Source organism: Candidatus Eisenbacteria bacterium, from assembly GCA_016867715.1.
In the GTDB taxonomy this organism is placed as follows: Bacteria; Orphanbacterota; Orphanbacteria; order Orphanbacterales; family Orphanbacteraceae; genus VGIW01.
This window is the reverse complement of record VGIW01000011.1, coordinates 1-56,032: the sequence shown is the minus strand read 5'-3', so window position 1 is coordinate 56,032 and position 56,032 is coordinate 1. Positions and strand designations below refer to the sequence as shown.

Genomic DNA, 56,032 nt, shown 5'->3' with positions numbered 1-56,032 from the left:
GGATCGGGAAGCACGCCTCTCTCCCCGAGCGGTCGACGAGAGCCCCGACCGCCGAGACCTCCGCCCCCGCCTCCTCCGCGAGGCGAACCATCCGAAGGGCGGCGCCCCCCGTCGTGACGACGTCCTCGACCACGACCACCCGCTCCCCCCTCTCGACTCGAAAGCCGCGCCGGAGCCGGAAGTCGCTCCCCTCCCGCTCGGCGAAGAGGAAGCGGATCCCCAGAGCGCGGGCGGTCTCGTGCCCGATGATGATCCCCCCGAGCGCCGGCGAGAGGATCGTGCATGCCCTATGCGGCCGGAGGAGATCCGCAAGGGCGCTGCCGGCCCTCGCGGCGAGCTCGGGCCGTGCAAGAAGAAGTGCGGATTGAAGATACCGGCCACTGTGCATCCCCGACCGTAGAACGAAGTGCCCCTCGAGAAGAGCCCCCTCCCGCGCGTAGAGGGCGATCAGCTCATCGCTTCGCATCCCGGATCTCCCTCTCGATCGCCCGGAGAGCCTCCAGAGGATCCTCGGCCCGCGTGATCGGGCGCCCGATCACCAGAAGGTCCGCCCCCGCTCGGATCGCCTCGGCAGGGGTCGCGGTGCGCGCCTGGTCGTCCCGCGAGTGCCCGGCCGGCCGGATCCCCGGCACGACGACCAGAAACTCCTTTCCGAACAACGACTTAATTCCATCGACCTCGCGCGCGGAGGCGACCACGCCGTCAAGCCCCGCCTCCCGAGCGAGCCCCGCCCGCTTGAGGACGCGCGAGGCAACGCCCCTCCCCCCCTCGCTCGTGAGGACCGTGACGGCGAGAAGGCGCGTCCTCGATTCTCCGCGCGCTTCCACCGCCGCGCGGAGCACCTCCCCGCCGCCGGAGGCGTGCACGGTGAGAAACGAGGGGCCGAGCGCGCACGCCGCCCCGACCGCGCGCGAGACGGTCGCAGGGATATCGTGGTACTTGAGGTCCAGGAAGACGCCCACCCCCCGCTCCCTCAGTCGGCGCACGAAAGCGGGTCCGAAGCGGGTGAAAAGCTCAAGACCCACCTTGTACGTCCCGACCCGCTTCCCCAAGCGTTCCGCCAGGGCGAGCGCCTGCCGGTCCGACAGACCGTCGAGAGCCACGACGACGCGTTGTTCCCCCACGGCCCTGAGTTCTTACCACATCGGTCCGGAATTCTCCACCCGATTCCGCGCCCCGCTGGAAAGAGCGAGAACATACTTGACTAGTGGAAAGACCGATGTTAGAGTGATCCGGGTTCGGTTCGACTCGCCGTGAAAAAGTCTTGACTTTTGGCGTGTGAAACCTTAAATCCAAAGGTGCACGCCTCAACCGGTTCCCGCTTCGGTGCCTCGAGAGGAGGCAAAGAGGGCGGGGAACCCAACAAGGAGGAAAGAAAGAGAATGACCACGAGAAAGGTGACGACGGAAACCTGGGAGAGGCTCTCGCAGTGCTACCAGCTGACGCAGAAGCGCGCGCGGGAAGCTCTGAAGGGGACCGGGCTGACGCAGCCCCAGTTCCTGGTTCTCACGCAGATCTCCGAAGAGGAGGGGATTCCCCTCACCAAGATCGGCGAGAACATGCTCGTGACGGGCGGGAACATCACGGGGATCATCGACCGCCTCGAGCGGGAAGGGCTCGTGAAGCGGAAACGCGACGGCGAGGATCGCCGCATCATCCGCGCGTTCTTCACGCCGAAGGGGAAGAAGACGTACCAGCAGGCGGTTCCCACGTACGATCGCTTCATGCGTCAGGTGTTCGGGGAGCTTGGTGCCGGCGAGGTCGGCCGTCTCCACAAGACGCTCGAGACGCTTCACATGGGGCTGGGGAAGGCCAAGTAGTCTAAGAAGAAGTCGGAGCGCTTACCGGGGACTCGGACGGAACTGGAACCGAAGGTTCGTCGTCCGGGTCCCCTCGATCGTTTCGGGGATGAAGCGGCACTGGTAGGCGGCCGCGAGCGCGGGCCCCTCGAAGAGCGGGTTGCTGCTCCGAAGGACGCGGGCGTTCTCCACCTTCCCGTCCCCCCTCACCTCCACCTCGATCTCCGCGCTCCCCTCGATCCCCTCTCGCTCCGGCGGGACGAGAGGATACGCCGGCTCGACCCGTCGATCGATCCGAAGAGGCGCCGGCGGACCTTCCAGCGGGCCGATCGGGTCCGAGGCGAAGGCGACCTCCCCCTCGAAGCCGGTCGCCTGCTCCTCGCCCGATCCGGTCTCCGGATGCGCCTCTTCGTAACGGGCGATCCAGATCGCGAGCGAATCGGGCTCGACGCCGATCGTCCCCCGGTCCAAAACCTCGACCGCCGCCGGGCTCTTCGGATACAACCGCACGAGAGAGAGGAGAAGAGAATCCCTTTCGGGACCTGTGCTGCCGTCCCGCTCGAGAAGATAGACCTCCGCCGCGAGAGCGCGAGGCGCGAACGTGGAGGCCGGGAAGCGCTCCGCCACCGACCGGTACCGCGCGCGGGCCAAGTCGGGCTCCCCAAACGTGAAGAGCTCGTGCTCGGCGAGCAGGAAGAACGCGCGCGCAGTGTCCGCCTCTCCCCCGTGAATCTCCCCCCGAAGACCGAGGTACTCGTCCAAGTCCTTCGCGCGCGCGGTCGCGGCCGCCCGCCGCTCCTCCGGACCGGGAAACGCGGCCGCCTTTCGGTAGGCCGCCGCCGCGGAATCCTTGTTGTCGTAGACCTCGAGGTAGGTGGCCCCGAGCAGCCAAGCGATGGCGCCCGCGCTCTCCGTGGAGGGCGCCTCCTCGAGCGCGGACCGGAGGAACTCGATCGCTTCGTCCGTCTTCTCTTCCTCCAGTAGGGCCTTTCCGCGCCCGAAGGCGATCCGGAGCGAATCGTCCGGCCTCTCCGCCTCTTCGGCGAGATCGCCGAGAAGTCGGTACGCCTCTTCGAACCGCTCTCCCTCCACGAGGAGATCGACGATCGTGAGCTCGGTCGCGAGGCGGATGTCGTGCTCGAGAAGCGGATCCTTGAGGTATTCGCCATACGCGCGAAGGGCCCGGTCGCGCTCTCCCGTTCGGCGGTACGAATCGCCGAGACGCCTGAGGACTTCCCCGCGCTCCGGCCCCTTCTTCGACTCGGCGAGGTAGAGCTCGAGCCCCTCCGCCGCTCCGCCGTGGTTTCCCCTCTGGTGCTCGACGAGCGCGAGGAGGTAGATCGCCTGGCGGCGGAGGTCGTCCTTCTTCCCCTCGCGGAACTTCTGGAGGGTGGGGACCGCCTCGTCGTAGCGCTCGAGCGCGACGAGGGCCTTCGCCTTCCAGAACTGGGCCTCGCGAGAGAGATCGGACGACTCGTAGTAGAGCAGGAGCTCGTCGAACTTCCTGAGCGCGCCGAGATAGTCCTCCCGCGCGTAGAAGCACTTCCCCATCAGGAGGATCGCGTCGTCCACCCAGCGGGAGTCGGGGTACTCGAGGATGACCTTCGCGCACCGCTTCATCGCCTGCTCGTAGAGGTCGAGCCCGACCGTGTGCCTCTGCTCCGCGGGGGCGGCCTCACGCGCTCTTTCCGCCTGCACGTACGACTGGCGCGCATGAAAGAAGGTGTTGTAGTAGGCGCAGCCCGCGGCGAGGAGAGAGAGAAGGAGAGCGGGCCCGAGCGAACGGCGGATCATCTCGCTTCTTCGTCGGGGAAGAGGAACCCGCCTCCGCTCTTGGGGCGAGGCACTATCCTTTTCGGACCAAGGAAAAGCGCCTTGATCTCGCCGAAGAGCCTCTCGCCGGCGAAGGGGGTGTTCCGCGAGAGAGACTCGAAGCGGCTCGGATCGACGACCCACGATCCCTCCGGATCGAAGAGGACGAGGGACGCGTCCGCCCCCTCGGCGAGGCCGGGAAGATCGAGCCCGAGAATCTTCGCCGGGGCGGAGGTCAGACACTCGACGAGGCGGGGGAGCGGGAGATGCCCGGCCCGAACGAGGTAGGTGAGGAGGACCGCGAGAGCGGTCTCGAGGCCGACGACCCCGAACGGAGCCGCGTCGAACTCCACTTCCTTCTCGTGTAAAGGATGCGGCGCATGGTCGGTCGCGATCGCATCGATCACGCCGTCCGCCACCGCCCCGCGGAGCGCGTCCCGGTCAGCGGCGGTCCGAAGCGGGGGGTTCACCTTGCGGTTCGTGTCGTAGCCGGCGAGGCAGCGGTCGGTCAGCGCGAGATAGTGGGGCGCGGTCTCCGCCGTCACCGCGAGGCCCCGCTCCTTCGCGCGCCGAACGACCGCGACCCCTTCGGCGGTGGACACGTGAGCGACGTGAAGCCGCCCCTCGGCCAGCTCCGCGAGACGCACGTCCCTCTCGATCGCGACGACCTCGCTCTCCGCCGGGATCCCGCGAAGACCGAGGTGAAGGCTCATCTCCCCCTCGTGCATCACGCCGCCGGCCGAGAGACGCTTGTCCTCCGCGTGAGTGACGACGGGGATGTCGAACATGCGCGCGTACTCGAGCGCGCGCCGCATGAGAAGCGGGCTCTCCACCCAGCTCCCGTCGTCCGAGATCGCGGCGGCCCCCGCGCGCACGAGGTCCCCGATCTCCGCGAGCCTCTCCCCCCTTCTCCCCGCCGTGATGCACCCGATCGGAAGGACTTGTACCGGTCCCGCCTCTTCCGCCCTCTCCAAGACGAAGCGGATCGCCCCCTGGGAGTCGAGCGGCGGGTCGGTGTTCGGCATGCATGCGATCGCGCCGAAGCCTCCCGCGGCCGCCGCGCGCGTCCCCGACTCGATCGTCTCCGCGTCCTCGCGCCCCGGCTCGCGGAGGTGGACATGCATGTCGACGAAGGCGGGCGCGAGCACGCACCCCTTCGCTTCGATCGTCGCCGGCTCTCCGTCCGCTCGAATCTCGCCGCCGACTCGGACGATCTTCCCCCCGTCGACGAGAAGATCCCCGGTCCGGTCGATCCCGCGCGCCGGGTCGAGAAGCCGCGCCCCCTTAACCAACCACGCCATGCTCCACCTCGCCGCCTGAGAGAAGGTAGATCACCGCCATGCGGACGGCCACGCCGTTCGTGACCTGATCGAGAATCACCGAACGCGGCCCGTCCGCCACCTCCGGCTCGATCTCGACCCCCCGATTGATCGGACCCGGATGCATGATGAGGCACCCCGGCTTCAAGCGGTCCGCCCGTTTCCGGTTGATGCCGAAGAGAGCCGCGTACTCGCGGAGCGTCGGGAGGAAGCAGCCGTCCTGCCTCTCCTTCTGGATGCGGAGAACCATCACGACATCCGCCCCCTCGATCGCGCGATCGACATCGGTCTCGACCTCCACGCCGAGCGCCTCGATCCCCTTCGGCAGGAACGTGCGCGGAGCGCAGAGGGTGACCCGCGCCCCGACCGTGCGGAGCCCGAAGACGTTCGAGCGGGCGACCCGGCTGTGCAGCACGTCCCCGACGATCACGACGCGGAGCCCCTCGAAGGAACCGAAGCGCTCCCTCACCGTGAAGAGATCGAGAAGCCCCTGCGTCGGGTGCTCGTGCGCGCCGTCCCCCGCGTTGATCACCGCCGCCTCGAGCCGCGACGCGAGGAAGTGGGGCGCCCCGGCGGCGGAGTGACGAACGATCAAGAAGTCGATCTTCATCGCTTGAAGGTTGCGAACGGTATCGAGGAGGGTCTCCCCCTTCTCGGCGCTCGACATCGCCTTCGCGATGGAGACCGAGTCGGCCGAGAGCCGCTTCTCGGCGAGCTCGAAGGATACGCGCGTCCGCGTGCTCGCCTCGAAGAACAGGTTGACCGCCGTTTTTCCGCGCAGCGTGGGGACCTTCGGGATCTTCCGCTGCAAGACCTCCTTGAACGCCCCCGCCGTGTTCAAGATGAGCTCGATCTCCTCGCGCGCCGCCCCTTCCAGCCCGAGCAGGTCTTTTCGAGCGAGCTTCACTTCGCGATCTCCCGCATGAAGACGCCGTCCTCTCCGTCTTCCTCCGTCACCATCACCTCCACCACTTCGTTCTCCGCCGTCTGCAGCCGCTCTCCGACGAAGTCGGCCGCGATCGGAAGCTCGCGATGGCCGCGGTCGATGAGCACCGCGAGCCAGATCCGCTTCGGCCGGCCGAAGTCGATGATCTCGTCGAGCGCGGCCCGCACGGTGCGGCCCGTATAGAGAACGTCGTCGACGAGCACCACGACTTTTTCCTCGATGTCGAAAGGAATGTCCGTCCCGCGGATCACCGGCTGCGGCCCGACGTCCTGCAGGTCGTCCCGGTACAGGGTGATGTCGAGGATGCCGAGCGGGACGCGGTGCCCCTCGATCGCCTCGATCTCGCGGACGACTCGCGCCGCGAGGTGAGCCCCCCGGGTGCGGATCCCGACGACGACGAGATCGCGAATGCCCCGGTTCCTCTCCAGAATCTCGTGGGAGAGGCGGGTCACGACCCAATGCATCTCCCGCTGCTCGAGCACGGTGCGGCGTGCGGTCACTCGTTCTCCTCCCCGTCCCGGCGGACGGCCTCCCACACTTCGAGGAAGGGCAGGTTGCGCGCCCGCGCGACGGCGGCGCAGTCCTCGTACTCCGGCGAAAGGCGAACTCTTCCTCCCGGAAGCTCGGAGCGTTTGTAGCGGATCGCGCCGAAGCGCGTCGTCCGGCGCACGACCTCCCGGGGAAGCGCCGCGCGCGGGACCTCGAGGATCCTGACGCCGAGCGTTCCCGTCTCCTCCATGAGAAGACGCGCCATCTTCTCCCGGTCGGACGGAGAGGCGAGAAGCGAGATTCGGTGGCCCGGCCGGTTCTTCTTCATGAGCGCGGGGAGCACCACGAGATCGAGCGCTCCCTCGGCGAGCGCCCGTTCGTAGAGGTGGCCGATGAGCTCCGCGGGGACGTCGTCTACATCGCTTTCGATCTGAAGGACCGTTTCGCCCGCGAGCCTCTCGCTCTCCTCGCCGATGAAGAGGCGGAGGAGGTTCGGCATCTCGGGGCGGTCGGCGGTCCCCGCGCCGTATCCGATCCGCTCGATGCGAAGAAGAGGCGGAGGCCCGAACGATTCGGTGAGCCCCGCGAGGAGCGCCGCGCCGGTCGGCGTGAGGAGCTCCCCTTCCACGTCCGTGAAGCGGAGCGGACGTCCTTTCAGGATCTCGGCGACGGCGGGGGCCGGGAGAGGGAGAAGCCCGTGCGCCGCGCGGACGAAGCCGGTCCCGGTCGCCGGAACCGACGCGCGCACTTCCTCGATCCCGAGAAGATGGAGACCGAGAAGGGCGCCCGCCACGTCGACGATCGCATCGACCGCCCCGACCTCGTGGAAGTGAACCCTCTCGAGCGGGATCCGATGGACCGCCGCCTCCGCCTCGCCGAGGAGCCGGAAGACCTCGATCGCCCGGTCCTTGACGCTCGAAGGAAGTTCGGACGCGCCGATCGCCTCGGCGATCTCCGGAAACCCCCGGCGGCGGGCTTTCTCCTCGACGATCACGCGCACGCCGGTCGCGCCGATCCCGCCCCGCGTCCGCTTCTCCGTCTCGATCCGAAAGCGCTCGATCGCGAGCGAGGCGAGACCCCGCTCGAGCTCCGCCGGGTCCACCCCCGCATCGAAAAGCGCGCCGAGGATCATGTCGCCGCTCGCGCCGGAGGGACAGTCGAAGTAGGCGACCTTCATACGCGCCTCGGGATCCATTGGAGGATGCGGTGCGCCGCGCACGCGGCTCCGAAACCGTTGTCGATGTTTACTACAGTGGTGCCCGAAGCGCAACTGTTCAGCATCCCGAAGAGGGGGGTGAGCCCGCCGAGGGCGGTCCCGTACCCGATGCTCGTCGGAACGCCGATCACCGGGACGCGCGCGATCCCGGCGACGACCGAGAGGAGCGCCCCCTCCATGCCGGCCACCACGATGAGGACCGGCGCCACCTCGATTCGCTTCTCCTCCGACCAGAGGCGGTGGATCCCGGCGACGCCGACGTCGTAGACGCGGACCGGAGCGTGCCCGAGGACCGCGAGGGTCTCGGCCGCCTCCTCGGCGACCGGGATGTCGGAAGTGCCCGCCGTGAGGAGAAGGACCGAATGCCCCTCGGGCGGAGGCTTCACGATCTTGACGGCCGTTCTCCCTCTCGGATTGTAGCGAACGCCTTCGACCGCGCGGGCGAGGACCTCGAAGCTCTCGGCGGAGAGGCGCGTCGCGAGAAGATTGCTTCCTGCATCAAGAATCGAACGGGCGATCGAGGCGACCTCGTCCGCGCTTTTCCCCTCGCAGAAGATCGCCTCCGGCCATCCCTGGCGGAGACCGCGGTGGTGGTCGACGCGCGCGAAGCCGAGATCCTCGAAAGGAAGAAGACGGAGTTTCTCGAGGCCTGAGTCGATGGAGAGGCGCCCGCCGCGGATCTCCTCGAGGATCTCCCGAATGCGGTCACGATCCATGCGCGGCTCCCTGCGAGAGGCGGCCGAAGAACGTCTCCAGGCCCTCCTCCAGCTCCTCGCGCGATTCGACGGCGTTCGCCCACGCGCGGAAGGCCGCGCTCCCCGGCAGAGCGCGGACGTACGACGAGAGGTGCCGCCGAAACTCGCGGATCCCCGTGAAGAGACCGCGGTCCTCGATGTGAAGGGCGAGGTGCTCGCGGATCATGCGGAGCCTCTCCTCGGGGTTCGGCGCAGGGGGTTCGACGCCGTGAAGCAAACGATGCCCGACTTCTCGGAAGATCCACGGGTTGCCGATCGCGGCGCGGCCGATCATCACCGCGGCGCAGCCGGTTTCCGCCATCCGCCGCTCGGCCGTCCTTGCGTCCGCGATGTCGCCGTTTCCGACGACCGGGATCGAGACGGCGCGCACCGCGTCGGCGACCCAGTTCCAGTTCGCCTCGCCGCCGTACGCTTGCGCCCTCGTTCTCGCGTGAACCGTGAGAAGAGCTCCTCCCTCCGCTTCCACCACGCGGGCGATCTCCGCCGCCCGAACCGTCCGTTCGTCCCAGCCCGCGCGGATCTTCGCGGTGACGGGGACGGAGACCGCGCGGACGACCGCGCGGACGATCCGTCCGATCCGAGGCGGATCCTTGAGGAGCGCCGCCCCCTTGTCGTTCTTCACGAACTTCGGAACCGGGCACCCGAAGTTGAGATCGATGAGATCCGGCTGAACGAGGTCCTCGACGATGCGCGCCGCCACCGCGATCCGCTCCGGATCGCATCCGAACACTTGAACCCCGATCGGCCTTTCTTCCGGATCGAAGCGCGCGAGCGCGATCGTCCGCCGGTTCATCTGGTAGAGACCGTCCGCGGAGATCGTCTCGGAGAAAACGAGCGAGGCGCCGAGCCTTCGGCAGATCCGCCGAAACGGCCCGGTCGTGATCCCGCAAAGGGGGGCGAGCAGCGCCCCCCGTTCGATCGTCAGCCGGCCGATCCGCATGCCGAGGATTCCGTGCTCCGCCGCTCTCTACTCCCCGTCCAGCTCTCCGTGCACCGTCATCCCGAGAGTGTCCCGCGCCGCCGGCTCGCCCGCGAGCGCCGACTCGCGCTCCCTCTCCAGCCTCCACTCGTTCGACAGGGCGAAAAGCGCCTCGAGCGTTCCCGCCTTTCGGAAGAGATCGAACGTCGCCTGGAGCTGGGTGTCGGTCGTGTTCAGGACCTCGTACGCCGCCTCGTCCCCGAACGCCTTCCGGAAAAGCTCTCGCTTGATTCCGTTCCGCACGTAGAGATCCGAAGCTTCCCACTCCTCCGGCGTGTACTCGATCTCCCTCTCCGTGAGGAAGTTGCGGAATTGATCGAGGACCTCTTCGTCCGGGTTCCACTCCGCATCGATCGCATGATACGGGAAATATTCGACCGAGAAGGTAAAGAAGAGGCCCCGGCGCTCGATGCGGGCCTCGAGAGCCTCCATCTTCCTCTGCTCGATCTCGATGTCGGGCGTGATGCCGCCGCCGCCGTAGACCGGACGCCCGGCGTTTGTGTGGAAGATCTCGCGCTCGCCGGCCGCGACCGAGTCGGCTTCCCCGGCGCGGCCGCTCCCGCGGTTGAACTCGTCGCGCTGGATACACCGCCCGCTCGGCGTGTAGTACTTCGCGGTGGTCAGCTTGAGACCGGTCTCCTCGTCGAGCGGGATGACCGACTGGACCGATCCCTTCCCGAATGTGGTCTTCCCGACCACGAGACCCCGATCCCAATCCTGAATCGCGCCGGAAACGATCTCGGAGGCGCTCGCCGAGTGCTCGTCGACGAGAACGACGAGCGGCATGCGGCCGTGCTCCGCCTCCCGCCCGTCCACGAAGCGGTTCTCCGAGCTCTTCCGCCGCCCCTGCGTGTAGGTGATCATCTGTCCGCGATCGAGGAAGAGATCGGTCACCTCGACCGCCTGCTCGAGCAAGCCCCCCGGGTTCGCGCGAAGATCGACGATCACCCCGTGAATCCCGACCTTCTCGAGGCTGTCGAGCGCCGCGTCGAGCTCCGCGCTCGTCGTCTTCGAAAACTGCGAGACGCGCACGTACCCGATCCCGTCCTCGCTCACGTACTTATACGGGACCGATCTCAGCTTGATGATCTCGCGCGTGATCGTGTACTCGAGAAGCTCCGGTTCCCCCTCGCGGCGGATCTTGATCGTGACCTCGGTCCCCTCGGGGCCCCGCAGGCGGTTCACCGCGTCGTCCGCCGTGAAGCCCTCGGTCGACTCGCCGTCGATGAAGAGAATCTGATCTCCCCCCTGAATCCCCATACGCGAGGCGGGCGTCCCCTCGATCGGCGCGATCACCGTGAGGATCTGGTCCCGAATCGAGATCACGATGCCGAGCCCGCCGAAGCTCCCCTGCGTCCCCACCATCAGGTCGCGGTACTGCTTCCGGTCGAGGTACTGGGAGTGCGAATCGAGGCTCTTCACCATCCCCTGGATCGCCGCGTCCATGAGATCCTCGATCTCGGTCTCCTCGACGTACTCGGAATGAATGCGGTTGAGGACCTCGCTGAACCGCCGGAGCTGGCGGTACGCGTTGTCGTCTTTCGTTTCGGAGCGGCCGGCGACCGCGGCGAAACCGATGAGAAGAGCGACGGCGCCGACGAGAAGCAAACGGCGGCGGATGTTCGACATGATCCTATCCTTCCCTTGGATGCGACCCGACGGCGATCGCGCCCGGTTCCTCGGGTCGCCGGGGCGCTCCGCGTCTTCCGCCGGCCCGACCGAATCGGCCGCCATGGGGGCCCTCGACCTCCGTCTCTACAACAACACATACCACAAACGGTTCCTCAAGGCAAAGGGCGGGGACACGCACTGATTCCAAGCAACTCGGTACATGGTCCCTACAGGACCCGCCGGGCGTGGCGCATCCGCTGAAACGCGGTGAAATGCGAGCCGGCCGCGAGGAGGACGAGCGCGACCGTGAGCGCGCGGCCGCCGAGGAGAAGGCCGAGGAAAAGAAGCACGATCCGCTCCGGCCTCTCGAGGAGCCCGACCTCGCACGTCCCGCCGAGACCCTCGATGCGCGCGCGCGTGTAGCTCACCATGAGCGAACCGGTGATGACGAGAAACGGGAGAAAGAAGAGGGAGTCGGCGCGCATCCAAAAGGAGAGCCCGAGATACGGAACGATCTCCGCGTAACGGTCGACCGTCGAGTCGAAGAACGCCCCGAAGCGCGACCCCTTTCCGGAGGCGCGCGCCACCGCTCCGTCGAGCATGTCGAAGAGGCCGCCCGCGAGGAAGACGATCGCTCCCGAGCGAAGATGACCGAGTCCTAGAAGATACCCCGCGGCGACCGCGAGGAGAAACCCGGCGACCGTGAGCACGTTCGGGTGCACGCGCGCGCGAACGAAAAGACCCGCCAACGGATCCGCGAAGGACCGCAGGCGCTGCTTTCCTTCCTTGCTGACGAGCGCGCACATGAGCTCTTCTCCGGCGCCGAATCCACAGCCGCGCGCCACGCTATCAGCTTCGGGAAGGCTCCGTCAAGGCGAGGGTGATCTCGGTCCGGCGAAAGCACGCGAGATACTGTCTCAGCGGGGGCCGGGGCAAGAGGATGCCGGCTCTGACACGCCTTACAGGGAGAACGTACTAGGTACCGGAACAAGCCGCCGCGTCACCGAAAGAGACTCTTGATCGCCCCCCACGACGATTCCTCGACTGAGGTGGCCCCGATCCGCACCGCTGCGTCGACCCAACTGTTGAAGTAGACGGTCTCGCCACCGACGATCCCCACCCCGGAACCAGCACCAATCGTGAGATCCGCGATGCACTGGTCCACCGCGGCGAGATAACGGACCCTGCAGACCATCCAAGGAAGGGAGATCGGCTGCGGCGGTATCGTGAGATCCACTCCTTGGACCAGTTCGCATTCGCCCCATGGGGGCGGGGGAACGATGGTCCAGCTTGGCGGGAGATTGCAATACCATCCGCGGAACTGAAGACATCTGTCCAGGTTGCACAGCCATACGCCAAAGTGCCACAGAGCCTCGGGCCCGTGAATCCAAACGTCCGCCCAGACATCCTCGCCGACCTCGACGCACACGGTGTCCGGGCCGTTGCCGAGGTGGTCGTCCAAGTCCAGTTCCACGGTGTACTGTGCGCGAGCGCTCACGGCGGAAAGCAGGACGAGCCCGATGACAACTACGCACATCTTCCTCGACGACATCGCGCTTCCTCCTCCCTCTCGACCGCCCGACCGATACCCTCCTCTATCGAAGGAGCACAAGCCGGCGAGCATCGGCCTAAACCGATTTCGTCCGGCCCGCGATCGGGGCAAGCCGCGAATCATCCCGACATCAGCATGCTGTCCCCAGAAGACCGGCAACTTGTTGATTTCAATAGTAAGATAGCACGAGCCGAGGAGCAGCGTCCACCTCGGTCCGTCGGAAGGCTGCTCCCCGCCGGACCGCCGGGCAGTTCTTTCCGTATGTGTTTCGAAGAGGTCTCCGCGAGAGAGAAACCCTATCCCATCCCCATGTGGTCGTTGTCGCGGGAGGAGAGATCGAGCCGTCGGAGCTCGTAGCGATCGGCTCCGGAAGAGACGAAGGGATCCGCTTCGGCGAGAGTGCGCGCATCCTCCTCGGTCACGCCGCGGAGGATCACGATCCCCCCTCTCTTGTCCGCGAACGGCCCGCACAGCTCGAGATGACCACGTTCCTCGATCCGCTTCAGGTGAGCCACGTGCGCGCGAACGAGGTCCTCGCAGAGAAGCTCGGGACGGACGATCGTGAGAAGGATCACGTAGCGGACGAAACGATCCGCTTCGGACACCGGTGATTTTTTCGGCCCCGATCCGCTCTCCTGTTCCGCTTCATGAGAGGGAGCATCGAACGGGCTCCCCTCGCTCGCGAGCCGATACACCTCTTGCTCCTTCCAACGAGCGATGCGGGCGGCGGCGCGGACCGCGTCGCGGAGCGTGCGGCCGGCGGCGATTTCCTCGCGCACGATGCCGAGAACTCTTGACGCTTCGAGCGGCTCGCCGGGCGGCGCCCCCTCGACGACGACGACGAACTCCCCCTTCGGCGCTCGCTCGCGAAGACGCGCGAGAAGCTCCCCCGCGGTCCCGCGCGCGAACTCCTCGAACTTCTTCGTGATCTCGCGCGCGAGAACGACGCGGCGGTCGCCGAGCACGTCCCGAACATCATCGAGAAGCGCCGCCACGCGCTTCGGCGATTCGTGAAGGAGGATCGTCCTTCGTTCGCTTCGGAGCGCGCGAAGCGCTTCGCGCCGGGCGCTCGCGCGGCTCGGAAGATATCCTTCGAACACGAAGGAACCGGAGGGGAGGCCGGAGGCGACGAGCGCCGCGACGAACGCGCTCGGACCCGGAATCGGAACAATCGCGAAGCCGCTCTCCACGGCCGCGCGCACGAGCCGCTCCGCCGGATCGGAGATCCCCGGGTTCCCGGCGTCCGAGACCACCGCGACGCTCTCCCCGCGCGCGAGACGCGCGAGGATCTCCGGAATCCGCTTCGCTTCGTTGTGGGCGTGAAACGAGGCCATCGGCGTCCGGACGCCGATTCTCGAGAGAAGAAGACCGGTCCTCCTCGTGTCCTCCGCCGCGATCCGCGAAACGCTCTCCAGCGTCTCCCGCGCGCGCGGCGAGAGATCGCCCATGTTCCCGATCGGCGTTCCGACGAGGAAAAGCGTCCCCGGCGCCTTTCGATCCTCCCTCAAGCGAGCCTCCCTGTTACGAAAGCGCCTTCGACAGGAGAGCGCAGGCCTCTTCCACCTGAGATCTTGAGACATCAAGATGCGTGACGAGACGGAGGCGTCCCGGTCCGATCGCGAGGAAGAGGACGCCTTTCTCCTTCATCTTCTCGACGATCCCCGTCTCGCCGAGCGGATGATCCCGCACGTCCGCGATGACGATGTTCGTATGCACGGTCGCGAGGTCGACGCGAACCCCGCGAATCCCGTCGAGGGTCCGGGCGAGGAGCCGCGCGTTCTCGTGATCTTCGGCGAGCCGATCGACGTGGTGCTCGATCGCGTAGAGCCCCGCCGCCGCGAGGACGCCTGCCTGCCGCATGCCGCCGCCGAGCATCTTCCGAGTCTTCCGCGCGCGCGCGACGAACTCCCTCGTCCCCGAGACGAGCGACCCGACCGGCGCGCCGAGCCCCTTCGAGAGGCACACGGAGACCGAGTCGGCGGAGGCGGCGTACTCCGCCATCGGGATTCTCGATGCCACCGACGCGTTCCAGAGGCGCGCGCCGTCGAGATGCACGCGGATCCCTCTCTCCCGGCAAGCGGCGCCGATCCGACGCATCTCCTCGATCGGATAGATCGTTCCCCCCGCCCGGTTGTGAGTGTTCTCCATGCAGACGAGCCGCGTTCGCGGATGGTGGAGGTTCGACAAGCGGATCTTCTCGATCATCTGTTCGCGGGTGAAGGACCCCGCCGCCGTCGGGATCGTCCGGAACTGAAGACCGCCGAACGCGGCCGAGGAGGCGCTCTCGTAGTTGAAGACGTGCGCTCCCTCTTCCGCGATCACCTCGTCTCCCCTCTCCGTGTGGGTGAGGACCGCCGTCGTGTTCGCCATCGTTCCGCTCGGCACGAGGAGCGCGTCCTCTTTCCCAAGAAGGGAAGCGACGCGCTCCTGCAGGCGATGGATCGTCGGGTCCTCGTCGAAAACATCGTCCCCCACTTCCGCGCGAGCGATCGCCTCGCGCATGCCGGCGGTCGGCTTCGTGACCGTGTCGCTTCGAAGATCGATCATCCGCTCACTCCTTGTCGAACGCCGGGCCGGGGACCCGGAGATCCCCCTCCCGGCGCGTCCATCGCTCACGGTCGAAGTACTCGAGAAGGGGGACCGCGTACTTGCGGCTCACCCCGGTCTTCTCCTTGAAGTCGCTCACCGAAAGAGCGCCCTTCTCGCGGAGAACTCCTCGGAGGAGCGACCGAATCTCGTCGATCTCCGCACGTCGGTAGACGAGCCCCGGCGTTACCTTGACGATCCGGCCGAGCCGCGCGAGAAGATCGAGAACCGCCTGGAGCTCTCTTCCGTCGACGCCCGCCTCCTCGGCGATCTGCGCCGGAAGCGGCGGGGCCAATCGGTGTCTCTCTAGAATCCCCTCCACCTTCTCCGCCAGAACCCGCACCTTCTCGGGGAGCGCTCCGCCCCCCGCGAGGACCATCTCCCCGCGGACCGTGACGCGCCCCGCCTCCGCCATCTCGCCGAGAAGAACCTGAAAGAGCGAAAGATCGACCTCTCGAGAAAGTCCCCTCCGGATCTCCTCGCGGGGAACGCCCGCCCGGAGCGGATCCCGCGCGGAGACCCGTTCCACCCGCTCCTCGATCTCCCGCTTGAGCGAGGAGGCGGTCTCTTCGAGAAGAACGCCCGCGCCGAGAAAGCGAACCTCGCTCTCCTTCTCGAGCGCGCGAAGCGCCTCCTGCGCTTCCCCCTCGAGGACCTGAAGACGCCTCGCGATCTCCGCGACCGCGACCGTCCCCTTCCCGGACGAGCGGAGGATCGAGCGGATCATCTCCCCGCGGTCCCCGGCCTCGGACACGGCGAGGAAATCGAGGTCGCTACGCCCCGCCCCCTTTCGCTTCGAGGGGTTGGCGTCGAGCACCGTCCCGCCGCCGATCGTCCGCGCAGGGGAGTAGGTGCGAACGATGAACCGATCGCCGCGCGCCACGACGATCGGCCCTTCCAAGCGGACTTGGACGAACGCCTCCGAGCCGGGCGCCATCGTCTCCGATTCAAGAAGAACGACTCGCCCGAGCACCTCGGCGGCACCGTGATGGAAGCGGATCCGCTGGCGATTCCGGATCGCCTTCGCCGAGCGCGCGAGCGAGAAGCGCGCGTCGATCATGTGCGTCGGGAGAAGAATCTTCGGCGTGACGAGGACGTCCCCCCGCGCGACCTCCTCGCGCGAGACGCCGTGCAGGGCGAGCGCGGTTCGCTGCCCGGGCCGCGCCTCCTCGACTTCTTCGCTAAAGACCTCGATCTTTCGAATGCGAACTTCCGCGCCGCGCGGGAGGACCAGGAGCCGGTCGCCGACCCGGGCGCTCCCCGACCAGACCGTTCCGGTCACGACGGTCCCGAAGCCGCGCGAGGAGAAGACCCGATCGACCGGCTGGCGAAAGAACCCCGGATCGGGGCGGGCGGGGGCTTCTTCGAGAACGCGCACCAGCGTGCGCGCGACCTCCTCGAGCCCCATCCCTGTGAGGGCCGACGCGGCGATGATCGGCGCTCCCTCAAGCGTCGTCCCGCGAAGCGTCTCCTCTACTTCCTCGCGGACCAGCTCGATCATCTCCTCGTCCACGAGGTCCGACTTGGTGAGGACGACGACCCCCGCGCGCACCCCCAGATAGTGCAGGATCTCGAGATGCTCGGAGGTCTGCGGCATCACCCCCTCGTCGGCGGCGATCGTGAAGAGGACCGCGTCGATCCCGCCGACGCCGGCGAGCATGTTCTTCACGAAGCGCTCGTGCCCGGGGACATCGACGACCGCCGCGCGCACGCCGCCGGGGAGATCGATCGGAGCGAAGCCGAGGTCGATCGAGATCTCCCGCTCCTTCTCCTCCGGGAGACGGTCCGTGTCGACGCCGGTGAGCGCCTTGACGAGCGCGGTCTTGCCGTGGTCGATGTGGCCGGCCGTCCCGACGACGCGGCTGATCCTCACCGGCGCACCCTCCAGATCCGCGCGCCGGCGCCGGAGAGCTTCTCCTCGATCCGCTCGTAGCCGCGGTCGATGTGGTAGATGCGCGAGACCTCGGTCGTCCCTTCGGCGACGAGCCCCGCGAGGATGAGCGCGGCGCTCGCGCGAAGGTCGCTCGCCATCACGTTCGCGCCGGTGAGCGCCCCGACCCCGCGCACGAGCGCCCGGTTCCCCTCGACGCGGATCGATCCGCCGAGGCGGCAGAGTTCGGGCACGTGCTTGAAGCGGTCGGGGAAGATCGTCTCGACGATTTCGCTCGTCCCTTCCGCGAGCATGAGAAGCGCCATGAGCTGCGCCTGCATGTCGGTGGGGAAGCCCGGATACGGAGCGGTTTCCACTTCAAGCGAGCGGAGCTGGCCTCCGGAGCGGACGCGGATGTCGGTTCCGTCGACGTCGATTGTGACCCCCGCCTCGCGGAGCGCCGCGAGCACCGCCTCGTTGTGCGCCGGCTCGGTGTCGCGAAGAAGGAGATCGCCTCCGGTGAGCGCGCCCGCGACGAGATACGTCCCGGTCTCGATCCGATCGGGGATGACGCGCGCGTCGGCCGGATGCAGCTCCCGCGCCCCTTCGATCACGAGCTTCTCCGTTCCGATCCCCTCGATCGCCGCCCCCATCGCGCGGAGGAACAGAGAGAGCGAGGTGATCTCCGGCTCGCGGGCGACGTTGAAGATCGTCGTCGTCCCCTCGGCGAGGACGGCGGCCATCACGGCGTTCCCGGTCGCGCCGACCGACGAGAATGGGAAACGGATCTCCGCCCCTCGGAGCGGCGCGCCGATCGCGTCGATGACGCCGTGGTCGAGGCGGATCACGGCTCCGAGCGCCTCCATCGCCTTCAGGTGGAAATCGATCGGGCGCGGGCCCCACGCGCACCCGCCGGGGAGGGAGACGCGCGCGTGCCCGAAGCGCGCGAGAATCGGGCCGAGCACGTAGACCGAGGCGCGCATCGTGCGAACGAGCTCGTAGGGCGCTTCGTTCGGAACCGCTCCGCGCGAGTCGACGAGGAGCGCGTTCCCCTCGCGAACGACGCGGATCCCGAGCGTGCGAAGAAGCGTGGTCAGCGTCGCGACGTCGCGGAGGACCGGCACGTTCTCCAGGCGGTAGGTTCCGGGCGCGAGGATCGTCGCGCAAAGAATCGGCAGCACCGCGTTCTTCGACCCCGAGATCCGCACCTCGCCGGTGAGCTTCGCTCCCCCCTCGATCCGAAACGCGTCCACTTACCCGTCCTCCTTCTCAATCGAACCCGCGATCGCGGAGAGGACGCGCTTCCTTCCCGCGTAATCCTTCTCGATCGCCGCCTCGGCGAATCGCCCGTCCGCCTCGACGAGCCTCCGGGCTCCCTCCGCGATCGCGTCGCTCACCTCGAGGAGGAGCATCCCGCCGGGCGCGAGCGCGATCGACGCGGCGGGAACGAGCGCGCGGTACGCGTCAAGTCCGTCCGTCCCCCCTCGGAGCGCCGTTCCGGGATCGTGCTCCCGCACCTCGACGGGGAGCGTCTCCATCTCCGCCGCCGTCACGTAGGGCGGGTTCGAGACGACGAGCGCGATCCTCCCGGGGCGCTCCCGAAGCGCCTCGGCGAAGTCCCCCTCGATCACCTCGACCCGATCCGCGACCCCCGCGCGCGCGGCGTTCTCGCGCGCGCACGCGGCCGCCTCCGGCGACCGGTCGACCGCGAGGACGCGGAGGCCGGCGACGTTCTTCGCGAGCGCGATCGCGATCGCACCGGTTCCGGTCCCCGCGTCGAGCGCGAGCGGCTCCTTGATCCCCTCGTTCTTCCGAAGAAACGCGATCCCCCGGTCGACGAGAAGCTCCGTCTCCGGACGCGGGATGAAGACCCCGTCCGCCACCGCGAGCGGAATCGAGTAGAACTCGGTCCCGCCCGCGATCCGCTGGACCGGCGTCCCGTTCGCGCGCGCGCGGACCATCTCGCGGAAGCGGGAGATCTCAACCTCCGCGAGGGGGCGGTCGTGCTGAAGGTAGAGATCGATGCGCCGCGCGCCGAGAAGATGCGCGAGGAGCAGCTCCGCGTCGACGCGCGGGCTCTCGATTCCTTTATCTTTGAAAAAACGCGCGGTCGTCTCGAGGAGGGGAAGGACGGTCCATGCGCGCGCGGGCTTCTCCATCGCTCCTCCCAGTGCCGGCCCAACTTGCTCTGCCTCGGTCCTCGCACGCCCCGGGCCGGCACGCGCGGGAAGGTCCGGGAGGGGAAGCGCTCTTCCCCTCCCGGTAGGGCCCGCGGGGAGGGCCAGGCCCTTGCGGCCCGAAGGGCCCTCAGCAAGCGGCGGGGCCTTCCCCGCGAAGTGCCGCTCCCGAACCGTTTGCCAAAGATAGTTGGAGCGGCACTCGCCGAAGGATCACTTCGCGACGGAGCGGAGCTGCTCCTCCTGGCTGGCGCGGGTGAGCGCTTCCACGAGCTCGTCGAGCTCGCCGTCCAGAATACGATCGAGCTTGTGGAGGGTCAACCCGATCCGATGATCGGTGACCCTCCCCTGCGGGAAGTTATAGGTGCGGATCTTGGCGCTCCGGTCCCCGGATCCGACTTGGGAGCGGCGCTCGGCGGCGACCTTCTTCTCTTCCTCCTCGACCTTCCGGTCGTAGAGCCGGGCGCGGAGGATCTGAAGGGCGCGCGCCTTGTTCTTGTGCTGCGATTTCTCGTCTTGGCAGCGGACGACGAGCCCGGTCGGAACGTGGGTGACCCGGACCGCCGAGTCGGTCGTGTTCACGCTCTGGCCGCCCGGCCCGGAGGCGCGCATCACCTCGATTCGGAGATCCGAGGGGTCGATCTTGATCTCGACCTCGTCCGCCTCGGGAAGGATCGCGACCGTCGCCGCCGACGTGTGGATCCGTCCGCTCGCTTCGGTCTCGGGGACCCGCTGCACGCGGTGGACGCCGCTCTCGAACTTCAGGCGGCGATACGCCCCTTCCCCCGCCACGCCGAAGATGATCTCCTTGAACCCGCCGAGCTCGGTCGGGTTCGATTCGAGCACTTGATGCTTCCATCCCATCGATTCGGAATAGCGGACGTACATCCGATAGAGATCGGCCGCGAAGAGAGAGGCTTCCTCGCCCCCCGTCCCGGCGCGGATCTCCACGATGACGTCCCGGTGATCGCGCTCGTCCTCGGGGAGAAGGAGCCTTCGGAACTCCGCCTCCGCCGCCGGCAGGGCTCGCTCCGCCTCCTCGAGATCGGCGCGCGCGAGATCGGCGAGATCCTTGTCCTTTCCGTCTTTCAGGAGCTCCTCCGCCTCCGAACGCTGCCGGAGAAGCCGCTCGTAGAGTTCCCCCGAGCGGAGAATCGAATCGAGCCGCATCCTCTCTTTTCCGATCTCGGCGAGGCGCTTCGGATGAGCCACCGTCTCCGGATCGGCGAGCGCGTCGGTCAGATCCTGGAACTTCCTGCGGATCTCCGCCAGCTTATCCAACATGCTTCAACAATTCCTCCCGGTCCTCGAGACTCTCCCCGAGAGCGGCGCGAAGCGCGGCAAGAGCGACCTCGACCTGATCGGCCGTCGGCTCGCGGGTCGTCATCGTCTGAAGGTAGAGCCCGGGCCGAACGAGCGGAGCCATCCACGGCCGGTCCGCCCATTTCCCCGAGAGCTTCAAGATCTCGTAGGAAACCCCGGCGATCAGGGGAAGAAACGCGAGGCGGACAAGCCGATCCGCGATCCCGTCCGGCCGCCCGAGAAGACAGAAGACGAGCACGCTCACGATCATCACGATGAAGAGGAAGCTCGTCCCGCAGCGCGGATGGAGCGTCGTGAAGCTCTGCGCGTTCTCGACGGAAAGCTCGCGTCCCGATTCGAGGTTGAAGATCGACTTGTGCTCCGCGCCGTGGTACGCGAGCACCCGCCGGATCTCCCCCCAGAGGCTGATCGCCTTCACGTAGGCGAGAAGGAAGACGAGACGGATGATCCCGTCGATGACGTTGAACGCGAGCCCGCCGCGAACGCCGGTCCATTCGGTGAGAAGGAGCGGGAGATAGAAGAAGAACCCGATGCCGAGAAGGAGCGATCCGGCGAGCACGAGCCAGAGGGTCCATCGCGTCTTCTCCGGGGCTTCCTTCGTCGTCTCTCCGGCCGCTTCCTCGGCGGAGAAGAGAAGAGCGCCCATGCCGAGAGAGAGCGATTCGATGAGAGCGACCGCTCCCCGCAGGATCGGAAGGCGGAAGAGGCGGAACTTCTCGGCGGCCGAACGGAATTCGCGGCGGCGGACGGAGATCGTGCCGTCCGGGCGGCGCACCGCGGTCGCGACCGCGCCCGGGGCGCGCATCATGACCCCCTCGATGACCGCCTGGCCGCCGATCTTGTTGAACATCGTCTTGCCGAGACGATCGGATCGCCTCCCGCGAGTGCTCTTCTTTTCCATCGCTCCCTCTGGTGTCCATGCGACAGAAGAACGACATCTGTCTTCTCGCCCGGGGCCCGGGGCAAGGGGGTGCCGGCTCAGACACCCCTCGCGCGCCCGGCCAACGGCAGCGGGAAATGGTGTCACCACTTCCGCGGCGCGCTCGGGAACTCGCCGGCTCACCCCCTCGCCCCGCGCCCCGGCGGCCGCGCAAGGAGCATCCTTCTGACGGATGGACAGTAATCCGGGCTTGGCGCTCCCGGCTCATCTCACAAATCGAACGAGCGACGGCCGGAGGCGGACCCGCCCCCGGCCGGCGCTCGACGCTCGAAGACGCTACTTCCCCGTCTCTTCCTTCGGCTCCTGCATCTTGTATTTCCGGCGGAACCGCTCGACACGGCCGGCCGTGTCGACCAGCTTCTGCCGCCCGGTGAAGAAGGGGTGGCAGCTCGAGCAGATCTCGATCCGGATGTTCTTCACGGTTGAACCGGTTTCGATCCGGTTCCCGCACACGCAGGTGATCGTCGTTTGGTGATACTCGGGGTGAATACCCTGTCTCATCGCTTCGTCCTTCGGGTGCCGCCCGCTTCGGGGAAGCCCCCCTATTGGTTCATCGACTCCAAGAACTGCTTGTTCGATTTCGTCTTGATGATCTTCTCGACGAGGAACTCCATCGCTTCGATCGAGTTCCTCTCAGAGAGGAACTTCCGCAGAATCCAGACGCGGTTCAGCACGTCCGGCTTCATCAAGAGCTCTTCCTTTCGCGTGCCCGACTTGTTCAAATCGATCGCCGGGAAGATCCGCCGGTCGGCGAGCTTCCGGTCGAGCACGAGCTCCATGTTTCCCGTCCCCTTGAACTCCTCGAAAATCACCTCGTCCATCCGGCTTCCGGTATCGATGAGGGCGGTCGCGATGATCGTGAGGCTCCCGCCGTTCTCGATGTTCCGGGCCGCGCCGAAGAAGCGCTTCGGCCTCTGGAGGGCGTTCGAGTCGACGCCTCCGGAGAGGATCTTGCCGCTGTGCGGAACGACCGTGTTGTGCGCCCGCGCGAGCCGCGTGATCGAATCGAGGAGAATCACGACGTGGCGCCCGTGCTCTACGAGGCGCTTCGCCTTCTCGATCACCATCTCGGCCACCTGCACGTGCCTCTGCGCCGGCTCGTCGAAGGTCGAGCTGATCACCTCGCCCTTCACCGAGCGCTCCATGTCGGTGACCTCCTCGGGCCTCTCGTCGATGAGAAGCACGATGAGGATGATGTCCGGGGCGTTCGCCGTCATCGCGTTCGCTATCTGCTGCAGGAGGATCGTCTTGCCGCTCTTCGGCGGGGAGACGATGAGGCCTCGCTGGCCGCGTCCGATCGGCGAGAGGAGGTCGACGATCCGGGTGGAGATCTCCTTCGGGTCGTGCTCGAGCGGAATCCGCTCGTTCGGATAGAGGGGCGTCAGGTTGTCGAAGAGCGTCTTCTGCCGCGCGACCTCCGGGTTCTCCATGTTGATCGCCTCGACGCGGAGAAGCGCGAAGTAGCGCTCGCTCTCCTTCGGCGGGCGAACTTGCCCGGAGACCGTGTCTCCGGTACGGAGGTCGAAACGTTTGATCTGTGAAGGAGAAACGTAGATGTCGTCCGGGCTCGGAAGATAGTTGTATTCCGGGGAGCGAAGGAACCCGTACCCTTCGGGCAGGATCTCGAGCACGCCCTGGCCGAAGATGAGGCCGTTCTTCTCGGTCTGGGCGCCGAGTATTCGGAAGATGAGCTCCTGCTTCCTGAGACCGGAGAGGCCGGTCAGGTTCAGCTCCTGCGCGACGCTCTGCAGCTCCGGAATCGTTTTGGTTTTCAGTTCGGCCAAATCCACGGATACACCTCGCTTGATCGGGAACACAAAGAGCCGTGCCGAATCCCGGTTCCTCCCGCCCCTCGCGGAGAGCCCGGGGAGCGCACCCGCCTGCCGTGGAAGATCATGCCCAACGTTTGCCTGGGTTATTCGCTGCCTTGCTCGTCGGAGATGAATCTGGTTCTGTCAGGGAGACCCGTAGGGGGTGCTCGATTTCCAACGATCGCTTTCAGTCTATTCCAGATCCCTCCCTCTGTCAAGAGGAATAGGCCGCCCCGGGCCCGTCATTTCCCCTCGAGCGCCTGGGCCCGCTCGAACGCGCGGAGCGACTTCTCGCCCATCCGGGCGCGGGCGTAGCTGTTCCCGAGAATCCGCCAGTTCCGAGGATCGTCCGGCTGCTCTTCGACCAGCTTCTCCCCGAGCTCGATCGCCCGCGTGTAGTTCTGACCCTTGTAGGCCGCGACGATAGCGTTGTAAAACGCGTCGAGGTAAACCTCGGACCCGGGCTCGGCGACATCCCTCGCCATCTCATAGTATCGGAGAGCGGACTCGTGATCTTCAGCCGCGTCCGCGTCGTAGCCACGATTCATGAGGACGGTCGGGTCCTTCATCCGATGGTAGATCTCGATCGCCTTCTCCTGTTGTCCTTCTTCCCAATAGAGCCCCGCGAGATGATGGAGGAGGTTGTCGTCGTCCGGACGCTGCACGAGGAGCTTCTCGAAAAGCGGGATGGCGCGCTCCTCGAGACCGCTGTCCTCGAGGAACTTCGCGTAGTTCGTGAGCGTGGTGTCATTGTCCGGCTGGCGTTCGAGCGCCGCCTCGTACTTCTCGGCCGCCCGTTCCACGTCCCCCATCCGCGAGTAGAGCTGCGCGAGGTAGCTGTAGCTCGCGACGTGATCGGGCTTGAGCAGGAGCGCGCTCTCGAACCTCCGCGCGGCGTCCTCGTAGCGCCCGCCCGCCTCGAACTCCTGCCCGCGCGCGGCGAGGTCCTCCCAGAAGTAGTCCACCCTCTGGTCGACCTCGGCGTCGAACTTGCTCGTGAGCTCCTTCGTGCGCCGGAACGCCTCCCCCGCCCTTCGGAACTCCGCCTCCTCCCCGCTCTTTCGACCGAGCTCCCCACGGGCGATGCCGAGGTTGTACCATGCCTCCGCGTTGTTCGGCTGCTGCTCGACGGCGATCTCGAGCTCGGCCGCCGCCTTGTCCCAGACCTGCTGGTTGACGTAGTTCTTCCCGCCGACGAAGTGCGCGTTCGCGCAGGAGAGGAGAAGAGCGGGGATCGACAGCGACAACGTCACGATCCATAGCTTCCGAGTCATGGCAACTCCTTGGCCGGGGCCTCTGGCGATGACCTGGGTGCCGAAGCGGTTCCGGAGAGACGATCGGAACCATCGACACGATAGGGTTTTCCCCGATCGCGTGTCAAGCGAAAAGCACTCCCCCCGCGGCCGCGGGGCAAGATCCGGGAGAGGTGGCGAGCGAGCGGCGCGCGTGCTAGGATCGGGGCGCCCGAGTTGGGAAGCGCGTTCCCTTCTCCCGGCGATGGAAAGGGGTTCAAGGATGGCCGCTCGTTTCGCCGCCGGCGCAGGGTTTTCTGCGGGCTCGCCGCCGCCGGGCTTCTCGAAGGCTTCCTGATCCGATTCCTTTACCCGGCTTGGTACCCGGGCGCGCTCGGGTGGGCGGCCGCGACGCTGGTGCAGGCGTTTCTCTACGGCCTGCTCGGCGCGGCGGGATTCGGAGCGCTCGCGCTTCTCGCCGGGGCGCGGGGCCGGAGGGGCGAGGACGAGGGCGCGAGGGACGTTCGATCCGCGCGCTCGCGATCGGAGCGGCCTCCTTCCTCGCTCTCTTCCTTCCGGCGGCGTACTGGGCCCGGAGGCTCTATCTTCCCCCGCTCCGAAACCCGTTCACGTGGGCGGCGGTTGCGCTGATCGCGCTCGTCACGCTTCTCCCCGCCCTCCTCGCGGCGCGCGCCGCGCGGCGCCGGAGCGGGCGATCGCGGGCCGCACTTCTTCTCTTCTCGCGCCGCCTCTTGTGCTCGCGATCCTCGCGGTCGCGTCCGGCGCGATCGGCGAGGCGCTTCAGCGCTGCGGGTCGCGCGATCGGCCGAACGTTCTCTTCATCACGATCGACACGCTTCGGAGCGACCACCTCTCCGCGTACGGATACCCGCGCGAGACCTCCCCCGCGTTCGATCGGACGGCGGCGCAAGGGGCGCTCTTCACGAACGTCGTCGCCGCGACCCCCTTCACGCAGCCCTCGACGGCGAGCCTCCTCACGGGGCTCTACCCGCACACGCACGGCGTCCGAAACCACCCGAACCTCCTCGCCCCGAACCACGTCACGCTCGCAGAGGTCCTCCGTGACGAAGGGTACCTGACCGCCGCCTTCTCCTCGCACGGGCTCCTCGTCCCCGAGTGGGGCTTCGGCCAGGGATTCCTTCTCTTCGAAAGGATCGGAACGCCGGTCCGTTTCGACGTGACCCTTCTCGCGCACGCGCTCCGGCGCCTCGGCGTCCGAAAGCCGGAGAGAAGCCATCGCGCGGACGCGGTGACCGAGCGCGCGCTCCGCTGGCTCGACTCGGGGGCGCGGACCCCGTTCTTCCTCTGGCTCCACTATCTCGATCCCCATTTCCCCTACGAGCCGCCGGAGGAGTACGCGCGCATGTTCGATTCGGGGACCGGCGTCGATGAGCTCACCGATCTCGAGTGGCCGGACGGGCGGCGGAAGATCTTCGATCTCGATCTCCCCGAGGACCGGGTTCGGAAGAACATCGACCTCTACGACGCGGAGATCCGCTTCACCGACGACGAGATCGGCCGCGTTCTCGACAGGCTCCAGAAGATGCGCCTCCTCGACAAGACGATCGTCGCGATCACCGCGGACCACGGGGAGAGCCTCGGCGAGCACGGGCTCTACTTCGCGCACACGCACTTTCTCTACGACCCGTGCATGATGGTCCCCCTCGCCGTCTCCTACCCGCCCGAGGTCGCGCCCGGGACGAAGATCTCGCGAGTCGCGAGCGGCCTCGACGTGATGCCGACCATTCTCAATCTCGCGGGCGCGCCGATCCCGCCGGGTCTCGAGGGGAGAAGCTTCGCACCCCTCCTTCGCGGGGCCGAAGAGGAGCGGTTCCGCGCGGTCTTCGGCGAGAACGGGCGGACGATCGTCGGGAACCTCGAGGAGGAGAACCCGCGCTGGACGGTGGACGGAGACGCGGGACGCTGGCGCATGGTCCGGGCGGACGACCACAAGCTCATCCTCATCCCGAAGCCGGAGGGGGATCGTTTCGAGCTCTATGATTTAACGAACGATCCTCGCGAAACGAACGATCGTGCCGCCGCGGAACCGGCCCGGCTCGACTCCCTGAAACGGCTTCTCCTCGATTGGATCGCGGAGGAGACGAGCGGCTCCACCTTCAAGGACAAGATCGACGGCGAGACGCTGCGCGCCCTCCGGGATCTGGGGTATATCCAGTAGCTCGAATCGGCGGCGTTCCCGCCGCATCAGTCTTCTGAAGCGGGCACCGCGTGCGAGCGGATCCATCCCGCGAGGCTCCGTTCGGTCACGCTCCCGGCGGCGAGGCCCACCATCACGGAGACGACTTCCTCTTCGGCGGCTTCGAGATCGAAGCCGTTTAGACCGAGAAAGACGACCATCGCAAGGAAGGCGACCCGCTTGTTCCCGTCGCGATAGAGATGGCTCCTGGCGAGGGCGAAGCCGTACGCGGCGGAGAGCGCGGCGAGGTCCCTCTTCCGTCCGTACGCGTAGAGGTTGCGCGGCCGGGCAAGCGCCGACTCGAGCGCGTTCTCGTCGCGAACTCCGAGGAGCCCGCCGTGCGTGCGGATCGTGTCGAGATGGACCGCGTCGAGAACGATACGATCGAGCCAGATCGGCCGGCGCCTACGCGCTCCCATCCTTACTTGGCCAGCTCGCGAAGCGCGTTCCGGAATCTCCTTGTCGCGCGCGCGGCGATCGCGAGAGCGCGTTCCGTGGTCGGGTCGTAGGGGGTGAGCAAGATCCCGCTCTCCGTCTCGACCGCGAGCACCGAATCGCCGGGGACGAGGCGGAACCGGTCGGCCAGCTCCTTGGGGAGCGTGGCGCCGATCGATCCGCCCACGCGTCTTAGGACGAGCTTCTTCGTCATGGATCTTCCTCCATCCAAAGAGACTTACGAAAGGGAGTGTAGCACAGAAGTGCTACTCTGGCAACCGCGGCGACTATTCGGCTCGTCGGGCGACCGCTCCGCGCGCCGAGGAACCCGGCCAGGGGTAGGTCGCCTCGACGACCGCGCGGTAGTTCGTGTCGAGAGCGGGACCGAGAGCGATGAGGGCGGCGATGCGGCGTGCCATTTAGGTCACGGAACGAATCGCTTCGATCGTTAGGCACACAGGATCAGGCGCCGGACCGTCTCCCGACCGATTTCCTCCAGAGGGGAGAGCAGGGGAAGGCGGCGCACAGTCACGAACGCGGGTCGCCCTATCGAAAGAGCCTCTTGATCGTGCCCCAGGAGGTCTCCTCGGTTCGCGTCGGACCGGAACAGCCAAGCCCCAGCGCGCCGATCTGACCACAGCCGGGAGCATTCAGGCAGGGAGACGTACTGGACAGCGTGTAGTCGCCCAAAGTCGTCGGCGCGCTCTCGCAGTTCTCTGGGCCGCAAAAGAGGGGATCCTCGAATACATTCCCCACTCCCCAAGAGATCAAACTATCTCCAACGATTCCTGAAGTATCCACGGCAGAACAACTCACCGAGACTGATGTCCCCGTTCCCCACAATCGAATCTCATCCCCGAACAGCCCCGCGCAGTTTCCCCAAACAATCGAGCGTTCCAGCGTTGCGTAGCTCCCGTAGAAATCGATCCCCCCTCCCCTGGCTGAAAAGTTCCCGGCGACCGTGCAGCTCACAAAGGTCGGGCTCGAGTAGATTTCGCATCCGATCCCACCACCTCTTGCGGAGGCCGTGTTGCCGGTAATCACGCAATCCGTGATCAACGGAGCTCCGTACATGTCACACCCAACCCCTCCCCCGATCACGGCACTATTCCCGTAGACTGTGCAACGAGCAAGCACTGCGCCCGATGTGCTCCCCATGTACACACCTCCCCCTGATCCGGCATACTCATAGGGATAGAAAGCAGTGTTGCGGTAGATCTCGCAGTCCCGGATCGTCGGAGAGGAGTGCCCACCAATGCCGATGCCCCCACCCCATCCGGCACGATTGTCTCTGATCATACAGTTCACGATCGACACGCGACAAACCTCGACACAGTAGATGCCACCCGCGTTCCCCTCACAATAACCCCCGGTCAACGTGAGCCCTTCAATGCGAGCGTCTACTTGGATGTTGCGACAATTCAGTACTCTGCCGAGACTCTGCGCATCGATGGTCGCACAGTCGGGATCTCCCGTCTCGCTCCGGAGGCAGACTCCGGACTTCATGCGGACGTTGTACTCATAGTAGATCCCGCACCCGACAAGAACGGTATCTCCGACGGTTGCAGAGTCAATCCCCGCTTGGATGGTCGGAGCATCTCCGGAGCCATCCGGCAGGATGTACCAGGTGCGCGCGGATGCGCCCGTCGCGGGGACCACGAGGATCCCAAGCGCGAAGAGAACCATCGCTCCTTTCATACCCTTCGCCCCCTTTGCGATTCCTCGCCGCCGGCTCGGCGCCCACGGCGAGCCGGCGGGCGGTCGAGCGATCCCCTTCCCGCGATCTCCAGGGGAAGACATCTCGCGAAGAAGACACTCGGGCGGTCGGCGGATCTGGTTTCATTATATAGACCCGAAACGTCCCTTCGTCGAGCAACGCAGGGGCGCCCGAGGGCGGCGGTCCTCGTTCCGAGGATCGAAGATCGTCAGAGAAGATCGTACGCGTCGACGTCGACGAGGATCTCGGAGCGGAGGCCCCGCCCTTTTCGCGCGTCGTCGAGATGCTCGGCGAGAACCGCTCGGAGCGTCCGCCATCTCTCGACGCGCCCCTTGATCAGGATCCTCCAGCGCACGCGGTCGCGGATCTTCGCGATCGCCGCCGGCACCGGCCCGAGGATCTCCCAAACGAGAGGACGAACCCGCGCGTCCGCGGAAAGCGCCTCGCGGAAGCGCGCCGCCGCGCTTCGAACGACCGCCCCCTTCTTCCCCCGAAACGTGAGGGCGAGAACGCGCGAGTAGGGCGGGTAGTGGAGCGCGCGCCGATCGTCGAGCTCGCGCACCGCGAACGGCTCGTACTCGTGAAGAACCGCCGATCGAAGGACATAGTGCAACGGGTGAAAGGTTTGGATGACAACCTCTCCCTCTCGGTCCCCGCGGCCCGCCCTTCCCGCGACCTGGAGGAGAAGCTGGAAGGTCCGCTCCGCCGCGCGGAAGTCGGGAAGATGAAGCGCGGTGTCGGCGTTCACGACGCCGACGAGGGAGACGCCGGGGAAATGGTGCCCCTTCGCGATCATCTGCGTCCCGATGAGGAGGTTCACCTTCCCCTCGCCGAACTCGCCGAGGATCGAGCGGGCGGAGTCCTTCCGGCGCGTCGTGTCGAGATCCATGCGCGCGATGCGCGCGAACGGAAAGACCTCCGCGAGATCCTCTTCCACGCGCTGCGTTCCGGCCCCTCGATGGCCGATCCGCGCGCCGCCGCACTTCGGGCAGACCGCCGGCGCTTCCTCCTCGGTCCCGCAATAGTGACAGCGGAGGATCGGCTCCCTTCGATGAAACGTGAAGGTCACCGCGCAATGCGCGCAGCGGGGAACATGCCCGCAGTCCGGACATCGGAGAAAGGGCGCGTATCCCCTCCGGTTCAGGAAGACCATCGCCTGCTCGCCCCGTTCGAGGACCGCTCCGATCTTCTCGACGAGAAGAGGAGAGAGAACGCCGCGCCTCTCCTTCGGCGGGACGAGATGAAGATCGACGATGGTGATCGCCGGGAGCGGGCGGTTCTCGATGCGGGTCGGAAGGACGGACATGCGGTACTTCCCGCTCCTGGCGTTGTAGTACGACTCGATGCTCGGCGTCGCGCTCCCGAGAAGAACCGGGACCTTCTCGAGGCGCGCCCGCACGACCGCGCCGTCCCGCCCGTGATAGCGCGGGCTCTCGCCTTGCTTGTAGCTCGCGTCGTGCTCCTCGTCGACCACGAGGAGCCCGAGGTTCGGGAGCGGCGCGAAGAGCGCCGAGCGCACCCCGACCACCACCGGAAAGCGCCCGCGGTGGATCTCGCGCCACGTGTCGTGTCTCTCCCCCGCGCTCAGCGCGCTATGAAGAACCACGACCTCCTCGCCGAAGCGCGCGCGAAAACGCCCCACCGTTTGCGGGGTGAGCGCGATCTCCGGAACGAGAACGAGGACCGACCGCTTGATGCTCCTCGCGACGGAAGCGGCCCGGAGGTAGACCTCGGTCTTCCCCGAACCGGTGATCCCGTAGAGAAGATGCGCTTCGAATCGCCCCGCGCGGATCGCCTCCTCGACCGGTCGGAGCGCCTCGGTCTGCTCGGGGGTGAGCGGCGGGTTCACCACGATCGGCTCCGCGCCCGCGCCGTCGGCGATTCGGACGACTTCCTCTTCCGTCTTGCGCACGAAGCCCCGCTTCTCGAGCGCCTCGACGGCGTTCCCGAACCGGAAGAGGACCGATCGGCGGAGGCGCCGCTTCTCGCGAAGAAGAAGAAGACACTCCCTCTGGCGGACCGCGTTCTTTCGAAGCGCTTCGAGCGCCGCGTCCCGGCACCCCTCCGGGAGGATCTCGACCCACGTTTCGGTGCGGCTTCGCGCGCCCGGTTCGGAGAGAATCGCTTGAACTTTCAAATGTCCGGACGCCTCGAGCCGGCGGAGCGCCCCCTCGACGCGCGCGGGACTCTCCCCGAGGCGCCGCGCGAGCGCCCGGACGGGGATCGTCTTCCGCCGCGCCACCTCTTCGGCGACGCGACGATCGAGACCTTCCCGCGCGATCGCTTCGCCCTCGCCGACCCACACCGCGCTTCGCCGGCTCCGGCGGCCGAGCGCGAGAGGGAGCGCCGCGTGGAGCGCCTCCCCCCACGAGGCAAGGTAGTAGTCCGCGACCCACCGGGTCAGCTCCCGCATGGAAGCGCTCACGACCGGCTCTTCGTCCAGGACCTCGAGCACCTCCTTCGCTTCGACGGGAGGAGGCTCGTCGGTCGTGCCGACGACGACGCCGGTCATCCGGCGCGGACCGAAGGGGACGACGACGCGGCGGCCGACGAGATCCGCCGGTTCTCCCGATGGAGCGCGATACGTAAACTCCTTGCGGGCCGGTGTCGGAACGGCGACGACGAGGAATCGGGAAGGCACGCGCATCTCCGCCGGGCGAGGGCCCGGATCGGGACGATCATACCACGGCCGGCGCGGACGGTGAGTGCGGCGCCCGCTCCACGGTTGGACGTGCGGAAAGACGGGCGACGAATCGGAGACAATCGGGAAGAACGCGTTGAACTACTGCGCGGGGTTCTTCCACCCTTCCTGGATGGAGAGGAAGATCTTGGCGATGTCCGGGTCGAACGCGGTGCCGATCCGCTCGCGCACCATTCGCACCGCTTTCTCGTGGCTGTACGCCGGGCGATAGGGCCGGCTCGTCGTGAGCGCGTCGTAGAAATCGGGGATCGAGACGATCCGCGCGCCGAGCGGAATCTTCTCGCCGCGGATGCCGTCCGGGTAGCCCTCCCCGTCCCACCGCTCGTGATGGTGGCGGATGATCGGAACCGCCGCGTGGAGGTAGTCCACGTTCTCGACGATGCGAGCCCCGATCACCGGATGGCGGCGGATGAGAGCGAGCTCGTCCTCGTCCAGCTTCCCCTTCTTGTTCAGGATCGGCCCGAGCACCCCGATCTTCCCGAGATCGTGGAGGGTCGCGCCGTACTGGACCGCCTCGACCTGGCGCGGCGAGAGGCCCATCTCCTCGGCGAGAACGGTGGCGTGCTGCGTCACGCGAAGGGAATGGTAAGAAGTCTCCGAGTCCTTCGCCTCGAGCGACCGGATGAGCGCCTGCACGGTGACGAGACGGTTCTGCTTTCCTTCCGAGACGAGAAGCGAGTTGTCGATCGCGAGCGCCATCGAGTGCGCGAGGATCACGCCGAGGTCCTTGTCCCTCCGCTGTAAGCGGCGCGGCTTGCGATACAGAAACGTCAACACACCGAGCGAGCGCCCGCGATGGCCGAGGGGAAAGCACGCGGCCGAGGCATACCGCCCGCTCCGGACCGTGTCCGGATAGTGATGGACGCTGTCGCGATTGACCTCGTAGACCGCTTGGGGGACGCCGGTGCGGAGCGCCTCGTGGCCGATCGTTCCGTGCGCGACCATCGTGTCGCGGAGGCTGGTCTTCCGGACGAGGTCGCCGTTTCTTCGCTCGGAAAGCATCTCGACTCCCCAATCGGCGAGGGCGACTGAGCACCCGTCCGCGCCGCTCACGTCGATGAGCGTCTCGACCGCCTTCCACACGACCCCCTCGGTGGTCTCCTCGCTGTCGGCCCTCTCGTTGCTCAGATAGGCCGCCCAGACGTCAAGGTTCTCGCCGAACCTCGAGGACGCGCCGCGCAGCCGCCGCGGGCGCCCCGTTGTCGTCGTCTTGGGCTTCTCGACCAGCGTGTCCTTCACCGGCGCACCTCGCGGAATCCTACACGTTCAAATAGTTCTCGATCTTTTCGATGAGACGAGTCGGGCTGAACGGTTTCACGATGTAGTCGTCCGCGCCGACCTCCATCCCCACCTGCCGGTCCACTTCGCGCCCCTTCGCGGTGAGCAGGATCACCGGGATCGGGCTCGTTTCCGGATCCGCCTTCAGCCGGCGGCACGCCTCGAAGCCGTCCACCTTCGGCATCATGATGTCGAGAACGATGAGATCGGGCTTCTCCGTCCGCGCGAGGCGGACCGCTTCCTCGCCGTCGGCCGCGGTGAGAACCTCGTATCCTTCCGCGCCGAGGCTGAAGTCGAGGATGTGCAGGATGTACACCTCGTCGTCGACGACCAGGATCTTCTTCGCCACGTTGCTCCCTCCCTCCCGCCTTCCGTCAGGCGCGGACCGCGTGACGTCGTTCGTTGAACTCCAAAATATCGTGGATCTTTCGGAGAAGCCGCCGGTAATCCTCGGCGCGAAGCCGCCGCCCTCCCCGCCCCCTTCGCCGGGCCGGACCCTCGAAGGCCAGAAACGGGATGTGCCGGGTCCCCGGATCACGCCGGAGAACCCGCGCCGCCGCGTGCCCGTCGAGAAGTGCGAGCATCCCGTCGAGAACGATGAGCGCCGGCCTCTCCCGCCGCGCGAGATGCACGATCTCCTCTCCGCTTCGCGCCTCGATCACCGCGTATCCGTTCCGATCGAGGAGATCCGCGATCTCCCGTCTCAGGGCGCTCTCGCCTTCGGCGACAAGAACGACCGGGCGGGCGTCCTCAGGAACCCTGCGATTCGACATCGTTCCCCTCCTCCCGCGGACCGGATCCCAAGACGACCGTCTCCGGAGGCCCTTCGCCTCGGCGGCGGTCGCGAACCAGCACGCTCCCCTCGATCGACTTCCCGTAGCGTTTGACCTCGGAGGCGAGGTCCGCCACTTGCGCGACGTGCGAGATCCGCCGGCCGTCGCTGGCGATCATCGCGAGCGTCACGGAGAGAATGGGAAAACGCTTCCGCTCCCCGGTCCGCCCTTCCACCTCCAGATAGCCGCGCTTCCTGTCCTCCTCGGGGACGAGGCGGACAAGAGCGCGTCCGAACTCATCGAGCACGCGCCGCGCGATCGCCTCGGCGCGCTCTGGTTTTGAGGTATAAAGGAAATCGTCGCCGCCGATGTGCCCCACGAACTCGGAGCCGTCTCCATGCGCCTCGCAGGCGAGAAGCAGGATGCGGGCGAGCTCGCGGATCGCGACGTCTCCCTCGTTGTAGCCATAGGTGTCGTTGTACGCCTTGAAGTTGTCGAGATCGACGTAGACGACCGAAAACGGAGCGCCGGAGGCGATCAGACCCTCGAGGCGCTCCTCGATCGATACGTTCCCCGGGAGCCCGGTGAGCGGGTTCGCGGATTTCTGCGCCTTGCTCCATCGAAGAACCGTGCTGATGCGCGCGAGGAGCTCTCCCGCCGCGAACGGCTTCGTCACGTAGTCGTTCGCCCCGACTTCGAGCCCGGCGAGCTTGTCATCGAGGTTGTCCTTCGCCGTGAGCATGATGATCGGGATCTGCGAGGTGACGAACTGCGCGCGAAGCTTGCGCGCCACCGTGTAGCCGTCCATCTCCGGCATCATCACGTCGAGGAGGACGAGCGCCGGCTTCGTCTCGCGCGCGAGAGCGAGCCCCTCCCGCCCGTCGCGGGCGAGAACCGGCTCGAACCCGCCCCGACTGAGATGGAGTCCGATGATGCGGCGGATCGCGTCCTCGTCCTCGATCACGAGGATCTTCTCCCTTTCCATCTCCTTCACGCGTGCGTTCCTTTCGCCCGATGCGTTTCTCGGCGGGAGCGCCCCGCCGGCGGTTTGCCGATTCTTCTTTCCGTTCTTCTCTCGCGTGGAATCGGCAAGAGGCATGCCACGGCCTCGGCAGGCCTCCGAGGCCCGTGCCGAGGTTCGAAGCGCTCGCGCTTTCATGCGTTTCGGAGAGGGATTCCCGCGCGGGACGCCCCGGCGGAGAGGGGCCGCGCATGCGCCGAGTGGCGGAATGCGAAGGCGCGGCGCACTCTGCGCCGCCTGTTCAATCTTTGAACGGGAGGGGAAGGTCGGCGCCGGCGGACTGGTCGGGGGCGGCCGCGGTCCCCCTCCGGAACGCCTCCTCGCCGGCAGAGGCGACCATCGCGGCGTTGTCCGTGCAGAACTCGATCGGGGCGAGGAAGAGCGCGGCACCCGTCTCCCTCGCCATCTTCTCGAACGCGGCGCGGAGGCGGGAGTTGGCGGCCACGCCGCCGCAGACGGCGAGGCGAGTCTCCCCCGTCCGCTCGAGCGCGCGCCTCGCGTTCTCGACGAGCGGCTCGACGACCGCCTCCTGGAAGCTCGCCAGGAGGTCGGGAAGCTTCTCCTCGCCGGCGAGCGACGGGTCATCCCGAAGCGCGTAGCGGATCGCGGTCTTCACGCCGCTGAAGCTGAAGTCGAGCGTCTCCGGTTCGAGCCTCGCCCGCGGGAACGCATGGCGATCGGGGTTCCCGCGCGCCGCGAGGCGGTCGATGACCGGCCCTCCGGGATACGGAAGCGAGGCCATCTTCGCGACCTTGTCGAACGCCTCGCCGGCGGCGTCGTCGCGCGTCCGCCCGAGAAGCGCGTAGTCCCCTTCGCTTCGCACATGAATCAGTTCGGTGTGCCCGCCCGAGACGATGAGCGCCACGAATCGGAACGCCTCGTCGGGAAAACCGAGACGGAGGCCGAAGAGATGCGCTTCGAGATGGTGGACCGGAAGGAGCGGGATGCGGAGCGCCCAGGCGAGCGCGCGGGCCACGGAAAGACCGACGACGAGCGCGCCGATCAGCCCGGGGCCCACGGTGACCGCGACCGCGTCGAGATCGCGCGGCTCGACCTTCGCCTCGGCGAGGGCGCGGCGGAGGATGGGGACGATCGTTCGGATGTGCTCGCGCGAGGCGAGCTCGGGGACGACCCCGCCGTAGACGCGGTGGACATCTTGCGAGAGAACGATGTTCGAGAGGACCCGGCGCCCGTCCCGAACCACCGCCGCGGCGGTCTCGTCGCAGGAGGTCTCCACTCCGAGGATGAGGGCCAAGTCATCTCCCCCTGCGGCGCATCGTGAAGTGCTTGGGGGAGAAATCCACGAGAACCACCGACTCGGGCAGATTCTGGATCTGTCCCATCAGCTCGGGGGGCGCGGCCCCCTCCCCGGCGCCGCCCCTTCCTGGCATGTCCACGGTGGGCTGAAAGAGGTGGATCCGATTCCCCGGGCTCACCTCTCCCACGAAACGATGCTCTCCATACGGGAGCGAGGACGCATCGAGAAGAAGACGGACGCGGATCTCCTGAATCATGCCGATCGCGGCCGCCGGTCCCCGAACGACGAGATCGATCGCCTCGGGCTCCGCGTCGACCCGATCCCTTTCGGTGATCCGGATCGGGCGCCTTCGGAGCGAGCGCTCCTCCACCCTCTCGATGTCGAAGAGGACCTCGACTTCCGACGGCTCGCCGGCCACGAGCGCGTGGCCTCGAAGGTCGATCGGCTGGAAACGCCGCACGTCCTCCGTCGCGCCGGAGAGCGAAACCGGAACCGTTCGGACCGCGTCGATCCCGGCGATCGTCCCCTCGGGGCCGGTCAGAACGGCGCGCGCCGGTTCCGCGGTCGGCGCGCCGAAGAGCGCGTATCCATCGGCGGGCGCCCCCTCCGCGAGCGGAACGACCGGGACCCTCTTGCTCACCTTCGGTTCGAACGTGAGGAGGATCGGATCGGGGGCGAGGACCTCGAGAACGCGTGCCTTCCGGTTCGGCGGAACCCGGACGGCTTCCGCGGTGGCCGAGACGCGCTGCGTTCCTCTTCGCATATGGGAGAGATCGACCTCCGCCGAGAGATAGTCCGGCTCGGTCTGCCAGAACTTTCGGTTGAAAACCGCTCGCACTTCAAGCTTCTCCGGCGGGCTCCCCACGAGGACCAGCGAGTCCGGCACGTTGACGTAGCTCACCGGGACCTCGCACGCGACCTCGACCACGCGCTCCGTCTCCGCGTTGAAGCAGACGAAGATCGTGACCAGGAAGGCGGCCGCGAGGATCCCGAGATTGCCCGTGACGTGCCTCATCCTCTCCCCCCCGCCGCCGCGCGAAGCGAGCGCCGGAGCTCGACGCCGAACTCCTCGAGAAGGAGACGCATGTTCGCGCCCGGGCGAGCGCCGGAGAGCGCGCCGTGCGCGAAGGCGAAGATCCGCTCGGCCGCGGCAAAGGACGCATCCCCCGCGGGACCTTCCTCCGATGCTCCTGCGGCCCTCTCCCGCGCGAGGAGAAGGAAGAGCGAGAGACGGTCGGCAGCCAGCGTCTCGGGGGCGTTCTCACCCTCCACCTCCTCGGCCCACGTCTCGAGTGCGAGCGCATACTCCGCAACAGGCGAGGCGGCCGCCCGGAGGAGAAGGTCTTCCGCTTTCTTCCTCTCCGCGCGAAAGAGCTCGAGGTTGATCTCCGCCGCTTGTCGCGGGACCCCCTCGCCGAGAAGAAGAAGCGCCTCCCACTCCTCGGGATCGATCGCGTGGAAGAAACGCGCGGCCGCCCTCTTCGTCTCCTCCGGGGGTGGGAGCGGGACGCGGATCCGCTCGCACCGGGACCGGATCGTGTCGAGAAGCGCCTCGCGCCGGGACGTCGTGAGCAGAAGGAGTGATCCCGGCGGGGGCTCCTCGAGCGTCTTGAGGAGAGCGTTCTCCGCCTCCTCGGTCGTCCGGTCCGCTTCCTCGATCACGACTACCTTTCTGCTTCGCGCCGCAGGCCGGCGGCCGAGGAACGGGAGAACTCCCGATCGACCGCCGAGGCCGCCTCCCTCGCCCGCGCCGGTCATGAGACCGATCCCTATCGTGGAGATGTACCACTCGAGCGAGAGCCCCGGGCGGGCCGTCTCGCGCACGAAAGCCTTCTCGGCATCCCCAAGCGAGGAGGCATCGAGGCGCGCCTCGAACGCGCTCCGGTCGAGACGTGGGCTCCCTCTCGTCCTCCGGAGAAACGAGCTCGGATCGAGGCGAAGCGGAAGGAGCGGGCGGCTCACCGGATCCGGAATCGGCGCGTGGAGAAACCCCTCTTCCTCGATCCTCTCGAGCGCCTCGCGGACTCCTCCCGGAAAGTACCGCTCCGCCCTCTCCCTCTCGACCCAAACCGGACGATCGATCGGGCGGAGAACGAGAAGGTCGAGATCCGACAGGCCCTCGAACGACCGGCACGCCTCGCACGTCCCGCACGGAGGTTTCTTCCCCTCGCAAACGGCCGCCTTCCCAATCCAGAGAGCCGCCTCCGCCTTTCCCGCGCCGCGAGGTCCGTCGAGAAGAACCGCGTGCGCGAGCGTCCCGCTCCGGAGGCGGTCGAGAACCGCGGCCTTCATCGCTCCCATCGCTTCGCTCATCAAGCATTCCCTCCGGCGGAGGCGGCGGCCACCGTCGCGAAGAGGACCGTCTCCGGAGAGCCGGCGCCGCTCTTCACCGCCCGATCGGCGCGCGAGAACGCCGCGAGAAGGCTCATCAGCTCCTCCTCGCCGAAGCGCGCCGCCTGCCCGAGGCGGAGGAACACGACGTACGGGTGCTGGCGGAATAGGTTTCCTCTCCCCTTCCCGAACCGATCCTTCCGCTCGTCCGCAAACCGGGAGCGGAAGAACCCGGTGAACGCTGCGTAGCTCCCGAGAGCCTTCCGGATCGCGGCGTCTTCGCGGAGCGCGATCCTCGCTTGGAGAAGGTACCGAACCTCGCGGGCCAGGAGCGAGAGGATCGCTCCGGCGGAGATTCCCTGGCGGAGGAGGTCTTGAAGATCCGCCAGCGATCGCTCCCGATCCCTGCCCGAGATCCCCTCGGTGATCTCGTAGAGAAGCGTGTCCCGCGAACGTCCGACGACCGCCTCCACGTCCGCCTGCGTGATCTTCTTCCGCGGGCTCGCGTAGAGACGAAGCTTCTCCAGCTCGTTCCGCGCCGTGAGAAGGTCGGTGCCGACGCGGCTCGCGATCGCCTGCGCCCCCTCGATCGGGAGGTCGAGCCCGAGAAGCCGGGCGCGCGCGCGGATTCGGTCCGGCATCTCCCGCTCCTTCACCGCCTCGAACCGGAAGACCGCCCCCTCGGCGCTCATCTTCTTGTACCAGCGAAGCCGTTTGTCCACGTCGCCGGAGTGGCGTACGAGGAGAAAGAGATCCGGCTCCCGCGCCGCGCGCTCGAGAAGGTCGGAAAGCCCTTCCGCCCGGGGCGGCACCCCCTCGAGCAGAACGACCCGCCGGTCCGCGAAGAGGGACATCTGGGAGAGCGCGTCGCCGAGGGCCGCCGCGTCGGTTTCCTTCGGGCCTAAAACGATCCGGGTCGCGCCGCGCTTCTCGAGGGCGGAGAGGATCGCGGAGGCCGCCTCCTCCGCGCCGAGAGTCTCCTCGCCGTAGACGAGCGCCGCGGCCGGCTCCCAGCGGCCGCCTTCCAGCCTCTTCACGAACGTTTGCAGATCCACGGATGCCCCATCAAGGGATCCGAAGGCGCTGGCCTTCGATGAGCACGACTTCGGATCCGAGGTTGTTTCCCGCGAGGAGAGCTTGAACTTCCACCCGGTAGAGGCGGGCGATGCTCCACACGGTCTCCCCCTTCTGCACGACATGGTAGACCTCGGGCGCGGAGTCGGCGCGCCGGAAATAGCGCTCAACCCCGGCGGCGATCCTCTCCGCGACGCGGTCTCGGAAGTCGTCCTTCACGAGGAGCGCCGCGTCCGACCGGTTCGAGACGAAGCCGACCTCGACGAGAACCGCGGGGATCTCGAGCGATTTAAGGACGGCGAAACCGGCCTGCTTCACGTTGCGGAGCTCCATCTCGCGACCGTTTCGGAACGCGTTCCAGATCTCCTCGGCGAGCGCCTCGCTCCTCTTCATCCCCTCTTCCTGAAGATAGTCGTAAAGAATGGAGAGCACTTCTTCTTCCGCTTCTCGGGGGACGCCCCCGATGAGGTCGGCCGCATTCTCTTTGTCCGCGAGCTCGCGCGCCATCTGGTCGGTCGCCCCGGAGAGCGAGAGGAAGTAGATCTCGAAGCCGTTCGCGCTCTTGTTCCGAGCGGCGTTCGCGTGCAGGCTGATGAAGACATCCCCTTTCTTCGTGCGCGCGAACTTGCGCCGGTCTCCGAGACGCACGAAGTAGTCTCCGGTCCGCGTAAGGATCGCCTCGTACCCGGGAAGCGCGTTGATGCGCCGGGCGAGACGGCGGGCGAGGTCGAGGGTGATCTCCTTCTCGACGAGACCGCGGAATCCCTTCGCCCCCGGATCGTCCCCTCCGTGCCCCGGGTCGATCACGATGCGCCGAACCGAACCGTCGGCCGGCGCGGGGGGAGGCGCCCGGTCGAGCGCCTTCTCTCGATAGACGTCGATCACGACCCGGTGCGGCTTATCCGCGACCGGGGCGAGCGAGAAGGCCTGATAGCGCGCGCTCTTCTCGAGGTCGAGAACGATCTGGGCCGTGCCGCTCCGAAGGGCGTTCAGGCGGATCGCGCGGACGAGCCCGTCGTCGACGCTGATCTTCCGGGTCTTTCCACGGAAGGATGTCTGCCGGATGTCCACCACGATTCGGTGGGGGTCGCCGAGAGCCCGGTGGGTGAAGGACGCGGCGGCGCTGAGATCCACGACGACGCGGGTGTGATCGGGTGCGGTCCAGAAGCGGACGTTGGTGACGACCGGGGCCGGCGCGGCGGCGGGCGCGAGAATCGCCGACAAGAGGACGATCGACAGGAACCGAAAGTTCATTCGAAGCCCTCCCCGCGCGCACAATGCGAAGAAGCGAGCGTCACGCGGCGTTCCTCCTCACGCGCGGATTGTGCCAAAGGAGGAGAGGGGTGTCAACAAAGCAGCGGAACGTTTATCTTTCAACGAAAGGATCAGGACGAGATGACGTAGCGAAACGGGTTCACGCAGCGGTCGTTCAAGCGGACCTCGTAGTGCACGTGCGGGTTCGTCGAGCGGCCCGAGGATCCCACGGCGGCGATGACCTGCCCTCGCACGACCTCCTGCCCCTTCCCGACGAAGACCCGGCTGTTGTGGCCGTAGCGGGTCAGGATGCCGTTTCCGTGATCGATCTCCACGATGAGCCCGAGATCCCCGCTCGTTCCGGTGAAGCGGACCGTTCCGTCCGCCGTCGCCACGATCGGCTCGCCGCGCCGCGTGGAGAGATCGAGGCCGAAGTGCATCGTCCGGCGGCCGGTGAACGGATCGGCTCGAAACCCGAAGCCGGCGGTGAGAGTGCCGTTGTCGACCGGAAGAATCGAGGGGATCCGCGCGATCTCGTCGCGGCGGGCCGAGAGGGCGTCGAGAACTTCGGTGAAGCTCTCGCGGAGGAGCCGCGTCTGGCGGGAGAGCGTCTCCGCGTCGGTTCGCGGGCCTCGAGCGAGGAGCTCCTCCGGGGTCTCCCCCTCGAAGCCGAGCAGGTTACGCTCCGAGCCGATCGCCGGACCGCCGACGCCGACCATCCGCACGTCGTCGTCGATCGGATCGAGGTCGGCTACCGCGCGGATCCGCTCTTCAAAGGAGGAAAGCTGGGCGAGCTCGACCGAGAGGCCGGAAAGCGTCTCGCGCATCTCCTCAACGCGCTCGTTCAGGTTTCCGTTCTCCGCGGCCAGCCGCGCGGACTCCGCGCGCGTGCGCGCGAGCTCCGCCGTCCGGAGAACCGCGTTCCCGGTGACGAAGACGCCGAGAAGAACCGAGAGGAGCGCTCCGTAGACCGCGCCGACGGGGATCCGGTATGACCGGACGTTCCCGCTCGCTTTCGGAATCACGACGATCGTAATCCGATCGGTCACATAGCTTTCGATCCAAGAGGAGAACAAAACGCGGTTCCCTTATGCGAGCTCGAGAGTTTAACCGAGACTGAACGGAATCGGGTCGAAACTAGCCAAAGGTCGAAAACCGTGTCAAGCTCTTTTCCGCGACGGTGAGTCAACTGCTTGTCCTGTAAGCAATTAAAAGGGCGGAACACGGCGCATGTCCGTCCCCGTTTCCCGCTCGACGAGCCGCCCCAACCCTACCACCGGTTGGATTTCGCGGACGTTCCGGTAGCCCAGGTGGTGGCGCAGCCTACGGCCGCACCGCGACGTATTGCGTGAAGCCCTCGCGGAAGACGAGAAAGACGATCGGCCGATCGGGCGACCGCACCTCCTCGCGCACTCCCTCGTAGTCCTCGAGGTTCCGGATCGGCTTGTCCCCGATCTCCTGGATCAGATCCCCGATCCGGATCCCTCCCTGCCAGGCGGCGCTCCCCGGCTCCACCGAGTAGACGAGCACTCCGGGATGCCCGACGAGGCCTAGGGTTCGAACCACCTCCGGCTCCTCCGCCGGGTCCACCACCTGGAGCCCGAGCCACGTCTCCGCTTCCGCTCGTTCCTCGCCCGCCGTCACGACGTCGGGACGCTCGACGAGAACGACGTTCGCCTTCCGCCGCTCGCCGTCGCGGGTGAACTCAACCGTGACCCGCTTGCCGACCCGGCTCTCCGCGACGAGCATCCGGAAATCCGAAACCCCGCGGACCGGGATTCCATCGAACGAGTGGATGACGTCTCCTCGCGTGAGGCCGCTCTTCTCGGCCGGGCTATTCGGAATCACCTGGCCGACGAGAATCCCCTCGGTCGCCCGCAGCCGTTTCCCCTCGATGATGTCCGGCGTCAGCTCCTGCGGATAGATGCCGATGTAGGCGCGCAGGACCTTTCCGCTGGCGATCAGCTCCTCGGCGATCTTCCGCGCGAAGTTGATCGGGATGGCGAACCCGATCCCCTGTCCCGTCGGGTTGACCGCGGTGTTCACGCCGATCACCTCCCCGCGGATGTTGACGAGTGGTCCTCCCGAGTTGCCGAAGTTGATCGAGGCGTCGGTCTGGATGAAGTTCTGATAGACGGGCGTTCCCCCCGCGATGTCCAGGTCCGACCGGCCCTTGGCGCTCACGACGCCGACCGTGACGCTCCCCTCGAGATACCCGAGCGGGTTTCCGACGGCGATCGCCCAATCGCCCACCTGAATGCTGTCCGAGTCTCCGATCCGCGCGACCGGGAAGGGTCCTTCCCCGCGGACGCGGATCACCGCGACGTCGGTGCTCGGATCGACGCCGACCACCTCGGCGACGAACTCTCGGCCGTCGATGAAGCTGACGCGGATCTCTTCGGCTTCCTGGACGACGTGGTTGTTTGTGAGGACATAACCTCTTGCATCAAAAACAAAGCCGGACGCGGTTGAGGGGACCTCGATCGTTCCGTCCTCCGGGAAGAAGTCGCGTAGGCGGTCCCTCCCCCCGACGGGCGGATGCGCGAACATCCGCCGCGTGCTCACGTTCACGACCGCCGGCTTGACGAGATCCGCGATCCGCACGAACGGGGATTCGAACGTTCCGAGCGCCTCCGTCGTCCCCGAAACGGGCGGCGGAAGGCGACGCTCCGCTTCCGCGGGGGGAGAGATCCTCTCGCCCGCTTGCGAAGAGGGAGCCCACTTGCAGCTTGCGGATACGAGAAGCCAACAGAGGGCGCCGAGCGCCGCTCCCCCCGCCCGTCGGGCCCATCTCCGGCGCGCGCGTGCCTCCTCGGTCATGTCTCGTTCCCCTCCCGCGTCTCCGCGCCCCTCCCGCGCGACTCCCGGCGGATCTCCTCGATCTCCGCCTCGACCCGCGTCAGCTCCTCTTCGGCGTTGCGGATCCGCTCGACCATCTCCTTCACGAACGAATCTTCGGAAATCCTCGCTTCCGGATTCATCGTGAGAAGATCGTACACCCTCTCCCCGATCTCGGCACGGAATCGTTCGATCCGGCGCGTGATCCCGACGACCCGGAGCCTCCGGCTCGCGATGCGGGCGTAGACGTCGGTCTTCTCGGCGGCGATCTGATATCCCTCGACGACGCCCCTCCGGACCTTTTCCCAGAACGAACCTTCCTCAGGCTCGTCCCGCGGCTCGGTCCGGCGAGCCCCGGGGGGCGGTCCCTTCGGCGTCTCGTCCGATCCTTCACGCGTCGCGTCGTCGCGCTTCTCGTCGTTCATCTTTCTCTCCCTCGGCGTAGGGGCTTTCCGTTTGCCCGCTTCCGACGCGGATGCTACCATGCCGGGCATGCAATCCGCGAACGATTTGCGCTCCTCGGCGCCGGCCGAACGGCGCGACGATCCGGTCTTCTTCGTCGCGGACGCCCATTTCGGCGCGGGCCGGGAGAGCGAGGAGCGAGCGCGAATCGAGAGGTTCCTTCGCTTCCTCCGGCACGTCCGCGAGCGGGCGCGGATCCTTTACATCGCGGGGGATCTCTTCGACTTCTGGTTCGAGTATGCCGAAGTGCTCCCCAGAGTCCCCGTCCTCGTCCTTCGGGAGCTCGCGGAGCTCGCGCGCGCCGGGGTCGACGTGCGCTATCTCGCGGGGAACCACGACTATTGGATCGGCCGTTTCTTCCGCGAGACGATCGGGATCTCGGTCTTCCACCGGCCGATCGATCTCCGCCTCCAGGGGAAGCGCATCTACCTCACGCACGGAGACGACCTGGCCGCCGGGCATGATCCCGGCTATCGCCTGCTCCGCCGCATCGTCCGAAATCCAGCCGCGATCCGCGCGTATCATTGGATTCATCCGGACATCGGCATCCCGCTCGCGCGATGGGCTTCGCGCGTGAGCCGCGCGCACACGAGCCGCAAGAAGTTCATCCTGAACCGAACACTCGAGGACGCGGTCCGCCGGAAGTTTCGAGAGGGGTTCGACTGCGTCATCCTCGGGCACATCCACTTCGCCGAACACTTCCGTTACGACGAGGGGGAGTGCGTGATCCTCGGCGACTGGATCGAGGCGTTCACCTTCGCGGAGATGACGGGCGGCGCGATCACGCTCAAGCGGTTCGAGGAGTAGGCCTCTTGTGCCAGGTACAGGATCGTTCCTGTACCTGGTACAGAAACCCCCGCCACCACGCGCGGGTGGCGGCCACGGCCCGCCGGGATGACGTTCCCAGACGCGCGGGTCCTGTCGGCGGCTGTCCGCTCGATGCTCCCCCTCCGCGCTTCGCGCTCCGGGGACTCCCTCGGCAGCCTCGGTCGCGCCTATGGGACGAGTGGTTGAATTCGCCGAGCCTCGGTGGCTGCGCTTCTCGCGGATGCCTGCCGCCGCCACCCGCGCGTGGCTCAGTCGTCGGACGGCGGGTCACTCCTTCGCGCCGCATGCGCGAAGGAGCTTCCTCGCCACCCCGTCGCTCTTCGCGACGGGGAGCCCCGGCTCAGTCGTGTCGGCCATCCGCCCGCTGCCGTGCTCGCTGTCGCTGCGCGCGAGTGGGAGGGGCGCATGGGCCACTTGGGCTTGTCGCGACCGTGGGAGCGACAAGCGTTAGTGGCCCAACGCCCCGTGGCCGCCACCCGCCGTGGTGGCGTCAGGTACGGTGTCAGGTACCGAATTCAGGAATCTGTCTACTTGTCAGAAATGGGGTATCTCAGGAATGAGGTATCAGGTACCGAATTGAGGTACCGAATTGTCCGGCGGATGCAGGAATCCGCCTACTTGTCCCTGTGCAGGCCGAGCGCGAAGCGATGGACGTTCCCGAAATCGGACTGGAAGGGGACCAGAGCGTACTGGATCGAGTAGAACCCGCGCGCGATCCCGATGCCGAACGCGTAGTCTTCTTCCTCGTAGCCCCATTTGTAGCCGAAGCGGAGCGAGATCCCGCTCGCGAGGCGGAGATCCCCGCCGAAATGCGTGCGCGCGTCGTCGTCCCTCGACTTTCGAACCTCCGCGGAAACGAGAAGCTCGCCCGACTCCGCGGGAAGCGGAATCCGATAGGCGGCGCCGCCTCGAAGATCGAGCGGGAGCGAGAACCTCTCTTCCACATAATAGGGCTCGTTCCCAAAGTTCGCGATCGCCCCGCCGATCGTGAGGTTCTCGATCGGCGTGTCCGCCTGAAGGCCGAGATCCGCCGCCACGCCGTGCGCGCTCACCCGGTCGATCTTCGAGTAGAACGGCTTCGCGGCGAGACCGGCCCGAAGCGGACCCCATGCCCGCGCATAGGCGAGAGAAACAACGATGTCGTACGCGCCGAAGTCGCCGAGAGGTTCCAGCGTCGGATTCTCGTCCCGCCGCTCGATCCCGCCGACGTAGAGCCCGCTGATCCCCGCGGCAAGCGCATCGGCGCCCCGATTCCAGGCGACGACCGCATACTCCATCCGATGCTCGACGAACCACTCGGTGTGCGCGAGAAGAAGATCGTACCCTTCGGCGCCGAGCACGAGCCCCGCCGGGTTCCAATAGAGCGCGCTCGCGTCATCGGCGACCGCCGTGTACGCGTATCCCATTCCGGAAGCGGCGACCCCCGGATCGACAAGCATCGAGCGGAGCCCGACCGGCGCGGAGCCAGCGGAGCCCGCCGCGCACAGGGCGGCGGCCGAAACAAACAAGAAGCGTTTCATCTGTCTTGACTCCGGCGGTTCTCGCCCGGCAGCACCCCCGCTCCCGCGACCCTCGCGGGAGAGGACATCCTGTGTAATCTTACCTCCGTCCCCCGTTCTTCACAACCGGCCGAAATCCTCAGCGGGCGACCGCGATCGGGACGAACTTGACCTCCTCGCGCGGCGCCGAAGGGTTCCGCGGCCCGGCCCCTCCTCCCCGAAGGCGCGCCTCGAGCCTCGCGACGTAGACCCCGCTCCCCACGGAGCGCGTGTCCCACACGAACTCCCCCGTCTCCGCGGGAACGAGCGACGGCGGAAACTCCTCGACGAGCGAACCGTCGATCCCGTAGACCCGCGCGCCGATCTCCGCCTCCTCTCGGAGGCGATAGTGGATCCGCGCGATCCCCCCCGGCCCGACCGGGTTTGGGTAGCAGAAGGTCTCCTTGTCGACGAAGAGACCCTCCCCTCCTCTCGGCTCGAAGGGAGAGGAGCGGTAGAGCCCCGCGAGCCCCGCGCCGTTCGCGTACCCGCTCCACTCGATCCGCCCGGCCGAGGAGCCGAAGACGAGGAGATCGAAGGTGCCCCTTTCCGTCGCGACGAGAACATACGTTGTCTCCTCATCGAGGGACGCCGTCATCGCGACCCCGAAGGGACTCCTTCCCGCCGCCGCGACCGGGAAGCCCGGGAGCATCCGGCCCTCCGCGTCCGCGACGCCGATGCTCCCGTGTTCCGTCGCGAAAACAATCTCGATCGTCCCGTCCCCGTCGAGATCGCCCGCCGCCGGCGACCCGATCGGAGGATCGCCCGGGTCGCTCTTCGGTCCGTGTCCCGCGCGGAGCGGCCATCCGGCCGAGGGGGCGCCGGTCACGTTTCGCACATGAAGCTTTCCGTCGCCGCTCCCCGCGAGGATCTCCGGAAACCCGTCCCGATCGATGTCGGCGGCGGCGAGGATCCCGACTGCCGTCGCTCCGAGGTCGGCCGCGACAAGGTCTCCGCCCGGAAGCCCCGACGGGCTTAGGATAAGCGAGCGTCCGGATGCGACCGCCGCCTTTTCGACGAGCGCGTTCTCGCCGGCCGTGGGACCGGGCCTCAGATGATGCCGGAGAAGGATCGGCGGAGAGGGAGTCCCCTCCGTCTCGATCTCTTGCGGGACGCCTCCCGCCTCGACCCGCATGAGCTTCCCCGCGTCGGTGGCGGCCCAAATCCCCGACCCGAGCGCCGCCGGGCCGACGGCCCGTCCCTCGAGGCGCGCGATCGAGTCGCGTGCGGTTCCGGCCGGATCGAGCGCGAACACGGTCGTCTCCCCGCCCCGGAGGACGAGCGAGACGAGCGAGCCCTCGGGCGCCGCCGAGGAGAGGAACTGCCCATCGGCTCCCGCGATCGAGTCCCCCCACGCGCCGGACGGATCGATCACTCCGTTCATTTTCATCCGAACAATCGAGCCATTGACCATCGGGAAGTAAAGGGCGATCGGTCCGTCGGCCGCCGCCGAGAACGCGGACGGAGCGAACGAGACTCCGCCCGGAAGCTCCGCCGGCCATCCGTCGAGCGGCTTTCCGTCGAGGCCGAGGATGTTCCCGAAGCTCGCCCCGCTCGCCGTGTCCAAGTACGCGAAAGCGAACCCAAGGATCCCCTCCCGCGCGCTCCTCACCGGGATCACCGGACCGACCACGCGGACGCCGGAGGCGCGCACCGGCCACCCCCGCGGCCGTTCGCGGAACGCGACCGAGAGGGTCATCACGCTCTCCGCCGGGCTCTCGACCTCGATCGTGATCCCCGTGCGGGCGCCGTAGGCAGTGCTCGTCGAGGGATCGGTGTCCGGCCCAAAGCGGGTCCGGTTCCCGGCGCGCCACGAGTCGGCCGGAGATCCGAAACCCTCGAGCGAAGTCGCCCGCCGGTCGAGATCCCGAATGCCGTCCGCCTCTTCCAGATCCACCCCCTTCCGATCCGGATCGGCGTTCACGGCGTTCCTCGAGCGAAAATCCCCCGACTCGCGAATCTTCGCCTCGTCAATATGCCAGATGAAAATCCCCGATCCCTCGATCGACCCTTCCGCCGGGATCGACCAATCGAACTCCGCCCCCTCGTAGGAATCCTCGAACGGGTAGAGAATCCCGTCGCCGTTCTTGTCGTCGAAGTCGAACCGGCCGTTTCCGTTCTCGTCCTTGTAGCGGTTCTCGACGAGCCAGTACTCGTCCTCGTGGATCGGGATCCTCAAGATCTTCGGGCGCGGATCCGCGCGCGCGACGAGAGGGAGAGCGATCGTCGTGTCCCGTTCGACGAGAAGCGGTTCCTCCCATCCGAAAAAGACCTTCGTCCACGCGCATGGGTGCGGGGGAAGAATCCCCCCCGAGTTCCAGAGCCCGGTCCCCATGATCCCGAAACCGCCGATCCCCTGCGACGACGTTCCGTCGTCCGCATCGGTGTCGAAGAGGGACGGGGCTCCGAGAAGCCTCCCCATCATGTGCGCCGCGACGCCGAGAGTCCATTGCGCGAGAGGCCTCCCCCCGAAGGAGTCCTGCGTCTCGCTCTCGGGGAGGATCACCCCCTCGGCCACGAAGAACGTGTCTCCCGTTCCCGTCCGATCATCGGTCGGGATGCCGCGGAAGCGATCCTCCATCCCCGAGTCCGCGAGGGCGGCGGCGAGATCAGGGAGCGCGAGATAGACCGTCCAGATGTCGCCGGGGGAATCGCCGAGAACGTCGGTCTCCTCCCCCGCCCCCGCGTGGAAAACGAAGAGGCCGTCGTACGCGGAGAAGTCGACGAGCGGGTCGGCGCGCAGAACCGCGTCGCGGAGAAGAGCGGACTGCCGGCGCGAGGTCTCTTCGTTGTCTCCGTAGTACGCCATCATCTCCGGCGCGGTGAAGATCGTGTCGGGGACCGTCGCCTCGATCCGGAGCTTTCCCTTGGAAACGGCTTCGTAATACTGCGCGAGGTAGCGGAGCTGCTCGCGGAAGTACGCGGCGTCGCGCGGGATGTCGAAGAGCTCGGGGAAGCTGTCGCCGTACACCGCCTCGTTCGCGTCCATCACGTCGCCGAAGGTGCCGTTCCCCGTCGTCGTCGGATCGTCGTCCGGCGAGAACTCGATGAGAATCGCGAGAAGCCGATAGGTCCCCTCGACCTCTTCCTTCACACGCAAAGCTCGGACGGACGAGAAAGACTCGGAAGGAGCCGCTCCGATCGAGGACCGCCCCCCCCCCCGATGAACGCCCGCCGGCGGGACGAACGAAGCCGCGGCGAGAGACGAGGGGAAGGAGAGAGAGGAGAGGAAAGAGAAAAGAGAGAGGAAGAAAGACAAAGAGAAGGACCGATGGTTGCCCGTCAAGAGACCCTCCCCGGTCGACCGCCCTCGGCGCCCCCGGAACCGAGGGCGTCCCGAGCATAGGGAGGGCGGGCGAACCTGTCAACCCCGCGCGGATCTTTCCGTTCGGACGCTTTCCCCTTGCGAAGGGATCATAAGGGATTCTTATATCTGATTTCACCATTCCACAATTGACGGCGATCGATAACTAAGGCAAACTTTAGCCGGGTTACAGATCCCCTCGTTTGTCGGCCGGGCGACGCAGCAGGTGAGGCAGCAGTGATCGAACCGAACCGACCCCCATCCGGAGGCAACGGGGGTTTCCTTGCCCGGCGGGTTCTCCGCATCTCACATGTCCTCAGCAACGCGGTGCGGGAGATCCTCGAAAGACGCCTGATCCGCGAGACGGCCGAAGCGTCCCTTTCCCCCTCCCAGGTCCACTTGCTCAAGCTGATCTCGATGAACGGCGACCATTTCGTCGGAGAGATCGCTGCGTTTCTCGGCGTCAGCGCCCCGGCCGCCTCGAAGAACATCGACAAGCTCGCCCGGCTCGAGCTTCTCCGTCGAGTGACCCCCGAAAGGGACCGCCGGAACACCTGTCTTCGGATCACGCCGAAAGGGCGCATCCTCGTCGAGGAGTACGAGGCGCGCCGACTCCGCGCCCTCGAGCCGGTTTTGGACACGTTCACCCCCGAGGAGAGCCGGGAGTTCACCCGGCTTCTCGAGAAGTTCGTTACGGAATTGATCCGTATAGAAATGATTGATACCCGCAGCTGTTTGCGCTGCGGTGCGTTCTACGAAGGGGAGTGCCCCGTTCGCGGGGTCACCGGTCACTGTCCTTACGAGCGGGCGCGGAGGGCAAGTATGCCGTAAGCTTGTTCTTGCTCGCCCGCCATAGGGAGACGGGCACTATGGCGGTGCACCTGGAATCGAGACGTTTCTGGAGAAAACCCCTCGACGACGCGGACATCCGGAGGACGCGCGGCGAGGTCCATATCCTGGTCGAGCGGTGCAAAGGCTGCGCCTACTGCGTCGAGTACTGCCCGCTCGATGTACTCCGCATGTCCTCGCGCTTCAACCGGAAGGGCTACCACCCGCCCGAAATCGCGCGCGCCGACGAGTGCGTCGCGTGCCGCCTCTGCGAAACGCTCTGCCCCGAGTTCTCGATCTTCATCACCGTTCCGGAAGGCGGAGGCGCCTCGGCGGCCGAATCCCTGATCGAGGAGGTGCTCCCATGAAGGCATCCCCAGAAGGAGTTCTCACTGGCGCGCACTACCTGGACGGAGACCACGCCTGCGCCGAAGGGGCGCTCGCCGCCGGATGCCGCTTCTTCGCGGGCTATCCGATCACCCCCTCGACGGAGATCGCGGAGCGGATCGCGCGCCGGTTCCCCAAGGTCGGGGGCGTCTTCATCCAGATGGAGGACGAGATGGCCTCGATGGCGGCGATCCTCGGCGCCGCCTGGGGCGGGGTGAAGGCGATGACCTGCACCTCCGGACCGGGATTCTCCCTCATGATGGAGAACATCGGCCTCGGGATCATGATGGAGGTCCCTTGCGTCGTCGCCAACGTGCAGCGCGGCGGGCCGTCGACCGGACTTCCGACGATGGTCGGCCAACAGGACATGATGCAGGCGCGCTGGGGATCCCACGGCGATTACGGGATCATCGCGCTCTCGCCGAACTCGCCGCAGGAATGTTTCAACAGAACCATTCAAGCATTCAACCTTTCCGAAAAGTATCGCGTGCCGGTCCTCGTGATGATGGACGAATGCGTCGGCCACATGACCGAGAAGGTCGTCATTCCCGAGCCGGACGAGATCGAGGTCGTCCCGCGGCGGCTCTCCCCCCTCCCTCCCGGCGAATATCTCCCCTACGCCGCGAACGGCGACAAGGTGCCGGACATGGTGACTGCCGGCGAGGGATACCGCATCCACACGACCGGCCTCACCCACGACGAGCGGGGCTACCCGGTCATGACGGCCGAGGCTCAGGACAAGCTGGTTCGCCGACTTCGCGCGAAGATCGACGACAACGCCGGGAAGATCCACGACTACGAATGTAAGAGGCTCGACGAGGCCGACGTCGTGGTCGTGAGCTACGGCATCACCTCGCGCGTCGCCCGCGCCGCGATCGACGCCGCGCTCGACGACGGCCTTCGCGTCGGCGAGATCCGGCTCATCACGGTGTGGCCTTTCCCGAGCGGGCTCATCCGCGACCTCGCCGCGCGGACGAAGGCTTTCGTGGTTCCAGAGATCAACCTCGGGCAGATCGTTCTCGAGGTGGAACGCGCCGCGGCCGGCGGGGCGCGGACGATCTCCGTCACACACGCGGGCGGCTGGGTGCACGATCCGCAGACGATCTATCACGCCATTCGCGAGGGTCTCCGCGGGAACGGCGCGCCCCGGAAGCCCGCGAGGAAGCCGCGCAAGGAGAAGCAGCCGTGAGAGACGCGAACAAGAACGCGCGAGGCTCCGCGACCGCGGAACAGGAGACGATTCTGGAACCCCGCCATCCGATGGAGCCGTTCCTTCGGATGGACCGCTTCCCGCACATCTGGTGCCCGGGATGCGGCATCGGAACGGTGGTGACGTGCTTCGCCGACGCCCTCAAGAAGGGCGCCTTCGACCTCGACCGGGTCGCTGTCGTCTCCGGAATCGGCTGTTCCGGGCGCGTCGCGGGGTACATCAAGCTCGATTCCTTCCATACGACGCACGGCCGCCCGATCCCCTTCGCCACGGGCCTCCACCTCTCGAACCGGAAGCTCAAAGTGGTCGTGATCTCGGGCGACGGGGATCTCATCGCGATCGGGGGAAACCACTTCATCCACGCCGCCCGCAGGAACGTCGATCTCACGGTGATCTGTATCAACAACTTCAACTACGCGATGACCGGAGGACAGGTCGGTCCGGGGACGCCGGTCTCCGCGCTCTCGACGACGACCCCCTTCGGGAACTTTGAGCATCCGTTCAATCTGCCGGCGCTCGCCGCCTCAAGCGGCGCGGTCTACGTCGCCCGCTGGACCTCTCTCCACGTGCGGCGCTTGACGAACTCGATCCTCGAAGCACTAACGAAACCGGGCTTCACGTTCGTCGAGGTGATCGCCCCGTGCCCGACACTTTACACAAGAAGAAATAAGCTCGGCACCTCGATCGAGGTTCTCGGGTCGTATCGGGACAACTGCGAGATTCGCCACGGCGCCGATCCTTCGACCGTGGACATCACGTTCGGCGGGAAGATCGTGATCGGGAAGTTCGTGGACGTCGCGGGAAAGCCGACGTTCCTCGAGAGCCTCGACGCCGCCATGCAGAGAGCGCTCGGAAAGGAGTACGGCCTCGGCAAGGACTACTACATGCGATCCGCGGGGCAGAGAGCGCTGGTCGACCGGGAGGCGAGACATGACTAGAACCGAAATCCGCGTTTCCGGTTTCGGCGGACAGGGGATCATCTTCCTCGCGTACGTGACCGGCCGCGCCGCTGCCATCCACGAGGGACGCCACGCGACGTTCAACCAGAGCTTCGGACCGGAGGCGCGCGGCTCGGCGTGCTCGGCGCAGCTCATCCTCTGCGATGAGCCGGTCGACTACCCGTACATTCGGCGCCCGTCGATCCTGGTCTGCATGTCGCAGGAATCGTACAGCAAGTTCCGCGACGAGCTGAGCCCGGGGGGAATGCTCCTCATCGACGAGGACCTCGTATTCCTCCGGGCGGGCGAGGACGCGCGAGTCTTCGGCGTCCCCGCCACCCGGATCGCCGAGACGATCGGACGCCGCATCGCTGCGAACATGGTGATGTGCGGCTTCCTGGCCGCCGTCACGGGAGTGGTGAAGAAAGACGCCGCGCGGGCGGCGATCCGCGAATCGGTGCCGCCCGGCAGCGAGACGATCAACCTGCAAGCATTCGACCAAGGCTACGCCCACGGCGAGAAGCTCGCCGGCGCGAGGGCGGAGGCCGCCTCGTAGTCGGGCGGAACCGGGCAATGCGCGCGGCCGGCGGTCCCGGTCGAGCCCGAAGGAGTGAGCCGGAAATGGAGCTCGCAACCCTTGAGCAAGCCAAGCTGATCTTCGAGAAGGGAACGGAGCTGGAGATCGAACGGATCAGCCCGTCCCCCTGCACGCTGGCATGCCCCGCCGGCGTCAACGTCAAGGGGTACGTATCGCTCATCGCCGAAGGCCGATTCGTCGAGGCGCTCGGCGTCGTGCGCGACAGGTGCCCTCTCCCCGGAGTGTGCGGTCGCGTCTGCAACCATCCGTGCGAATCGGTGTGCCGGCGGAACAACGTCGACGGAGCGGTTTCGATCCGCGCGCTGAAGCGCTTCGTGGCGGATTACGCGGCGGAACTGCCGCCTCCCCTTCTCCCCCCGAAACCCTTCCGCGAGGAGCGGATCGCGGTCGTCGGTTCGGGACCGGGAGGGATCACCGCCGCCTACGATCTCGCGAGGGCGGGGTTCGGCGTCACGCTGATCGAATCGGAATCCAAGCTCGGCGGCATGCTTCGCTACGGAATCCCCGACTATCGCCTCCCTCCGGAGGTTCTCGACCGCGAGATCGACGCGCTTCTCGGTCCCTCGGTCCAGGTCCGAACGAACACCGTGCTCGGACGGGATGTCGGTCTCGACGAGCTTCTCGCGAAGGGACACGCGGCGGTCTTTCTCGCCGTCGGCGCGATGAAGAGCCGCCGCCTCGGGCTCCACGGCGAGGGAGAGATCCAGGGGGTCGAGGACGCTCTCGCTTTCCTCAAGAGGGCGAACGAAGGGGATCGAACGCCGTGCGGAGAACGCGTGCTCGTGATCGGGGGCGGGAGCAGCGCGATCGATGCCGCACGAACCGCGCTCCGCCTCGGAGCGAGAAGTGCGGACATCGTCTATCGACGTTCGAAGGAAGAGATGCCCGCGGTCGAGGAGGAGATCCGCGCTGCGGAGGCGGAAGGAGTCGGCTTCCGCTTCCTCACCGCGCCGAACGCGCTCAAGGTGGAGAACGGGAGGGTCGTCGCGCTTGAGTGTCTTGAGGTGCGCCTCGGGGAGCCGGACGCGAGCGGACGGCGCCGCCCGATCCCAGTCTCCGGATCCGAGTTCACGCTCCGCACCGACGCGGTGATCGCCTCGATCGGGCAGGAGCCGAACCTCCCGTTCCTCGGCAGCCGCTACGAGTCCTCGGTCGACCGGAGCGGGTGCTTGATCGTTTCCGATGAGACCGGCCTCACGCGCATCGGACGCGTGTTCGCGGGAGGCGACGCGGTCACCGGACCCGCGACGGTGATCGAGGCGATCGCGGCCGGCCACCGCGCGGCGCGCGCGATCCAGCGGTTGATCGAAGAGGGACCCGATTCGCTTCTTCGCGCGTTCCCCGCGCCGGCCGCGCGCTGGGAGGTCGGGCTCCCCGATCCTTCGCCCGACCGCCACGAGCGCGCGCACGCGCCGGAGCTCTCGCTCTCCGAACGGAGCGGCTTCGAGGAGGTCGAGCTCGCGTTCACCGCCGAGGACGCGATCGACGAGGCGTCGCGCTGTCTCCGGTGCGGACCCTGCTTCGAGTGCCACACGTGCGTCTCCACGTGTCCGCGCCGCCACGTGCTCGTTCGAAGCGCGGCGACGAACGGGGAGAGGATCGCGTCGATCGATCTTCTGCTCCGCACGCCGCGCGAGGGAACGCCCGCGGAGGCGCGGGAGAGCGAAGCGCGCGGAATGCTCCAGGTGGAATCCGACGGCAAGGAAGACTCGCCGATTTCGGTCACTGTTGGGCTCGTCAAGTCGCGCGTCGACGAGAGACTCTGCCGGGGGTGCGGGCGATGCATCGAGGTGTGCGCCTTCCGCGCGCCGCGCCTCGTTCCCGGCAAGGACCAGGAACCGGTGAGCCGCATCGACCCGACGCTCTGCCGCGGGTGCGGCCTCTGCGTCTCGGTCTGCTCGACCGGCGCGGCGGAGATCGAGCCGTTCTCGAAGAACTGGATCCTCGACTCAGTGACCGACGCCTCACCGGACCGGAAGGTCGGGAGAAGCGTCGTGATCACGTGCCAGCGGCGCGGGGGCTGTCTCGCGCCGGCGGCGGAGGAGCCCCACGATGGGGTCGAGATCATCCGCCTTTCATGCGTCGGGCAGCTCGAGGCGGGGACGATTCTCAAGCTGATTCACGCCGGAGCGGAAGAGGTCCTCGTCGCCGGCTGCGCCGAGGAACGGTGCCGATTCGAGCACGGGGCCGGCATCGCCGCCGATCAGGTCGAGCTTGCCCGCGCGCTTCTCCGGATGTGCGGAATCGACCCGGATCGCGTGCGGAGCGACTGGTCGGAAGGCCGCGAGGGCGATCCTTTAATTCTCAATGATCTAGTCGGCGCGGGGGGACGATCATGATACGGCTCGAAGAACTGGCGAGGCGGACAAAGGCGACCCTCTGCCTCGCGTGCGGGAAATGCACCGGGAACTGCCCCCTCGCCGAGTTGGAGCATGGGCACTCTCCGCGCCGTCTCGTCGCGCGCGCGCTCGCCGATCTCGAGGCCGACGGCCGAATCCTCGTGCGGAAGTGCCTCACCTGCGGCGCGTGCGAGGAGCGCTGCCCCGAGGGGGTGGCGTTTGTCGACTTCGTGCGCGAGGTGCGCGCTCTTCTCCCGCCGGAGGAGCGGGCCTCCTGCCCGCATC

General features: G+C 67.1%; 50 protein-coding genes. 10 read left to right on the top strand and 40 right to left on the bottom strand.

Annotated features, from left to right (window positions below; all coding sequences use genetic code 11):
• Both FJY73_03900 and pyrF read right to left on the bottom strand, forming a co-directional pair.
• Positions 1-466 (bottom strand): orotate phosphoribosyltransferase (locus FJY73_03900; GenBank protein MBM3319803.1); only part of this gene is annotated, 466 nt, incomplete at its 3' end.
• Positions 453-1,124, bottom strand: a complete 672-nt coding sequence (pyrF, locus tag FJY73_03895) for an orotidine-5'-phosphate decarboxylase (GenBank protein ID MBM3319802.1) — start codon at positions 1,122-1,124, stop codon at positions 453-455. The genes pyrF and FJY73_03900, both read right to left, overlap by 14 nt.
• A 258-nt stretch (positions 1,125-1,382) precedes the next feature.
• On the opposite strand from pyrF, the gene FJY73_03890 reads away from it, so the two are divergent.
• Positions 1,383-1,820: a MarR family transcriptional regulator gene (locus FJY73_03890; GenBank protein MBM3319801.1), complete on the top strand. Its 438-nt coding sequence runs from the start codon at positions 1,383-1,385 to the stop codon at positions 1,818-1,820.
• A gap of 21 nt (positions 1,821-1,841) precedes the next feature.
• Here FJY73_03890 and FJY73_03885 read toward each other — a convergent pair whose 3' ends face one another.
• The 20 genes from FJY73_03885 to FJY73_03790 all read right to left on the bottom strand — a co-directional run bounded on the left by FJY73_03885 (position 1,842) and on the right by FJY73_03790 (position 24,459).
• Positions 1,842-3,593 carry a TonB family protein gene (locus FJY73_03885; protein MBM3319800.1) on the bottom strand — a complete coding sequence of 584 codons (1,752 nt, stop codon included), beginning with the start codon at positions 3,591-3,593 and terminating at the stop codon, positions 1,842-1,844.
• Positions 3,590-4,912 carry a dihydroorotase gene (locus tag FJY73_03880; GenBank protein ID MBM3319799.1) on the bottom strand — a complete coding sequence of 441 codons (1,323 nt, stop codon included), beginning with the start codon at positions 4,910-4,912 and terminating at the stop codon, positions 3,590-3,592. Before FJY73_03880 ends, FJY73_03885 begins: the two co-directional genes overlap by 4 nt.
• A complete protein-coding gene (locus tag FJY73_03875) occupies positions 4,896-5,837 on the bottom strand; it encodes an aspartate carbamoyltransferase catalytic subunit (protein MBM3319798.1) in 942 nt (313 codons plus the stop codon). The genes FJY73_03880 and FJY73_03875 overlap by 17 nt, the downstream gene beginning before the upstream one ends.
• A complete protein-coding gene (pyrR, locus tag FJY73_03870) occupies positions 5,834-6,376 on the bottom strand; it encodes a bifunctional pyr operon transcriptional regulator/uracil phosphoribosyltransferase PyrR (protein ID MBM3319797.1) in 543 nt (180 codons plus the stop codon). Before pyrR ends, FJY73_03875 begins: the two co-directional genes overlap by 4 nt.
• Positions 6,373-7,542: a nickel pincer cofactor biosynthesis protein LarC gene (larC, locus tag FJY73_03865; protein MBM3319796.1), complete on the bottom strand. Its 1,170-nt coding sequence runs from the start codon at positions 7,540-7,542 to the stop codon at positions 6,373-6,375. The genes pyrR and larC overlap by 4 nt, the downstream gene beginning before the upstream one ends.
• The gene (gene larB, locus FJY73_03860; protein MBM3319795.1) at positions 7,539-8,297 is read right to left on the bottom strand and encodes a nickel pincer cofactor biosynthesis protein LarB; all 759 of its coding nucleotides are present in this window, start codon (positions 8,295-8,297) and stop codon (positions 7,539-7,541) included. Before larB ends, larC begins: the two co-directional genes overlap by 4 nt.
• The gene (dusB, locus tag FJY73_03855) at positions 8,287-9,276 is read right to left on the bottom strand and encodes a tRNA dihydrouridine synthase DusB (protein ID MBM3319794.1); all 990 of its coding nucleotides are present in this window, start codon (positions 9,274-9,276) and stop codon (positions 8,287-8,289) included. Before dusB ends, larB begins: the two co-directional genes overlap by 11 nt.
• A 27-nt stretch (positions 9,277-9,303) precedes the next feature.
• On the bottom strand, positions 9,304-10,944 hold the full coding sequence (locus tag FJY73_03850) for a S41 family peptidase (protein ID MBM3319793.1): 1,641 nt from the start codon (positions 10,942-10,944) through the stop codon (positions 9,304-9,306).
• Between the two features lie 209 nt (positions 10,945-11,153).
• Positions 11,154-11,732 (bottom strand): CDP-alcohol phosphatidyltransferase family protein, encoded by a 579-nt coding sequence (locus FJY73_03845; GenBank protein ID MBM3319792.1) that lies wholly within the window; start codon positions 11,730-11,732, stop codon positions 11,154-11,156.
• 194 nt (positions 11,733-11,926) lie between these two features.
• A complete protein-coding gene (locus FJY73_03840) occupies positions 11,927-12,478 on the bottom strand; it encodes a hypothetical protein (protein MBM3319791.1) in 552 nt (183 codons plus the stop codon).
• Positions 12,479-12,774: 296 nt separating this feature from the next.
• Positions 12,775-13,986 carry a 16S rRNA (cytidine(1402)-2'-O)-methyltransferase gene (gene rsmI, locus FJY73_03835; protein ID MBM3319790.1) on the bottom strand — a complete coding sequence of 404 codons (1,212 nt, stop codon included), beginning with the start codon at positions 13,984-13,986 and terminating at the stop codon, positions 12,775-12,777.
• Positions 13,987-13,999: 13 nt separating this feature from the next.
• Positions 14,000-15,025, bottom strand: a complete 1,026-nt coding sequence (ltaE, locus tag FJY73_03830; protein MBM3319789.1) for a low-specificity L-threonine aldolase — start codon at positions 15,023-15,025, stop codon at positions 14,000-14,002.
• Between the two features lie 4 nt (positions 15,026-15,029).
• Positions 15,030-16,937, bottom strand: coding sequence for a selenocysteine-specific translation elongation factor (gene selB, locus FJY73_03825; protein MBM3319788.1), 1,908 nt, complete (start codon positions 16,935-16,937; stop codon positions 15,030-15,032).
• Positions 16,934-18,187, bottom strand: a complete 1,254-nt coding sequence (gene murA, locus FJY73_03820) for a UDP-N-acetylglucosamine 1-carboxyvinyltransferase (GenBank protein ID MBM3319787.1) — start codon at positions 18,185-18,187, stop codon at positions 16,934-16,936. Before murA ends, selB begins: the two co-directional genes overlap by 4 nt.
• On the bottom strand, positions 18,188-19,093 hold the full coding sequence (gene prmC / locus FJY73_03815; GenBank protein ID MBM3319786.1) for a peptide chain release factor N(5)-glutamine methyltransferase: 906 nt from the start codon (positions 19,091-19,093) through the stop codon (positions 18,188-18,190).
• A 231-nt stretch (positions 19,094-19,324) separates the two neighbouring features.
• On the bottom strand, positions 19,325-20,395 hold the full coding sequence (gene prfA, locus FJY73_03810; GenBank protein MBM3319785.1) for a peptide chain release factor 1: 1,071 nt from the start codon (positions 20,393-20,395) through the stop codon (positions 19,325-19,327).
• Positions 20,385-21,284, bottom strand: coding sequence for a DUF1385 domain-containing protein (locus tag FJY73_03805; protein MBM3319784.1), 900 nt, complete (start codon positions 21,282-21,284; stop codon positions 20,385-20,387). Before FJY73_03805 ends, prfA begins: the two co-directional genes overlap by 11 nt.
• Positions 21,285-21,650: 366 nt before the next feature.
• The gene (gene rpmE / locus FJY73_03800; GenBank protein MBM3319783.1) at positions 21,651-21,875 is read right to left on the bottom strand and encodes a 50S ribosomal protein L31; all 225 of its coding nucleotides are present in this window, start codon (positions 21,873-21,875) and stop codon (positions 21,651-21,653) included.
• 41 nt (positions 21,876-21,916) lie between these two features.
• A complete protein-coding gene (rho, locus tag FJY73_03795; protein ID MBM3319782.1) occupies positions 21,917-23,164 on the bottom strand; it encodes a transcription termination factor Rho in 1,248 nt (415 codons plus the stop codon).
• A 263-nt stretch (positions 23,165-23,427) separates the two neighbouring features.
• Entirely contained in the window at positions 23,428-24,459 is a 1,032-nt protein-coding gene (locus FJY73_03790) for a tetratricopeptide repeat protein (protein ID MBM3319781.1), read from the bottom strand.
• A 589-nt stretch (positions 24,460-25,048) separates the two neighbouring features.
• Between FJY73_03790 and FJY73_03785 the strand changes: the two genes are divergently transcribed.
• The gene (locus FJY73_03785) at positions 25,049-26,617 is read left to right on the top strand and encodes a sulfatase (GenBank protein MBM3319780.1); all 1,569 of its coding nucleotides are present in this window, start codon (positions 25,049-25,051) and stop codon (positions 26,615-26,617) included.
• 26 nt (positions 26,618-26,643) lie between these two features.
• On the opposite strand, the gene FJY73_03780 is transcribed toward FJY73_03785, so the two are convergent.
• The 16 genes from FJY73_03780 to FJY73_03705 all read right to left on the bottom strand — a co-directional run bounded on the left by FJY73_03780 (position 26,644) and on the right by FJY73_03705 (position 43,740).
• Positions 26,644-27,054, bottom strand: coding sequence for a type II toxin-antitoxin system death-on-curing family toxin (locus FJY73_03780; protein MBM3319779.1), 411 nt, complete (start codon positions 27,052-27,054; stop codon positions 26,644-26,646).
• 2 nt (positions 27,055-27,056) lie between these two features.
• Complete coding sequence (locus tag FJY73_03775) at positions 27,057-27,284, bottom strand: AbrB/MazE/SpoVT family DNA-binding domain-containing protein (protein MBM3319778.1); 228 nt, start codon at positions 27,282-27,284, stop codon at positions 27,057-27,059.
• Between the two features lie 332 nt (positions 27,285-27,616).
• Positions 27,617-28,756 carry a right-handed parallel beta-helix repeat-containing protein gene (locus tag FJY73_03770; protein ID MBM3319777.1) on the bottom strand — a complete coding sequence of 380 codons (1,140 nt, stop codon included), beginning with the start codon at positions 28,754-28,756 and terminating at the stop codon, positions 27,617-27,619.
• 239 nt (positions 28,757-28,995) lie between these two features.
• On the bottom strand, positions 28,996-31,428 hold the full coding sequence (priA, locus tag FJY73_03765) for a primosomal protein N' (protein MBM3319776.1): 2,433 nt from the start codon (positions 31,426-31,428) through the stop codon (positions 28,996-28,998).
• Positions 31,429-31,569: 141 nt separating this feature from the next.
• Positions 31,570-32,727: an HD domain-containing protein gene (locus FJY73_03760; protein ID MBM3319775.1), complete on the bottom strand. Its 1,158-nt coding sequence runs from the start codon at positions 32,725-32,727 to the stop codon at positions 31,570-31,572.
• Between the two features lie 19 nt (positions 32,728-32,746).
• Complete coding sequence (locus tag FJY73_03755) at positions 32,747-33,115, bottom strand: response regulator (GenBank protein MBM3319774.1); 369 nt, start codon at positions 33,113-33,115, stop codon at positions 32,747-32,749.
• Positions 33,116-33,140: 25 nt separating this feature from the next.
• Positions 33,141-33,539: a response regulator gene (locus FJY73_03750; GenBank protein MBM3319773.1), complete on the bottom strand. Its 399-nt coding sequence runs from the start codon at positions 33,537-33,539 to the stop codon at positions 33,141-33,143.
• The gene (locus tag FJY73_03745) at positions 33,517-34,533 is read right to left on the bottom strand and encodes a response regulator (GenBank protein MBM3319772.1); all 1,017 of its coding nucleotides are present in this window, start codon (positions 34,531-34,533) and stop codon (positions 33,517-33,519) included. Before FJY73_03745 ends, FJY73_03750 begins: the two co-directional genes overlap by 23 nt.
• Before the next feature lie 268 nt (positions 34,534-34,801).
• Positions 34,802-35,815, bottom strand: coding sequence for a tRNA (adenosine(37)-N6)-threonylcarbamoyltransferase complex transferase subunit TsaD (gene tsaD / locus FJY73_03740; GenBank protein MBM3319771.1), 1,014 nt, complete (start codon positions 35,813-35,815; stop codon positions 34,802-34,804).
• 1 nt (position 35,816) lies between these two features.
• Positions 35,817-36,833, bottom strand: coding sequence for a YbbR-like domain-containing protein (locus tag FJY73_03735; GenBank protein MBM3319770.1), 1,017 nt, complete (start codon positions 36,831-36,833; stop codon positions 35,817-35,819).
• A complete protein-coding gene (locus FJY73_03730; protein MBM3319769.1) occupies positions 36,830-38,131 on the bottom strand; it encodes a hypothetical protein in 1,302 nt (433 codons plus the stop codon). The genes FJY73_03735 and FJY73_03730 overlap by 4 nt, the downstream gene beginning before the upstream one ends.
• On the bottom strand, positions 38,131-39,186 hold the full coding sequence (gene holA / locus FJY73_03725) for a DNA polymerase III subunit delta (GenBank protein ID MBM3319768.1): 1,056 nt from the start codon (positions 39,184-39,186) through the stop codon (positions 38,131-38,133). The genes FJY73_03730 and holA overlap by 1 nt, the downstream gene beginning before the upstream one ends.
• A 28-nt stretch (positions 39,187-39,214) precedes the next feature.
• Entirely contained in the window at positions 39,215-40,477 is a 1,263-nt protein-coding gene (locus FJY73_03720; protein MBM3319767.1) for an N-acetylmuramoyl-L-alanine amidase, read from the bottom strand.
• A 131-nt stretch (positions 40,478-40,608) separates the two neighbouring features.
• Positions 40,609-41,553: a M23 family metallopeptidase gene (locus tag FJY73_03715; GenBank protein MBM3319766.1), complete on the bottom strand. Its 945-nt coding sequence runs from the start codon at positions 41,551-41,553 to the stop codon at positions 40,609-40,611.
• A gap of 247 nt (positions 41,554-41,800) precedes the next feature.
• Positions 41,801-43,297: a trypsin-like peptidase domain-containing protein gene (locus FJY73_03710; protein ID MBM3319765.1), complete on the bottom strand. Its 1,497-nt coding sequence runs from the start codon at positions 43,295-43,297 to the stop codon at positions 41,801-41,803.
• Complete coding sequence (locus FJY73_03705) at positions 43,294-43,740, bottom strand: hypothetical protein (protein ID MBM3319764.1); 447 nt, start codon at positions 43,738-43,740, stop codon at positions 43,294-43,296. The genes FJY73_03710 and FJY73_03705 overlap by 4 nt, the downstream gene beginning before the upstream one ends.
• Before the next feature lie 58 nt (positions 43,741-43,798).
• On the opposite strand from FJY73_03705, the gene FJY73_03700 reads away from it, so the two are divergent.
• On the top strand, positions 43,799-44,584 hold the full coding sequence (locus tag FJY73_03700) for a UDP-2,3-diacylglucosamine diphosphatase (protein ID MBM3319763.1): 786 nt from the start codon (positions 43,799-43,801) through the stop codon (positions 44,582-44,584).
• 635 nt (positions 44,585-45,219) lie between these two features.
• On the opposite strand, the gene FJY73_03695 is transcribed toward FJY73_03700, so the two are convergent.
• Complete coding sequence (locus FJY73_03695) at positions 45,220-46,125, bottom strand: PorV/PorQ family protein (protein ID MBM3319762.1); 906 nt, start codon at positions 46,123-46,125, stop codon at positions 45,220-45,222.
• A 118-nt stretch (positions 46,126-46,243) separates the two neighbouring features.
• Positions 46,244-49,237 carry a hypothetical protein gene (locus FJY73_03690; GenBank protein MBM3319761.1) on the bottom strand — a complete coding sequence of 998 codons (2,994 nt, stop codon included), beginning with the start codon at positions 49,235-49,237 and terminating at the stop codon, positions 46,244-46,246.
• 447 nt (positions 49,238-49,684) lie between these two features.
• On the opposite strand from FJY73_03690, the gene FJY73_03685 reads away from it, so the two are divergent.
• The 7 genes from FJY73_03685 to FJY73_03655 all read left to right on the top strand — a co-directional run.
• The gene (locus FJY73_03685; protein ID MBM3319760.1) at positions 49,685-50,278 is read left to right on the top strand and encodes a winged helix DNA-binding protein; all 594 of its coding nucleotides are present in this window, start codon (positions 49,685-49,687) and stop codon (positions 50,276-50,278) included.
• A gap of 38 nt (positions 50,279-50,316) precedes the next feature.
• On the top strand, positions 50,317-50,643 hold the full coding sequence (locus FJY73_03680; protein MBM3319759.1) for a 4Fe-4S dicluster domain-containing protein: 327 nt from the start codon (positions 50,317-50,319) through the stop codon (positions 50,641-50,643).
• A complete protein-coding gene (locus FJY73_03675) occupies positions 50,640-51,851 on the top strand; it encodes a 2-oxoacid:acceptor oxidoreductase subunit alpha (GenBank protein MBM3319758.1) in 1,212 nt (403 codons plus the stop codon). The genes FJY73_03680 and FJY73_03675 overlap by 4 nt, the downstream gene beginning before the upstream one ends.
• A gap of 71 nt (positions 51,852-51,922) precedes the next feature.
• A complete protein-coding gene (locus tag FJY73_03670) occupies positions 51,923-52,810 on the top strand; it encodes a 2-oxoacid:ferredoxin oxidoreductase subunit beta (protein MBM3319757.1) in 888 nt (295 codons plus the stop codon).
• On the top strand, positions 52,803-53,366 hold the full coding sequence (locus FJY73_03665; GenBank protein MBM3319756.1) for a 2-oxoacid:acceptor oxidoreductase family protein: 564 nt from the start codon (positions 52,803-52,805) through the stop codon (positions 53,364-53,366). Before FJY73_03670 ends, FJY73_03665 begins: the two co-directional genes overlap by 8 nt.
• A gap of 65 nt (positions 53,367-53,431) precedes the next feature.
• Positions 53,432-55,747, top strand: a complete 2,316-nt coding sequence (locus FJY73_03660; protein ID MBM3319755.1) for an FAD-dependent oxidoreductase — start codon at positions 53,432-53,434, stop codon at positions 55,745-55,747.
• The coding region (locus FJY73_03655) for a 4Fe-4S dicluster domain-containing protein (protein MBM3319754.1) at positions 55,744-56,032 on the top strand (289 nt) is incomplete at its 3' end. The genes FJY73_03660 and FJY73_03655, both read left to right, overlap by 4 nt.

Coding starts and splice junctions, on each gene's coding strand:
- FJY73_03890 (MBM3319801.1), top strand. CDS start 1,383: ATGACCACGAGAAAGGTGACGACGGAAACCTGGGAGAGGCTCTCGCAG.
- FJY73_03885 (MBM3319800.1), bottom strand. CDS start 3,593: ATGATCCGCCGTTCGCTCGGGCCCGCTCTCCTTCTCTCTCTCCTCGCC.
- FJY73_03880 (MBM3319799.1), bottom strand. CDS start 4,912: ATGGCGTGGTTGGTTAAGGGGGCGCGGCTTCTCGACCCGGCGCGCGGG.
- larC (MBM3319796.1), bottom strand. CDS start 7,542: ATGAAGGTCGCCTACTTCGACTGTCCCTCCGGCGCGAGCGGCGACATG.
- larB (MBM3319795.1), bottom strand. CDS start 8,297: ATGGATCGTGACCGCATTCGGGAGATCCTCGAGGAGATCCGCGGCGGG.
- dusB (MBM3319794.1), bottom strand. CDS start 9,276: ATGCGGATCGGCCGGCTGACGATCGAACGGGGGGCGCTGCTCGCCCCC.
- FJY73_03850 (MBM3319793.1), bottom strand. CDS start 10,944: ATGTCGAACATCCGCCGCCGTTTGCTTCTCGTCGGCGCCGTCGCTCTT.
- FJY73_03845 (MBM3319792.1), bottom strand. CDS start 11,732: ATGTGCGCGCTCGTCAGCAAGGAAGGAAAGCAGCGCCTGCGGTCCTTC.
- FJY73_03840 (MBM3319791.1), bottom strand. CDS start 12,478: ATGTCGTCGAGGAAGATGTGCGTAGTTGTCATCGGGCTCGTCCTGCTT.
- ltaE (MBM3319789.1), bottom strand. CDS start 15,025: ATGATCGATCTTCGAAGCGACACGGTCACGAAGCCGACCGCCGGCATG.
- prmC (MBM3319786.1), bottom strand. CDS start 19,093: ATGGAGAAGCCCGCGCGCGCATGGACCGTCCTTCCCCTCCTCGAGACG.
- prfA (MBM3319785.1), bottom strand. CDS start 20,395: ATGTTGGATAAGCTGGCGGAGATCCGCAGGAAGTTCCAGGATCTGACC.
- FJY73_03805 (MBM3319784.1), bottom strand. CDS start 21,284: ATGTTCAACAAGATCGGCGGCCAGGCGGTCATCGAGGGGGTCATGATG.
- rpmE (MBM3319783.1), bottom strand. CDS start 21,875: ATGAGACAGGGTATTCACCCCGAGTATCACCAAACGACGATCACCTGC.
- FJY73_03790 (MBM3319781.1), bottom strand. CDS start 24,459: ATGACTCGGAAGCTATGGATCGTGACGTTGTCGCTGTCGATCCCCGCT.
- FJY73_03780 (MBM3319779.1), bottom strand. CDS start 27,054: ATGGGAGCGCGTAGGCGCCGGCCGATCTGGCTCGATCGTATCGTTCTC.
- FJY73_03775 (MBM3319778.1), bottom strand. CDS start 27,284: ATGACGAAGAAGCTCGTCCTAAGACGCGTGGGCGGATCGATCGGCGCC.
- FJY73_03770 (MBM3319777.1), bottom strand. CDS start 28,756: ATGGTTCTCTTCGCGCTTGGGATCCTCGTGGTCCCCGCGACGGGCGCA.
- FJY73_03750 (MBM3319773.1), bottom strand. CDS start 33,539: ATGTCGAATCGCAGGGTTCCTGAGGACGCCCGCCCGGTCGTTCTTGTC.
- FJY73_03735 (MBM3319770.1), bottom strand. CDS start 36,833: ATGAGGCACGTCACGGGCAATCTCGGGATCCTCGCGGCCGCCTTCCTG.
- FJY73_03730 (MBM3319769.1), bottom strand. CDS start 38,131: ATGAGCGAAGCGATGGGAGCGATGAAGGCCGCGGTTCTCGACCGCCTC.
- FJY73_03720 (MBM3319767.1), bottom strand. CDS start 40,477: ATGAACTTTCGGTTCCTGTCGATCGTCCTCTTGTCGGCGATTCTCGCG.
- FJY73_03710 (MBM3319765.1), bottom strand. CDS start 43,297: ATGACCGAGGAGGCACGCGCGCGCCGGAGATGGGCCCGACGGGCGGGG.
- FJY73_03705 (MBM3319764.1), bottom strand. CDS start 43,740: ATGAACGACGAGAAGCGCGACGACGCGACGCGTGAAGGATCGGACGAG.
- FJY73_03700 (MBM3319763.1), top strand. CDS start 43,799: ATGCCGGGCATGCAATCCGCGAACGATTTGCGCTCCTCGGCGCCGGCC.
- FJY73_03695 (MBM3319762.1), bottom strand. CDS start 46,125: ATGAAACGCTTCTTGTTTGTTTCGGCCGCCGCCCTGTGCGCGGCGGGC.
- FJY73_03680 (MBM3319759.1), top strand. CDS start 50,317: ATGGCGGTGCACCTGGAATCGAGACGTTTCTGGAGAAAACCCCTCGAC.
- FJY73_03675 (MBM3319758.1), top strand. CDS start 50,640: ATGAAGGCATCCCCAGAAGGAGTTCTCACTGGCGCGCACTACCTGGAC.
- FJY73_03670 (MBM3319757.1), top strand. CDS start 51,923: ATGGAGCCGTTCCTTCGGATGGACCGCTTCCCGCACATCTGGTGCCCG.
- FJY73_03665 (MBM3319756.1), top strand. CDS start 52,803: ATGACTAGAACCGAAATCCGCGTTTCCGGTTTCGGCGGACAGGGGATC.
- FJY73_03660 (MBM3319755.1), top strand. CDS start 53,432: ATGGAGCTCGCAACCCTTGAGCAAGCCAAGCTGATCTTCGAGAAGGGA.